The sequence below is a fragment of the Streptomyces sp. NPDC055099 genome (genome assembly GCF_053607685.1).
Genome location: NZ_JBSGUA010000003.1, coordinates 402,487 through 458,509, shown reverse-complemented (window position 1 = coordinate 458,509; position 56,023 = coordinate 402,487). Strand labels below are relative to the sequence as shown.

Genomic DNA, 56,023 nt, shown 5'->3' with positions numbered 1-56,023 from the left:
CGTCCACGAGCGGCTTGACGGCGGCCACGAAGGGACCGTGGTCGTCTCTGGCACCGGTCATTCGACGGCCTCCCCCGACTCTCCGAGCACGTTCACCTGGAGTGATACGCGGGTCGCGCCCGCCTCCAGGGCCTTGCGCAGCAGCGCGTCGACGGCGGTCAGGACCTCGTCCGCGCCGCCTTCCGCGGTATTGCCGAAGGGGCCGACGTCCACGGCGTCGAGCGCGGCCCCCTGGATGACGTCACGGGCCACCACCGCATGGGCGGGCGCCTCGTCCAGGTCGAAGGGTTCGGTCGTGAACTCCACTCTCAATCGCACGCGCACAACCTACTGCCGCGGGGTGATTTTCCGGCAGCCCCCTCTTGACAAGGGCCGATCCTCGACGGCAATCTTCCATCAGACAGAAATTAACTTCCGCTATACGGAAGGAGCGCGGAAGCCCCATGGGATACTCCGACCAGCGCTTCAATGTGAACCTGTCGATCCTCTTCACGGAACTCCCGCTCCTGGAGCGCCCCGCGGCCGCCGCCGCGGCGGGCTTCACGGCGGTCGAGCTGTGGTGGCCCTGGGTCGACGCCCCCACCCCCGAGCAGTCCGAGCTCGACGCCCTGCGGGCCGCGATCACGGACGCCGGCGTACAGCTGGTGGGCCTGAACTTCTACGCCGGGCAGCTGCCCGGACCGGACCGCGGCGCCCTGTCGATCCCGGGCGAGGAGAGCGAGAAGTTCCGCGCGAACCTCTCGGTGGCAGCGGACTTCGCCGAGTCCCTCGGCTGCAAGGCGCTCAATGCGCTGTACGGCAACCGGGTGGAGGGCGTGGACCCCGCGGTCCAGGACGAACTCGCCCTGGAGAACCTGGCGTTGGCGGCCCGTGAGGCCGACCGCGTGGGCGCGGTGCTGCTGATCGAGGCCCTGAACAAGCCGGAGTCGCCGCGCTGCCCGATCGTCAGCGCGGACGCGGCCATCGCCGTGGTCGACAAGGTGAACACCCTTACCGGGCTCGGTAACGCGAAGTTCCTCATGGACCTTTACCACCTGTCCATGAACGGCGAGGACCTGCCTGCCGTCATCGATCAGTACGTCGCCCAGACCGCGCACGTGCAGATCGCCGACAATCCTGGCCGTGGGGCCCCCGGGACGGGGTCGCTGCCTCTGGAAGAGCTGCTCGATCAGCTTCGCAAGGCGGGTTACGAGGGCTGGGTCGGCCTGGAGTACAAGCCGGGCGACCGGCCCAGTTCCGAGGCGTTCGGCTGGCTGCCCGCCGCGGACTAGGCCGCCGCTTCGCGGCGGATCTCTCCCGCCCACCCACCCGGCGCCCAGCACCCGATTCGTCGACGTAGACAAGCTTTTAGAAAGGCTCTCACCATGAGCAACCTTCCCAAGATCGCGTGGATCGGACTCGGCATCATGGGGTCCCCCATGTCCGAGAACCTGATCAAGGCTGGTTACTCCGTCACCGGCTACACCCTTGAGCAGGACAAGCTGGACCGCCTCGCCGCGGCCGGCGGCACCGTCGCCAAGTCCATCGCCGAGGCCGTCAAGGACGCCGACGTCATCGTCACGATGGTGCCCGCGTCCCCGCAGGTCGAGGCCATCGCGTACGGTGCGGACGGCATCCTGGAGAACGCGAGGTCCGGTGCGCTGATCGTCGACATGTCGTCGATCACCCCGCAGACCTCCGTGGACTTGGCCAAGGCCGCCAAGGAGAAGGGCATCCGCGTCCTGGACGCCCCCGTGTCGGGTGGCGAGGCCGGTGCCATCGAGGCCGTGCTCTCCATCATGGTCGGCGGCGAGCAGGCCGACTTCGACGAGGCCAAGCCGCTTCTGGACGCCCTCGGCAAGACCATCGTGCTGTGCGGTCCGCACGGCTCGGGTCAGACCGTGAAGGCCGCCAACCAGCTCATCGTCGCCGTGAACATCCAGGCGTGCGCCGAGGCAGTCGTCTTCCTGGAGAAGTCCGGGGTGGACCTGACCGCCGCCCTCGACGTCCTGAACGGGGGGCTTGCAGGCTCGACCGTCCTGACCCGCAAGAAGGACAACTTCCTCAAGCGCGACTTCAAGCCCGGCTTCCGGATCGACCTGCACCACAAGGACATGGGCATCGTCACCGACGCCGCCCGCAATGTCGGTGCCTCGCTCCCCGTCGGCTCCGTGGTGGCCCAGCTCGTCGCCTCGCTGCGTGCGCAGGGCGACGGCGGTCTCGACCACTCCGCGCTGCTTCGCGGCGTGGAGCGCCTCTCGGGCGCCGAGCTCTAAGAAGCCCCAAGAAGCTTCACGAGCTCCCTCAACTTCCGGGCCGTGGCGGCGCTGACACCTGTCCTGTCGCGCCCAGGCGTCGCCGCGGCCCGGAACCCTGACCCCAACTTCAACAAACTGTTGACGTAGCTGTTCAGCGTACTTACGCTCACGTCAGCTCGCCTCACTTCACCTCAGCAGTTTCAGCAGTCCGTACGGAAGGTCAACTCCGCCACCATGTCGAAGCGTGTGCTCACGACCGAGTCCGGCGCCCCTGTCGCCGACAACCAGAACTCAGCCACCGCCGGCGTCGGTGGCCCGATCCTCCTCCAGGACCAGCACCTCCTCGAGAAGCTCGCCCGCTTCAACCGCGAGCGCATCCCGGAGCGTGTGGTGCACGCGCGTGGATCCGGTGCATACGGCTACTTCGAGGTGACGGACGACGTCACCGCGTACACCTCGGCCGACTTCCTGAACACCGTCGGCAAGCGCACCGAGACGTTCCTGCGCTTCTCCACGGTGGCGGACAGCCTCGGCGGCGCGGACGCGGTCCGCGACCCGCGCGGCTTCGCGGTGAAGTTCTACACCGAGGAGGGCAACTACGACCTCGTCGGCAACAACACCCCGGTGTTCTTCATCAAGGACCCGATCAAGTTCCCCGACTTCATCCACTCCCAGAAGCGCGACCCCTTCACGGGCAAGCAGGAGCCGGACAACGTCTGGGACTTCTGGGCGCACTCCCCCGAGGCGACGCACCAGGTGACGTGGCTGATGGGCGACCGCGGCATCCCCGCGTCGTACCGCCACATGAACGGCTACGGCTCGCACACCTACCAGTGGACGAACGCGGCGGGCGAGGCCTTCTTCGTGAAGTACCACTTCAAGACGAACCAGGGCGTGCGCAGCCTCTCCTCGGAGCAGGCCGCCGAGCTCGCGGGCAAGGACGCCAACTCGCACCAGACGGACCTTCTCCAGGCCATCGAGCGTGGCGTGAACCCGTCCTGGACGCTGCACGTGCAGATCATGCCGGCGGCGGACGCGGCGGACTACCGCTTCAACCCCTTCGACCTGACGAAGGTGTGGCCGCACAGCGACTACCCGCTGCAGCGCGTGGGCCGCCTGGTCCTGGACCGCAACCCCGACAACGTCTTCGCCGAGGTCGAGCAGGCCGCCTTCTCCCCGAACAACTTCGTTCCGGGCATCGGCCCCTCCCCCGACAAGATGCTCCAGGGCCGCCTGTTCGCCTACGCGGACGCGCACCGCTACCGCCTGGGCGTCAACCACACGCTGCTCCCGGTGAACGCCCCGAAGGCGACCACCGCGAACAACTACGGCCGTGACGGTCTGATGGCGGCCAACGCCTACGGCCGTGACCGCAAGAACTACGAGCCCAACTCGTACGACGGTCCGGTCGAGACCGGTCAGCCGCTCTCCGCCCCGCTCGCCGTCAACGGCCACACGGGCACGCACGAGGCGCCGCTGCACACCAAGGACGACCACTTCTTCCAGGCGGGCGAGCTGTACCGCCTGATGTCGGCCGAGGAGCAGGCGCGCCTGGTGGCGAACATCGCGGGAGGCCTCTCGCAGGTCAGCCGCGACGACGTCATCGAGAAGAACCTGGCTCACTTCCACGCCGCCGACGCCGAGTACGGCAAGCGCGTGGAGGAGGCGGTCCGCGCCCTGCGCGAGGACTAGGCCTCACAGAACTCCCGGACTGCGCCGGGGAATTGACGGGAGGTCAGTTCCCCGGTGCTGCGCCCGCGCCATCACGGACCCGGATGAGGGGTGGTCCCGTGATGAGCCGGGCCGGACGAGGACCGCGGCGGCTCCGCGAGCCAGTGCGGTGGTGAAGGTCAGGCGGCTCCCTTCTCGACCTGAGGGAAGGGAATCCCGCCGGTCCATTCGCGGCCGCCGCGGTCCCAGCCGATTCTGGCCCCTGGGCCTTGAGCCCTGGGGCCTTGGCCCCTGGGCCCCCTTTGACTCCGTCCGGCGGCGCGTATGCATGTTCCGCCAGTCGCGCGCGGTCGGACGGCTACAACTTCCTCCCACCGAAGCCAGAGCGGCGAGTACGGACGGTCCCGTGCTCGCCGCTCTTCTTTGTCTGCCGGTACGTGGGGGCTGGTCGCGCAGTTCCCCGCGCCCCTTACGGGGCGCCCTCAGCCAGTCGAGCCACCATCCGTTCGAGCCTGGCGGCTCGCGTGGCGGGCTTCTTCGCCGTCATCAGGCTGTGCAGGACGACGTACCTGTCCGTCTTGCCGAGGGCGTCGAAGGCCTTGCGGGCCGCGGGGTTCGCCGCAAGCGCCGCCTCCAGGTCGTCCGGGACCGTGGCGGTCCGCTGGGACTCGTAGGCCGCCTCCCAGCGCCCGTCCGCCTGCGCCGCCGCAACCTCCACGAGGCCAGGTTCGCGCATGCGGCCCTCCGCGGTCAGTTCCGCGACCCGGTCGACGTTGACCCTCGACCACAGGCTCCGCCGCCGGCGAGGCGTGATCTTCTGCAGGTAGTGGACATCGTCGTACGACCTGCGATGGCCGGTGATCCAGCCGTAGCAGAGCGCCACGTCATTGACCTCGGCGGCCGTCACCGAGGGCACCCCCGAACCCTTCTTGGCGAGCTTCACCCAGACGCCCGGCGAACCGGCGTGGTGCTCGTCGAGCCACGCCTCCAGCTCGACCCGGTCCGCGCAGGTCATGACCTTCAGATCAGCGAGCGATTCCATCGGCCCAAGATAAAGGGGCGGCCCACCCCCCACGGGTGGACCGCCCCTGTCAGAGCTCAGCGCCGCGTCACACCTTCAGCGGCCGGATGGCCGTGGGCGCGTGGCCCGGCTCCGTGGCGAGCTCCTCGAACTCCTTGACCGCGCTGATGTCGGCCGTGGGGCTCATCGAGATGTTGGTGATGCGCTCCAGGATGGCCTCGACGACGACCGGGACCTGGTGCTCCTGGGCCAGCTTCTTGGCCTGCTCGAAGGCCTCGCCCAGTTCGTTCGGGTCGGTGACGCGGATGGCCTTGCAGCCCAGGCCCTCGGCGACCTTGACGTGGTCGACGCCGTAGACGCCCAGCTCGGGGCTGTTCTGGTTCTCGAATTCCAGGTTGACCTGGAAGTTGATGTCCAGGCCGATCTGGGCCTGGCGGATCAGGCCCAAGTAGGCGTTGTTCACCAGGACATGGACGTACGGGATGCGGTGCTGCGCGCCGACCGCCAGCTCCTCGATCATGAACTGGAAGTCGTAGTCACCGGAGAGCGCGACGACCGGGGTGTCGCGGTCCGCGGTGGCGACGCCGAGCGCGGCCGGGATCGTCCAGCCGAGCGGGCCCGCCTGGCCGCAGTTGATCCAGTGGCGCGGCTTGTAGACGTGCAGCATCTGGGCGCCCGCGATCTGCGAGAGGCCGATGGTGGTGACGTAGCGCGTGTCCGGGCCGAAGGCCTTGTTCATCTCCTCGTAGACGCGCTGCGGCTTCATGGGGATGTTGTCGAAGTGCGTGCGGCGCTGCAGGGTCTCCTTGCGCTCCAGGTGGGAGGCGACCCACGCGGAACGGTCCGGGAGCTTGCCCGCGGCCTTGAGCTCCTTGGCGACCTCGACGAAGAGCTCCAGGGCGACCTTGGCGTCGGAGGCGATCCCGTAGTCCGGCGCGAAGATCTTGCCGATCTGGGTCGGCTCGATGTCGACGTGCACGAACTTGCGGCCCTGGGTGTAGACGTCCAGCTTGTAGCCGGTGTGGCGGTTGGCCCAGCGGTTGCCGATGCCGAGGACGAAGTCCGACTCCAGGAACGTGGCGTTGCCGTAGCGGTGGCCGGTCTGCTGGCCGACCATGCCCGCGTTCAGGTCGTGGTCGTCGGGGATGGTGCCCCAGCCCATCAGGGTCGGCACGACCGGGGTGTTGGTGATCTCGGCGAACTCGACCAGGAGGTCGGAGGCGTCGGCGTTGATGATGCCGCCGCCGGCGACGATCAGCGGACGCTCGGACTCGACCAGGAAGGTGATCGCCTTCTCGATCTGCGCGCGGGTCGCGGTCGGCTTGTAGACCGGCAGCGGCTCGTACGTGTCGATGTCGAACTCGATCTCGGTCTGCTGGACGTCGATCGGCAGGTCGATGAGGACCGGGCCCGGGCGGCCCGAACGCATCAGGTGGAACGCCTGCTGGAAGATGCCGGGGACCTGCGCGGCCTCCAGGACCGTGACGGCCATCTTGGTGACCGGCTTGGCGATCGTCGCGATGTCGACGGCCTGGAAGTCCTCCTTGTGGAGCAGGTGCGTCGGCGCCTGGCCCGTGATGCAGAGGATCGGGATGGAGTCACCCGTCGCGGAGTACAGACCGGTGATCATGTCGGTGCCCGCGGGGCCCGACGTACCGATGCAGACGCCGATGTTGCCGGGGTTGGCGCGGGTGTAGCCCTCGGCCATGTGCGAGGCGCCCTCGACGTGCCGGGCGAGCGTGTGGTCGATGCCACCGCCCTCCTGGAGCGCCTTGTAGAAGGGGTTGATCGCGGCGCCGGGGACACCGAACGCGTTGGTGACGCCCTCGCGCTTGAGGATCTCAACTGCCGCGCGGACAGCGGTCATACGAGCCATGGGGTTCTCCTGCTTCGACAACAGCTTCGACAGCTGCGCCGACCTCGCGGCCGGCGTGTTCGGCTGGCGGATCCGGCTCCCGTCGCGCCCCGCGGTGAGCTTCTGTTTCCGCATTGTGGAAATTTAGTTCTGCTATATGGAAGCAATGTAGGGGGGTGCAGTGGAGACCGTCAAGAGTTGTCCGGGAACCGGGCTGCCCGGAGGGCGCGTCCCAGTCGTTGAATTCAGCAGTGAATTCGGGCCACACCATCGGGGGGTCCAGCGTGGCCAGTTCACCGGACGCGTCCCCTGCGGGGCAGGGCACGCCGAGCCACGGCCGCTGGCGGGCGGGGGCCCTGCTCGGGCAGGGCGGCCTCGGGCGCGTCTTCCTCGCGCACGACGGGACGGGGCGCGCGGTCGCCCTGCGGGTGGTGCGGGCCTCTCTCGCCCGTGATGAGGAGTTCCGCAGGCGCTTCGGCCGCGAGGTGCAGGCGATCGCGGCGGTACGGGGGCCTCGCGTCGCCGCGCTCGTCGACGCCGATCCGGACGCCGAGGTGCCCTGGCTGGCCATGGAGTACGTCGCGGGCGCGACTCTCGCCACGCGGGTACGGGATCTCGGCGGGCCGCTCTCCGTCCCGGAACTGCGGACGCTGGCGAACGCCCTCGCCGGGGCGCTGGACGACATCCACCGGGCGGGGCTCGTGCACGGTGGCCTGCGGCCGTCGAATGTGGTGCTGGCGGCCGACGGCCCGCGCGTCGTGGACTTCGGCATGGCCGGGTGTGCGGCACGGGCCGGGTACACGGGAAGGCCGGGGTACGCGGCACCCGAGCTCGTGACAACGGCGCACGGAGCGGCGCTCAAGCCGCCCTCGGACGTCTTCTCGCTCGGCGCGGTCCTGGCCTTCGCGGCGGCGGGGCGCGGTCCCTTCGAGACCGGGGTCCTCGACAGCCGGGGCCTGGCGGGGGTACGGGATCTGGCGGGCGCATCGAACTTGGCAGACGCGCCGAACTTGGCGGACGCGCCGGGCCTGGGCGGCGTACCGGACCTGGGTGGCGTACCGGACCTGGGTGGCGTACCGGGGGAGCTGTTGCCCCTGGTCACCGCCTGCCTCGCGGGGCACCCCACGGCCCGGCCCGCCCCACGCACCGTCGCGCGCATGGCGGGCCTCCCCCTGCCGGGCAGCCGCCGCCGGTCCCTGACCCTGGCGGGCACCCTGTTCTTGGCTCAACTGCCTGCCGTGGCAAGCCCACTTGGTGGACGATGGACGCCACGAACCGTCGAGCGGTGACGGCGAGCACGCGAGCACTGACGTGACGGGTGAGGGTGATGACGGAGAGCGGCGTTCCGGTACGGTGCCCGGTCTGCCGGCGCGATCATGTGTACGCCCCGCCGTCCTACCCCTGCGCGTGCGGCGCTCCCGTGGTGCCGCCGGTGGCGCGCGGGGCGACGGTGCTGCCGGTGACGGACCGGACGTGGGCGGACGAGTGGGTGACCGTACGGTGCCGGATGTGCGGCCGCCGCGGCCAGTGGCCCCAGCCGGAGCTGGGGTGCGCGTGCGGGGCGGTACTGCGTATCCCGGTGCGCTCGGTCCAGGCACCTTCGGGGTCCTCTGCGGGTGGGGGTCCGTCGACGGGTACGGGTACGCCGACGGGTGCGGTTCCGCCGACGGGCACGGGGCGGCCCACGGGTACGGGGCAACCGGAGACTCCGGGGCGTGAGGCTGCGGGGCGCGAGGCTCCGGGGCGGCCGGAGACTCCGGGGCGCGAGGCTGCGGGGCGTGAGGCTCCGGGGCGGCCTGAGACTCCGGGGCGCGAGGCTCCGGCAGGGCCGCCACCGGCCGCTCAGACGCCGCCCGCTCATCCGACTCCTCCGGCTCACCCGACTCCTCCGGCGCACATCCCGCTCCCCCGGACGGCGCCGACGCCCAGGCCCGCCTTCCAACCGGTGCCGGTCCGCACGGCGCGGGACGCGGTGACGGTGGCGGGGCTGTATCTGCGGTGGCTCGGTTACGCGGAGATCCGGGGAGCGGTCAGGCGGGCGCCTTCCGGGGTACGGGTCTCGGCGCGGGGCGTGATCGCCCTGGTCGAGCCGTCCGTGCAGCCGACCTCGCTGCGTGACGTGGAGTGCTTATGGCTCAGCGCGATGGCCGACTCCGTCGCGTGCGTCTGCTTCTCGCTCGCGGGTTACGAGGAGCGTGCCCGCGTACGGGCTGACGCACTCTCCGTCCCGTTGTTCGTCATCGACCTCGCGGGAACCCCGCAGCCGGTGAACAGCGCGGCGGCGGAACTGATCGCCTCGGGGTGACTGGGTGGGGTCGGTCGGGTGGCCAGACCGGGGTGGCTGCCGGCCAGGCCGGGGTGGCTGCCTGTTGACCGGGCGGGGGCGACGGCGGCGTTCGCCGGACGACCAGGCAGGTGGCCGGGCGGGGCCGGGTCGGGTGGCCGGGCGGGGGCCCGAGGGGTGACCAGGCCGGTCTCCGCCAGGCGGCGACAGGCGGGCGTCCGTCGGGCGGCAAGGCGGGGCCCGGCGGGTGGGCCGGCGGGGGCCGGTCCGGGAAAATCCCGTGGTCGTCGCTCGCGGGGCCGTCATACTCGCCAGATGTACATCCGTCCCGCCACGACCGGCGATCTCCCCGTTCTTCAGGGCATCGAACGTGCCGCGGGCGAACCCTTTCGCGCATGGGAGATGGCGGCGATCGCTGACGACGAACCCCCGAGCATCGCGCTGCTCGAGGAATTCCGTCGGGCAGGCCGGGCGTGGGTGGCCGCCGAGGCAGGCGGCGCCCCCGTCGCGTACCTTCTCAGCGAGCCGGTGGACGGCGCGGAACACGTCGAGCAGGTCTCCGTGCACCCGCGAGCCGCGCACCGCCGCATCGGCGGCGCCCTGATCGAGCACACCGCCGACCGCGCCCGCGAGGCAGGCAGGGAAGCCCTGACCCTGACCACCTACACGGACGTCCCCTGGAACGCGCCGTACTACGCCCGCATCGGGTTCCGCGTGCTCGCCGAGGCCGAACTCACCCCGGGGCTGCGGAAGATCCGCGCCCACGAGGTCGAGCTCGGCCTCGACCGCTGGCCCCGCGTCGCCATGCGGCGCGAACTCAGCCCGGGTGGGACGGGTCCCCGTACCGCTCCCTGAGTTCGATCTTGCGCACCTTTCCGGACACCGTCATGGGGAAGCTCTCCAGGATGCGCAGCCCTGCCGGGATCTTGTAGTGCGCCAACTGCCCGGCACAGAAGGCCCGCAGCTCCTCCAGCGTCAGCGGATCGTCGGCGTCCCGCGGGATCACGCAGGCCAGCGGCACCTCTCCGTAGCGCTCGTCGGCGATTCCCACCACCTGGACGTCGGCGATCTTCGGATGGCCGTAGAGGAATTCCTCGATCTCGCGCGGGTAGATGTTCTCGCCGCCCCGGATGATCATGTCCTTGATGCGGCCGACGATCTGCACGTACCCGTCGTCCCGCATGACCGCCAGGTCACCGGTGTGCATCCAGCGTCCGGCGTCGATCACCTCCGCCGTCCGCGACGGCTCGTTCCAGTAGCCGAGCATCACGCTGTAACCGCGGGTGCACAACTCGCCGGACTCGCCCCGCGGCAGCGTCACGCCGCTGACCGGATCGACCACCTTCACCTCGATGTGCGGCAGCACGCGCCCCACCGTGCCGGTCCGCCGCTCCAGGTCGTCCGTGCGGCGCGTCTGCGTGGAGACCGGGGAGGTCTCCGTCATGCCGTAGCAGATGGAGACCTCCTCCATGTGCATCTCGGCGACCACCCGCTTCATCACCTCGACCGGGCAGGGCGAGCCCGCCATGATGCCGGTGCGCAGCGAACTCAGTTCGTACGTCGCGAAGTCGGAGAGATTCAGTTCCGCGATGAACATCGTCGGCACGCCGTACAACGACGTACAGCGCTCGCGCTCCACCGCGTGCAGCGTGGCCACGGGGTCGAAGGAGGGTGCCGGGATGACGATGCAGGCACCGTGGGACGTGGCCCCCAGATTTCCCATCACCATGCCGAAGCAGTGATAGAAGGGAACGGGTAGGCAGACTCGGTCCTGCTCTGTGTAGCCGACCGTTCGGCCCACCCAGTAACCGTTGTTGAGGATGTTGTGGTGGGAGAGGGTCGCCCCCTTGGGGAAGCCTGTGGTGCCTGAGGTGTACTGGATGTTGATGGGGTCGTCGCAGCTCAACTCCGCCTCGCGGGCGCCCAGTTCGCTGGACGTGACCCCAGTCGCCGCGTCCAGCAGCACGTCCCAGGAGCCGTCCTCGATGTAGTGGACCGACCGCAGGCCCGGGCAGGCGGGCCGCACCTGGTCCACGAGCGCCCGGTAGTCGCTCGACTTGTGCGCCTGCGAGGCGACAAGGACCGTGACCCCGGCCTGCTTGAGCACGTACTCCAACTCGTGCGCCCGGTATGCGGGGTTGATGTTCACCATGATCGCGCCGATCCGCGCGGTGGCGTACTGAACGAGCACCCACTCGGCACAGTTCACCGCCCAGATGCCGACGCGGTCCCCCTTGGCGACCCCGACGCCCATGAACCCTCGCGCCAACTGCGCGACGGCGTCCCCGAATTCGGCGTACGTCCAACGCGTCCCCGCCGCCACGTCCACCAGCGCGTCCCGCTCCGGCCAGGTCTCGACGGCCCGGTCGAGGTTCCGCCCGATGGTGTCACCGAGCAGCGGCGTGGAACTGACGCCGTGGGCATAGGAAAGCTCGCTCACCGGAAGTCCTCCTCGCGGTACTCGGCGTCGGAGCCCGCTGCCGTCGCCTCGCGCAGCTCGATCCGGCGGATCTTGCCGGAGACCGTCTTGGGAAGCGGCCCGAACTCGATGCGCCGCAGCCGCTTGTAGGGGGCGAGGACCGCGCGGGAGTGCTCGAAGAGCAGTTTCGCCGTGTCCGGTCCGGGTTCGTGTCCGGCGGCGAGGACGACGTACGCCTTCGGCACCGCGAGCCGCAGCGCGTCCGGGGCGGGCACCACCGCGGCCTCCGCCACCGCCTCGTGCTCCAGGAGCGCGCTCTCCAGCTCGAACGGGGAGATCTTGTAGTCGGACGCCTTGAAGACGTCGTCGGAGCGGCCCACGTACGTGATGTAGCCGTCGGCGTCCCGGGTGCCGATGTCACCGGTGCGGTAGTAGCCGCCGGCCATCGACTCCGCGGTGCGCTCGGGGTCGCCGTGGTAGCCGGCCATCAGGCCGACCGGGTTCGTGGCGAGGTCGAGGGAGATCTCGCCCTCCGCCGCTCCCGGCTCGCCCGTCACCGGGTCGAGGAGTTCCACGACGAAACCGGGCGTGGGGCGGCCCATCGAGCCCGGCTTCAGCTCCTGTCCGGGCGAGTTGGCGACCTGCACGGCGGTCTCCGTCTGCCCGAAGCCGTCCCTGATGGTGACGCCCCAGTCGCGCCGCACCTGTTCGATGACCTCGGGGTTGAGCGGTTCGCCCGCGGCGACGACCTCGCGCGGCGGTGTCCGCAGCTGGGTCAGGTCGGCCTGGATCAGCATGCGCCACACCGTGGGGGGTGCGCAGAAGCTGGTGACGCCCGCTCGGTCCATCTCGGCCATCAGCCGGCCCGCGTCGAAGCGCGTGTAGTTGTGGATGAAGACCGTCGCCTCCGCGTTCCAGGGCGCGAAGAGGTTCGACCAGGCGTGCTTGGCCCAGCCCGGCGACGAGATGTTCAGGTGGACGTCGCCGGGCTTGAGCCCGATCCAGTACATGGTCGCCAAGTGGCCCACGGGGTACGACACATGGGTGTGCTCGACCAGCTTCGGGCGGGCCGTCGTGCCCGAGGTGAAGTACAGCATCAGGGGGTCGTCGGCGCGGGTGACGCCGTCCGGCTCGAAGACCTCCGGGGCGTCGTCCGCGCCCTCGTACGCGATCCAGCCGGGCACGTCGCCGCCCACCACGACGCGGGTGTAGTCGCCGGGCACGTCGTCGAACTTCGACGCGTCCTCGGGGCGTACGACGACGTGCTTGGCCCGCCCGCGGTCGATGCGGTCCCGCAGGTCGACGGAGCCGAGCAGGGGCGTCGCCGGGATGACGACCGCGCGCAGCTTCATCGCGGCGAGGGCGATCTCCCAGAGCTCGACCTGGTTGCCGAGCATCACGACGACGCGGTCACCGGCACGGACGCCCTGGGCGCGCAGCCAGTTGGCAACCTTGTCGGAGCGTGCGGACAGGTGCGCGAAGGTGAAGCGGGTGGCCGCGCCGTCCTCCTCAACGATGTGGAGAGCGGTCCTCTCGTTGTCCCTGGCGATGACGTCGAACCAGTCGAGCGCCCAGTTGAACCGCTCGGGCCGCGGCCAGGCGAATCCCTCGTACGCGGCCTCGTAGTCCTCCCGGTGCCGCAGCAGGAAGTCCCGAGCGGTGCGGAACTGTTCCGTGCCACTGGTGCCCCTGGCGCCATTGGTGCCGCTGATGCCTGGCGTGTCCGTCGTCGTCATCGTGCTCTCCTCGTCGCCGGGGTCATTGCCGGACGCTACGTAACATCGTGTAATTCGTGATGCAGGTCTCACCACCCCCGGACGGGGGTGTCCCGGAACGAAAGGGCTGACGCGTGACGGCTGACGGAGGCGAGGCGGTCGAGATGCGGTCCGCGCTGCTGCGGCTACGGCGCGGTACAGGGCTTCCGGTGGCCTTCGGGGGCCTGGTCGAGGGGCAGCGCCAGGTGCGGATCGGGGAGCTGACGGGCACGGGGACGCGTGCGCTGTGCGGCCTCGCGGTGTCCTCCGGGAACGGGCTCGGCGGCAAGGCGGTCGCGCTCTCGCGCCCCTGCGCGGTCACGGATTACCACGACTCGCGGCACATCAGCCACGAATACGACAGTGCCGTCGCCGCGGAGGGGCTGCGCTCGGTGCTCGCGGTGCCTGTGGTGGTGCGGCGCAGGGTGCGGGGCGTGCTGTACGGGGCCCTGCGCTCGGCCCAGCCGCTGGGCGACCGGACGCTGTCGGCGGCGGTGGCGGCGGCCCGGGACGTGGAGCAAGCCCTTGTCGTACGGGACGAGGTGCACGCGCTGATCGCGGCGGCGCGGGAGCCTCAGGCGGGCGCGGGGGCCGCCTGGGAGCAGGTCCGCGAGGCGCACGGCGCGCTGCGGGAACTGGCCCCGCGCATCGCCGACGCGGCCCTGCGGGCGGACATACTGGCGGTGTGCGGCCGCTTGGCCTCGGCCGCGACGGTGCCGCCCGCCCGGGAGCGCGCCGTCTCCCTGGCACCGCGCGAGGTGGACGTCCTCGCCTGCGTGGCCGGGGGCGCGACGAACGCGGCGACGGCGGAGCGGCTGGGACTGCGGCCGGAAACCGTGAAGGCGTATCTGCGTTCCGCCATGCGGAAGCTGGGGGCGCATACGCGGCTGGAGGCGGTGGTGGCGGCGCGGCGGGCGGGGGCGTTGCCGTGAGCCGATCGCAGGGTGACACCGAGGGCGGATTCCACCGACGCCGGGGTTGAATGGGCCCCTGGAGTCCTGGAGGGGGTGACGGGCATGGTGTCCACGGATCGGGTTCTTGCCTTCGCGGCCATGTCGCTGCTGGTGATCGTGATCCCGGGGCCGAGCGTCCTGTTCGTGATCGGGCGGGCCCTGGCCCACGGCAGGCGCACCGCCGTGGCGACGGCGCTCGGCAACCTCCTCGGGTCGTACGTCCTGGTCGTCGCGGTCGCCTTCGGCGTCGGATCGCTCGTCGAGCGGTCGGCGGCGGTCTTCATGGCGGTGAAGCTGGCGGGGGCCGCCTACCTGGTCTTCCTCGGCGTGCAGGCCTTCCGGCACCGCAGGGAGATGCGGGCCGAGTCCATGGGGACGGCGGCTTCCGGAGAGGTGCGTACCGACGTGCGCACGATCCTGGACGGCGCGCTCGTCGGCGTGACGAACCCGAAGGGCATCGTGTTCTTCGCGGCGGTGCTGCCCCAGTTCGTCGACCACTCGGCGGGGCATCTGCCCGCGCAGATGCTGGTCCTCGGGCTCGTCCCGATCAGCATCGGGCTGGTCACGGACACGCTGTGGGGGCTTACGGCGTCCGCGGCCCGCACCTGGTTCGCGCGCTCGGAGCGGCGCCTGTCGATGATCGGCGGGGCCGGTGGCGTCACGATGATCGGGCTGGGCGTGACGGTCGCGGCGACGGGCCGGGCGGACTAGGGCCCTTCTGACGGATCTCCGTGGGAGAAGGAGCGGCGTTCGGTGCGTGGCCTCGGCGTGCGGTGTGAAGGGTCATGTGGCGGAGCCACCTGTCCCTTTGCGCCGTGCGGCGAGGGTGCGTGCCGGGCGTCGCGACGCCACGGAGATCCGTCAGAAGGGCCCTAGTCCTGGGCCGGCGCTTCACCGCTCGATGACCGTCCCGAAGCGGATGTCGTACGTGGTCGTCGTAGCCCCCTGATACATCGGCCCGCTCAGCAGCCGCTCGGCCTCTTCGGTCAGTTCGTGCCGCTGCGCCTTGGTCAGGGTGCCGAACGGCTCGATGGTGAGGACGCCGTAACCCTTCGCTCCTTCCGCGCTCTTCCCTGCACCCTTTTCCGCCCCCTCCTCCACGCGCCACACGCCCGCCAGGAAACCGTCGACCAGGAAGACGCTGTAGGCGAAGTTGCCCTTCCAGGTGCGGCCCTTGTACTCGGCCGGGACGATCCGGGCGCGGTCCGCGTGGGACAGGAGGAGATTGTCGAACTCGGGCAGGAATCGCACCGGGGCAGGCGTGTCCGCGTCGGGGCGCGGCGCGTCGGGGAGGTCGAAGAGTTCGACGCCGTTCTCGTCGCGGAACGTAAGCAGTTGGGGCCGCAGCCGCTCGAAGGCCTCCCGCAGCCGCGTCAGCCCCGCCCAGGTCTGCATGTCCTTGACCGATGCGGGCCCGAAGGCGGCGAGGTAGCGCAGGACGGTGGCGTCGGGCGTGGGCACCGGCTCGCTCGGGCGGCCCAGCCAGTGCTCGGCGGTGGTGAGAGCGACCTGCCCGCTGCGCCGCCACAGGCCACGCGGGGTGACCTGGACCAGGGGTAGCGAGCAGCGGGCGGCGACGGCGAGCGCCTGCGGGTCGGCGTCGGGCCAGCGGGGCAGCAGGATCTCCCGCAGTTGCTTCATCGTCCGGGGCTCCTCCTCGACGGCGGCGCGGGCGAGCGAGGCGAGTTCCTCCAGGTCGACGCCGGCCAGGCCCTTGCGGAAGGCGTGCAGCTCGCGGTCGCGCGCGCCTTGCACCAGTGGGCGCAGGGTGAGGGCGTCGTCGGCGGTGTGCAGGTGGATGGTGGAGCGCATGGTGACGATGCGGACGAGATCGCGCGAGGCGAGGAGCGCGGACAGGTCCTCGGGTTCGAACCCCTCGATGCGGGCGGCGAGGGCGAAGTAGGGCGGCTTCACGTTCTGCGCCTGGAGGCCGAGGAGGTGCGTGACGGCGCCCTCGACGGAGAGGTCGGCCGAGCGGCGCAGGAGGAGTTGACGGTCGAGGGTGGCGCGGTTGAGGGCGCGCGTGCCGAGTACGGGGGCGGGGTCATTGCCGGCGGCTGCCTTCGACCGGGTGCCTGACGTCTTCGGGGCCCGCGGGGTACTGGGCGTACTCGGCGTGTTCGTCATGCACCGCACGTTAGCGGGGCTTGCGGACACCTTCGGTCCGCAAGCACACCGGACGAGGAAACCGCACGAGGAAACCGGACGAGGAAACCGTACGAGGAAAGAGGACAGGCCCGCGACTTTTGGGGCGTATATCCTGCTTCGAAGCCATCTAGACACACGTTCGACATCGGAGGCAGCCAGCATGGCGGAGCGCCGGCCCCGGCCCGCACCGATCGCGAAGAGGCACGGCTGGCGGTGGGCCGCCCCGGCCAAGGCCTCCTCGGCCGCAGGCAACGGGGGCGCCGCCGCCCCCGAGGCGGAGTCCACGCCACCATCCTCCTCCCCACCGGAACCCGCGAGCGTCGTACAGGCCGCGCTCTACCGTGACGGCGTACGCGTCGCGACGCCCGCAAGCCTGGCCGACACCTTCCGGGAGCTGCGCGAGCAGCAGGACGGCATGGCGTGGATCGGCCTCGCGCGCCCAACGGAGGGTGAACTCCTCTCCCTGGCCGCCGAGTTCGACCTGCACGAGCTGGCCGTCGAGGACGCCATGGAGGCCCACCAGCGGCCGAAGCTGGAGCGCTACGGCGAGACCCTCTTCGTCGTCCTGCGCGCGGCCCGTTACCTGGACGCACCGGAGGAGGTCGACTTCGGCGAGCTGCATGTGTTCGTGGGCCCCGACTTCGTCATCACGGTGCGCCATGGCGCCGCCCCGGACCTGACCGCCGTACGCCGCCGCATGGAGGAGAGCCCGGACCTCCTCAAGCTCGGCCCCGAGGCGGTCCTGTACGCGATCCTGGACGCGGTGGTCGACGGGTACGCCCCGGTCGTGGCCGGAGTCCAGAACGACATCGACGAGATCGAGACCGAGGTCTTCAGCGGCGACCCGGAGGTCTCGCGCCGTATCTACGAACTCTCCCGGGAAATGGTCGAGTTCCAGCGGGCGACCCGCCCCCTGGTGGCCATGCTGCACTCCTTGATGGCGGGCTTCGCGAAGTACCGCACCGACGAGGAACTCCAGCGCTATCTGCGTGACGTAGCCGACCACGTCACGCACACCAGCGAACGCGTCGACGGCTTCCGCCAGGCCCTGACCGAGATCCTGACGGTCAATTCCACCCTGGTCACCCAGCAGCAGAACGCGGAGATGCGGGCGCTGGCGGAGGCGGGCTTCGAACAGAACGAGGAGATCAAGAAGATCTCCTCCTGGGCCGCCATCCTCTTCGCCCCCACCCTCGTCGGAACGATCTACGGCATGAACTTCGACGAGATGCCCGAACTGCACTGGACGTTCGGCTACCCCTTCGCGATCGGCCTGATGGCCGTGGTCTGCGTCAGCCTGTACTTCATCTTCAAGCGCCGGGACTGGCTGTAGGCGGCCGTCCGCCCAGTGGCATGATCGGCATCCCGACCAGTACCCGCATCACCGATCCACCGCCTACCAAATCGGTCAGACACTTGATACCTATACCTTCGCGGACATCTCCGCGAATAAGCCGCAGAACCATCCTCTGGGCCACCGCGGCCACCGTGGCCCTGGCGTTCCTCGTGGCGCTGGAGATCGCCGCGCGTCGTTACGGTGGCGTGCCGGGGCCGATCACCAATCAGGTGCGGGAGGTGATCTTTCCGCCGAAGCCGGGGCCGCTGTACGGCGGGCTCGCGTTGATGATGGTGGTGCTCAGTTGGCGGCAGCGGTTCATCGCCGCCGGGTTCGCGGTCGGTGTCGATGTCGTCTTCGTGACGGTGCGGTGGGCCGTGGACGCCGACGTACCCGAGGGGCAGTTCTTCGGCAACGGGGCGTTGTGGGCGATGCTGGGGTGCGCGGTCTTCGCGTTCACGCGCCGTACCGGTGAGGATCGGGTGCTGCTGCTCAAGGGCGTCGGGCTCGGGCTGCTGCTCGTGGCCGGGCGTAAGACCGGTGACACCTGGCTGCTCATCACCTCGAAGACCCGCCCGGACGTGCTCGACCCCTATGTCGCGATGGCCGATCACGCGCTCGGCAACCCCTCGTGGCTCGCGGGGCGGCTGCTTGAGGCTTCCGGTCCTGTGAGCACCTATGTGCTCGACCTGGTCTACGCCCAGCTCGCCGTGGCGGCGGTCGCCGTCGCCCTGTACCAGCTGCGCAACGTGGCGGCCGAGCGCGCGTTTCCGCGCCACCATCTCGTGCGCACCTTCCTGCTGATCGGCCTCCTGGGACCTGCCTTCTACATGATCTTCCCGGTGGTCGGGCCGATCTTCGCCTACGGCCCCGGCACCTCCGGCACCGGCGGCGTGCAGTGGGCCGTGGCCGACCTGTGGCCGCACACCCTGCCGCCGGTCAGCCTCCCGCACCCGGTGACGTACGACGGGATCACCCCGCGCAACTGCATGCCGAGCCTGCACACGGCGTGGGCCACCGCGATCTTCATCCACTCCCGCAAGGGCCCGCGCCTGCTGCGGTACGCGGGAACGTTCTGGCTGGTCTGCACCCTCGGCGCGACGCTGGGCTTCGGTTACCACTACGGCGTGGACCTCGTCGCCGGTGTGGTGTTCGCGCTCACCGTCGAGGCGGGACTGCGCACCTTCGACCGCGGCTGGCACCGGTCGGGCGTCCGGCTGGTCGCCTACGGCACGGCTGTCTTCGCCGCGCTCCTGGTGTCGTACCGCTGGCTGCCGATGGAGATGGCCGCCCACCCGTGGGTGTTCGGCCCTCTCGTCATCCTGTCGATGCTCTCGGTCATCTACGGCTATGTACGGACCACCGGAGCATGGGAGCCGAAGCCGGCGCCGACACTCCGGCCGCCGGACCCACAGCCCGAGATGGTGTGAGTCATTTCAGCGGGCTGTCCTTTCGTAGGGCCGTGAAGAGCCTGGTCGACTTCTCGGCGTCCCACTTCAGTACGTTGCCCTTGGAAGTGGGGACGCCGAAGCCGGACACGGGCACGTTGAGCCGGGTGCCCTTGCCGCCCGAGACGCTCTGCACGGCGCGGAACATCTCGCCGAGGTCTTGCAGGCTCATGTCCTCGTCGACGATGAGCGTGTCGAGTCCGGCCCGCATCGCAGGCCCGATCTCCGTGGGGTCGAAGAGGGTGCCGGGCCGGGCGGCCTGGTGGGCGAGGGTGGACAGGAACTTCTGCTGGTTCTTGGACCGGCCCAGGTCGCCCTCCCTCTCCTGGTGGCGCTGGCGGACGAAGGCCAGGGCCTGCTTGCCGTCCAGGGTGTGACACCCCTTGCGCAGGTCGGCGCCCGACTTCTTGTCCTTGATGTCGCGGTCCAGGCACATGCGGACCCCGCCGATGGCGTCGACGATGTTCACGAACCCGGCGAAGCCGATCTCCGCGTAGTGGTCGATGCGCAGCCCGGTGTTCCGCTCGACGGTGTGCACCAGGAGTTCGGGGCCGCCGTAGGCGAAGGCGGCGTTCAGTTTGTCCCCCTCGGGCCGCTTCGTCTTGCCGGTCAGCGTGTCGAGGCGGCCCGGCACCGTGACCCAGGAGTCGCGCGGCAGGCTGACCATGCTGGTTCCGTTGGCGCCGGTGTGCAGCAGCATCATCGAGTCGGTGCGCCGCCCGCCGCCCCCGCCGGCGCGCAGGTCCTGCACGGCGTCCTCCGAGAGCCCGTCGCGGCTGTCCGAGCCCACGATGAGGTAGTTGGTGCCCTTGCCGGGTGCCGGGCGGTTGCCGTACTTGCCGAGGTCGACCTCGCGCTGGAGGCTCGTCTCGGCCCAGCCGTACGTGCCGCCCGCGGCGACGAGCGCGCCGGTCAGCAGGACGAGCACCGCCCGCCGCAGTCTCCTGCGCTTCTTCGGCTGCCGGGCGTGGGCGCGTCGCGGTCCGTAGTGCGAGCTGGGGCGCTCGGCGAAACGGAGGGGGTCTGTCATCGTCCACTCCCTTGCAGACTCGGCCGCGCCTCTTCCGGCGGCGATTCCGGCGGCGCTTCCACCAGGTACGGGTCGGCGGTGCCGGTCCGCTTCATGCTGTGCCACTTCAGGCGGGTGCCGAGCAGCGCCGTGGTGACGGAGTGGATGACCACCAGGTACATCAACTGCCGGTACACGAACTGCTGGAGGGGCAGCACCCACAGGACACGCAGCCGTTCGCGGTCGAGCCGCAGCGCGTACGCGGCGGTCACCAGCTGCACGGAAAGGAAGCCGAACCAGACGAGGGCCGCCTCCAGGGGATCGCGGAACAGCGCCCCGAACAGGGCGAACATGTCCACGACCGGTGCGCACAGCGGCAGCACGATCTGGAACAGCGTGACGTAGAGCATCACGCGACGGCCGAAGCGTCCGGCGGGGCCGACCTCCACCGCGGCGTGCCGGTGCTTCCACATCGACTGGAGGGTGCCGTAGCACCAGCGGTAGCGCTGGCGCCACAACTGCCGCACGCTGCTGGGGACTTCGGTCCAGGCGACGGCCGACTGCTCGTAGACGACGCGCCAGCCGGCCCGCCAGAGCGCCATCGTCAGGTCGGTGTCCTCGGCCAGGGTCTCGTCGCTGACTCCGCCGACGCCCATCAGCGCGTCCCTGCGGTACGCCCCAATCGCCCCCGGCACGGTCGGCATGCACTCGAGGACCTCGAACATCCGCCGGTCGAGGTTGAAGCCGAGCACGTACTCCAGGTGCTGCCATTTGCCGAGCAGGCGGCGCCTGTTGCCGACCTTGGTGTTGCCGCTGACCGCGCCGACCGCGGGGTGGGCGAGCGGCTGGACGAGCCGGGCTAGCGCCTCGGGTTCGAAGATGGTGTCCGCGTCGACCATCACGACGATGTCGTGCCGGGCGTGCGCGAGGCCGGTGTTGAGGGCGCTCGGCTTGCCGCCGTTGGGCTGCCGGATCACCGTCACCCGTGGGTCGTCGATCTCCTCGGCGATGTCGGCGGTGGCGTCGGTGGAGCCGTCGTCGATCACGATGACCTGGAAGTGCGGGTGCGTGGAGGCGAGCAGCGAGTACACGGTGGAGGCGATACCGGCCTCCTCGTTGTACGCGGGCACCAGCACCGTCACCGGGTCCCGCACCTCGCGAAGGCGTGGCGCGCCGGGCCGGAACCGGTGCAGCCTGCGTACGTGCAGCCGGGCGAACAGCGCGAACAGGAGCATGCGCAGGACGCCGAGTACGCCCGCGAGGGTCAGCGTCCACACCATCACGGTGAGGAAGGCCTTGCCGAGCCGCTGCGACCAGATGAGCCCCTGGCCCTCGATCTCCTTCGCGACCGGGACCCCTTGGGTGAAGGAGGGCCGGCCGAGGCCACCGCTGACGGTGGTGAACGACTTCACCCGGCGGTCCCGCAGCAGCTCCTCGGCCTCGCGGTAGCCGAGGTCGGTCTGGCTGTGCTGCGTCACCAGGCCTTTCCAGGGCTTGCGGTCCTTGCGGTCCGACGCGACGACCAGGTAACCCTGTTCGGCCGCGCGCCTGGCGGCCGGCCACTGGGGGCCGCAGAGCGTGTCCGCGGCCGTGGTGTGCGGCAGCCGCAGCAGGGTGGTGTTGACGCCGCCCGCGCCCGCGAGAGCGGTCTGGGTGAGCGACAGTTCGAGGCGGGCGCGCAGCGGCGATGCGACACCGAGGTCACCGCCGCTGTAGGTGTACGAGCCGACCTCGTGGCCCTCGCGCAGGATGCGCCGCATCAGTTCGGGGTGCTGTGCCGCGTCCTTGCCGTGGACGAAGAAGGTCGCCGGCGCGTGGTGGGCGCGCAGCAGGGCGAGCAGACGTGGCGTCCACACCGGGTCGGGACCGCCGTCGAAGGTGAGCGCGACGGTCCCCGGCGGCATGGCCTCGGTGGTGACCCCCTGCGGGCCGAACCGCAGCAGTGGTTTGCCGTCGTCCGCCTCGCGCGGGATCGGCCGGGTGCACGGCGGTTTGGTGCGCGCGGCGTCGACCTGGTGCGTCGTCCAGCCCTCGAAGAGGAGGGCGACGGCGACCACGAGGAGGACGAGCAGGAGGACGAGCCAGTGTCCGCGCGGCGGGCGGCGGACATCGGCGGCGCCCCGGCTCACTGCCTCGGGCCTCCGGCCGGCGGGTCGGATCTGGAGGAGCCCGCTGAGGTGTCCGCAGACGTGCCCGCGGGGGTGTCCGCGCCGGAGGACGCCGGTGCGTCCGTACTGGGCGGGTGCGTGCCGACGGGCTGCCAGAGTCCGCTGATCAGCGTGCCCGCGAACAGCAGGTACCCGAGGCACCCGCAGCCCACGAGCAGCCCGAGGCCCTGCAGGGTGCGTCTGCGCCACCCGGACCGGTCGATGAACACCGGGAGTTGCGGGGCGGCGGCCGGGGGACGCCGTGCGGCCTGAGGACGCGGTACGACCGGGGGACGCCGCGGAACCGGGGCGGCGGCGCCCGGCGGGTACGGCGCCTCGGACGGCCATCGCCCGTCATGCGGTGTGCTGGCTATGTGGGGGGTGCCCTGCACTGATGCTCCTGATCTGCGGCCGCGCACGCGCGACTCTTTGTGTGGGGGGGTGCGGGCCCGGGGGCCCGCCGTACTGCCCGTGGCTTCCCGGGTGGGGCCGGGGAAGGTCTCACGCAGCCCCCGACCCTACTCGGGCGGGCGGTGGCGGTCACGTGAGAAATGCCATGCCCGGCTCGCGCCCCTTGGGGGTACCGGGCTCCCATGGGCGACATTCTTGTGGGGACGTGTTCGTGGACCGATCCGGCACTCGTGCGCAGCGGGTGGTATCCGAAGGGGCGGCGCGACGCGGAGGGGCGGCTGCGGTACTACGCCGAGCGGTTTCCCGTCGTCGAGGTCGACTCGACGTACTACGCGCTGCCCGGCGAACGCAACAGCCACCTGTGGGCCGACCGCACGCCGGACACCTTCACGTTCGACGTGAAGGCCTTCTCGCTGCTCACCGGGCACCCCACACGCCCAGCGGCGCTACCCGGCGACCTGCGGGAAGGCGGGCAGGCCGACGCCCGGGACCCGGGTCTGCTCGACGAGGTGTGGAAGCGCTTCGCCGCCGGGATCGAGCCGCTGCGCCAGGCGGGCCGTCTGGGCAGCGTGCTGTTCCAGTTCCCGCCGTGGCTGCGGCCCGGCGAACGCGCCGCGGAGGTCCTCGCCCTGACCGCCCGGCGGACTCAAGGGTGGCCGGTGGCCGTCGAGTTCAGGCACCCCGACTGGTGGCGTGCGGAGCAGGCCGAGGCCACCAGGAGCCTGCTGGCCGGGCACGGCATGGCGGCGGTCGGCGTCGACATGAACCAGGCGCTGCCGTCCTCGCTGCCTCCCGGCGCGCCGGTGACCTCGCCCCGGCTGTCCGTCGTACGTTTCCACGGCCGCAGCACGGCTTGGGGGCAGGGCAGCAAGGAGGACCGCTTCCGGTACGCGTACGCCGACGACGAACTCGCCGAGTGGATACCCCGGTTGCGCGCTCTCGCCGAGCAGACCGAGCAGGTCCACGTCCTGTTCAACAACTGCTGCGCGGACGCCGCCGTGCGCGCCGCCGAGGCCATGGCGCGGCTGCTGGGACCGTCACTCGCCCCGCAGGTCCGGCGTACCTGAGCCGCCCGCCGCCCGGTCGGGCGCCGAGGCGCCCGAGGGCGTGGCGGCGGCCGTGAGGTGGTCGAAGGTGCAGGTGAGCCGCAGCAGGCGGTCCAGGCAGTCGGGGCGGTGGTTGAGCCGGAGGGTGACACCACTGGCGTCCGTGACGCGCCGGGCCATCAGCAGGGACGCCAGGACCATGGAGTCGACGAACGTCAACTCCCCCAGTTCCAGGTCGAGTCGGCTCACCGCGTGGCCTCCCGCGCGGGCCAGGTCGAGTTGTTCGGTGACGGTGGCGACGAGGCCGTCGGTCACCCCGTACTCCAGGCTGCCGCCGACGTGGACGGTCACGACGCCCTGCTGGAGCTCGGTGCGCAGGCCGAGGCGGGGCACGGGACGGTACGCGGGGCCTGTCATACGGTTTCTCCGGTTCTGGGGCACCCCTGCCGGGCGCCGAGGGCAGCGCGGGCGGTGTCGACGACGCGCGTGGCGCGCGGGAAGTCGGCCAGCCTGCGGCCCAGGACGTCCAGGGCCAGGAGGAGGCTGCGGGCGGGGACGTGCCGCGCGGTGAGGATGTCCGCCGTCCAGTCCAGGAACCGGGTGAAGAGGCCGTCGTCGTCCAGGTAGAGCGCCGTGGCCAGGTAGTCCACGATGTGCGCGATGTCCTCGGCGGTGTGCTGCCGCTGCCGCACCGTGTAGTGGGCCATCGGGGGGAAGAGCACCTCCAGTTCGCGGAGCACCTCCCTGACGAGTTCGCCCCGGCTGCGGGCGACCATCGAGTACTCCTGGTCGCTGAGGTGCGGCAGGTCGTCCACGGCCTGATGGAGCGTCACCTTGGGCCGCGCCAGGCCCTGTTCGAGCAGGTCGGCGGCGTCGCGCGCGTCGGCCGCCCACGCGTCGGCGCCGAGGGTTCTGGCGTGCCGCCCGTCCGGGCCGAAGGCCGCGCCGCCCACGAGCACCGGGGTCCCGACGGCCTGGCAGGCGGTGAGCGCGGCATGGGCGACCGGGAGGTTGGTCGGGATCGACGAGGAGAGCGCCACCACGTCGGGCACGTGGTGGTGCAGGTGCCGTACCAGGTGGGGGGTGGGGGTGTGGGCGCCGAGGAAGTCGACCTGCCAGCCGCGCAGGCGAAGCACCTCGGCGAGCAGCCGCGCGGGCAGGGCGTGCCACTCGCCGTCCACGCAGGCGACGGTGACGCGTCCGCGCCGCCGCGCGGTGTCCGGGAGCGGCAGACCGGCATCGGCCGTGAGGGTGATGACCCGGTCGTTGATGGCCGTCGCGGCGTGCTCCTGGGCCACGCTGATGCGGTTCGCCGCCCATTCCACGCCGACCCGCGCCTGTACGGGGGCGATGAGGTCGAGCAGGACGCTCTCGAACGCGCTGCCCGCCTCGACCGCGGCCCGCACCGTGCGGGTGGCCGCGAGTTCGTCGCCCTCGCGCACGTCGTCCCACAGTTGCGCGCGGGCGGATGCGAGCGGATCGGATACCTCGCCCATACCGGACACCACGTCAGGATCAGGCCCCTCGGTCAGATCAGGGGTGGCGGCGATCATCCGGTGTACCTGCCTCGGGTGTGTCCGTCCACGGCGCTGAGGTGCTGGTGGCGCGGTGCGGCTATCGCGACCACAGCCATGTCGTCGTGCGGTCCTCGGCCCACCCACTGCGAGGCCAGCATCTGCACGCGCTCCACGACGGCTTCGGCGACCATGCCGAAGCACTCCGAGAGCGCCAGCGACAGCCGTTCCTCACCGAACATCTCCGTTCCCAGCGGCCCTCCCCTGGCCTCGACGATGCCGTCGCTGAACATCAGACACACCTCACCCGGCTTGAGCCGGACCTGCGCGGTGCTGGACGTGACCCGCGGCAGGGCGCCGATCAGGGTGCCCCTCGTGTCGGCCTCGTCGACGCTGCCGTCGGCGCGGGCGATCAGCGGCGGCGGATGGCCGGCGCTGGTGATGCGCAGGTCGACGGAGTTGCCGCGGCGGGTCACGGAGGCCAGCGCCAGGGTGGCGAACCGGGTGTGCTCGGTCCGCAGCAGCGATTCGTTGAGCAGGCCGAGCAGTTGCTGGTGGTCGTGGGCCATGGGGCGCAGCGCCTGCACCGTGTTGCGGATCTTGCCGGTGAGAGCCGCCGCTTCCAGGCCCTTGCCGCAGACGTCGCCGAGGACGGCGAGCGTCTCGTCCTCCGGGGTCGGCCCGGCGTGTACGTCGTAGAAGTCGCCGCCGATGTGCTCTCCCGCGCCCGCGGCGATGTACCCCCCGGCGAACTCCACTCCGTGCACGGGACGCAGGTCGGGCGGCAGCAGTTCACGCATGAGCGTGCGGGAGATGGCGCTCTGTTCGGCGTAGAGCCGGGCGGCGGAGACCGCCGCGCCGGCGCGGGCGGCGAAGACCCGGGCGAAGACCTCCTCCGCCTCGCTGAACGCACTGCGCTCGGTGGACCTCAGCAGCATCAGGACGCCCGCCGGCACACCGTGGCCGGGCAGCGGGGTGATCAGCACCGAGCACACGGGGCCGGTGAAGTGGGCGGGCACGGCCCACGCCGGGAGCGTGGCGGGGTCGATCCACCGCGAGGGCACGGGCGGGAAGCCCTGCATCGCCTCGCTGAGGCCCGGCACCTCCGTGAGGTCGATCTCCACGGTGGAGTGGGTGACGTCCGCCGCCGGTCCGGTGCTGGTCATGGGGTGCACGTTGCCGCGGCCCGGCGCGATCACCGTCGCCGCGTCGCAGAGATGACCCGCCGCCATGGTGGCCGTCACCTCCATGCACCGCTCGACGTTGAGGGACGCCAGCAACTGCTGGGAGGCGTCGGCGAGCAGGGCCGTGCGTCTTCGTTCGGCGCGCAGGTCGTCCTCCGCCGTGCGCCGGTGCGTGTCCTCCGCCAGCCACCATGCCCAGTGCGTGGCGTCGAGGCGGGCGGGGCGGGCCTCGTAGCTCCGCTCGCCGATCTCACCGCGCACGACGTCCGGCACACCGTCATCGGCCGCCCGGGAGCTCTGTGCGGTCAGCCGGGTGTGCGCGTCGGCGAGCCATCGCGGGGCGGCCTCGCGCAGGGCCGTGCCGTCCGTCGCGGCCGGCAGGAGAAGCCGCACGGCCTCGTTCGTGGCCGCCACCCGGCCCGCGCCGTCGGCGACGACCACGGGGTGTGGCGCGGTGACCCAGGCGTCGGCCAGGACCGTCGGTACGACGCGCGTCTTCGTTTCCAGCTGTTCCGGTGCGTTCATGACGATGGGCACGCGATGCGAACCCCACCCCCCTTCCTGCGGGGATTCCACCCCATCCACGGCGATTTGCGGCACTTGGCCCTTGAGGCGCACGGGTACCACGCGTACGCCCGGCCAAACCGGGAACCCGGGATCGGTTGGGACCCCTTCAGTACAGGGGCAGCGTCACGGTGATGAGCTTGCCGCCGCCGCGCTCCAGCACGAGGTCGATCTCCGTGGCCAGTTCGCGGATGAGGGGCCACCCGTATCCGCCCGTTCCGCCCGTGCCCGTACCCGGGTGGGCGGTGTGCCGCTGCTGGGGCAGGTCCGTCGAGCGGTCGCCCACGGTCACCCGGAGCGTGTCGCCCGCCACGCCCACCTCGAACCGGGTGACGCCGCCGCCGTGCCGCAGCGCGTTGGTGAACAGCTCCGAGACCACGAGGAGGACGTCGGTCAGGGCGCGTTCGCGGACCGTGCCCTCGCCTCGGTCCGCGCGGTGCCGCAGGACACATCGCACGTATCCGCGCGCCGCGGCCGACGTGGGCGGCACGGACGAAGCAGCGGGGAACGACGCGGCGGCCGGCAGGGGTGCCGGACGCCCGTTCTCGCGGGGCCAGTCGGATGGTGCGTCGGGGCTCACACGCAGGACTCCTTCACCGGGCCGTGGACACCGCCGTACCGAGGCCTCGGCCGGCCCGCGTTTCTCCGAGACGTCTCTCACCTCGAACAGCCGGTTTACCACCTGCCGTCAGAGGTCGCACATTCTACGAACACGTACGTGTCCGGCGACACACTCCGTTCACTTCTCGGACCGCCGGGCGACGCACCAGCTGACGGCAAGTCTTCACGGCAAGATCACAGAGTGGATTCGTCATGCGTTACCCATGACAGAAAGGGATCCCTTCATGGCCAAGCCCCGCAGACCCCGCACCTCCCTCGCACTGCGTGCCCCGGCGCGCCCCGCCCTGGCCCGCGTCGCTCTCGTCGCGGCCCTCACGGCGGTGGCGGCGACCGCGCCGCTTGGCTCCGGCGCCGTCGCGGCCACGGCACTGCCCGCCGTCGAGCCGCGCGCCGAGACCGCCGCCCTGCACGACGACGACGCGGGCGGCAACGCCGACGCCGACGACCCGGCGATCTGGCGCAACCCCGCCGACCCGGGCCGCAGCCTGGTCGTCGCCACCGCCAAGCAGGGCGGTCTTCGCGTGTACGACCTCTCCGCGCGCGAGGTGCAGTCCATACCGGCGCCCGCGGCGCCCGGCCCCGACGACGCTCCCGGCCGCTTCAACAACGTCGACCTGGTGCACGGAATGCGGCTGCCGACGGGCCGCGCCGACCTCGCCGTGACGAGCGACCGCGGCAACGACCGGCTGCGTGTCTACCGCATCGACCGCGAGCGCCCCGGCGGCCCGCTCACCGACGTCACCGACCCCTCGGCGGCGCCCGTCTTCTCCTCCTCGCAGGAGGAGATAAACGAGCAGCGCACCGCGTACGGCCTCGCGACCTGGACCGACCCCTCCACGGGCCGCTCGTACGCACTGGTCAGCCAGCGGGAGCGGACCCGTGTCGCGCTCCTCGAACTGACCCCGAAGAGCGACGGCACGGTCGGCTACCGCAAGGTCCGCACCCTGGACCTGCCCGCGGACTTCCGCCTGCCGAACGGCACTTCATGGACGCCGTGCGGTGAGCCGGGTGAACTGCCGCAGGTGGAGGGCATGGTCGTGGACCCGGCCGACGGCACGCTCTACGCGGGCCAGGAGGACGTCGGCATCTGGCGGCTGCGCGCCGACCTCACCGGCAAGCCGCAACTGGTCGACAAGGTCCGTGAGTACGGTGTTCCCGCGACGTACGACCCCGCGACCGAGGAGTGCACCGCGGGCGCCGACCCCGGCTACGGCGGCAAGCGCCTCAAGGCCGACGTCGAGGGTCTGACACTCCTCGACGAGGGCGACGGCGACGGTTATCTGCTGGCCTCCAGCCAGGGCGACAACACCTTCGCCGCCTACGACCGTGAGGTCTTGGACCGCAACGAGTACGAGGGCGGCTTCCGCGTCACCGCCGCCTCCGCCACGCTCGACGGCTCCGAGGAATGTGACGGCGCCGCGGTCCTGAACAAGCCGCTCGGCGACCGGTACCCGCACGGGCTGCTCGTCGTGCAGGACGGCCATGACGCGCCCGAGGACGCCGAACGGCCGTCCACCGGCTTCAAGTTCGTGGATCTGGGCGACGTGCTCGACGCCGTCGACGACTGACACGGCCGGACCCTCGCCGGGGACGACCGGCGACGCGTGACCGCCAGGCCGGATATCGGTCTGGCGGTCATGTGGCGCCGGGCGTAGAGAGGAAAGTTCACGCCAGGAATCCCAGGGAGGCCGTCGTGGACAGGACCATCGGCAAGGGCACGTTCCGGGACGCGTTCAAGAACCAGGTCATCGCGGTCTCCGCACTGCCCGCGGGCGCCGGGCGGCGGCTCGCCGAGCGGGCCAACGCGGCGGCGGGCCCCGCCGATGCCTCGCTGCGGACGAAGGCCGAGTTCAGCGCGTTGTACGACCTGCTGCTCGCCGAGCAGGGCGACCTGGCCGGCGCCTCGGCCGACGGCAGTCTGGTGCTTCTCGACGCGGACGGACAGCTCACCGCGATCGGGCGGATCGTCGACGAGTACCTCAACTCGGCGGAGAACAAAGCGGAGTTCTTCGCTCAGGACATGTATCAGGTCAAGGTCACCGGCTGGCCGCCCGGCGTCCTGACGGCCGACGAGGTGATGGTGGCTCCGCAGGGCGCCCGGCTGACCCTGGCCAGGAGCGACGCCCCGGACGACACGCTGCTGGCGACACCCGCGTTCTCCATGGTCAACAGCGGCAACATGACCGCTCACGCGCCCAAGCGCTCCTGGAAGATCAACTTCGAGGTCGGCGAGAGCGAGGACCGGCTCTACGGCATGGAGCGCGTCAACCTCAAGGCGATGTACAACGACCCGTCGCAGATGCGCGAGGCCGTCGCCTGGCGGCTCCTGGAGCGCGCGGGCATCCCGGCGGCGCAGCACACGTACGCGACGTTCCACCTCAACGACCGCTACATGGGGCTGTACTCGGTCATCGAGCAGGTCGACAAGAAGTTCCTGAAGGACCACTTCGGCAAGAACGCGGAGGGCAACCTCTACAAGGCGTACTGCGGTGACATCGGCTGCGCGACCCTGGAGCACCGCCCCGGCACGGACGGCGCCGACAGCGGGCGGCGGTACTTCACCGCGGGGAGCCTGGAGGACGACCGCACGTACCGCCTGAAGACGAACGAGGACGATCCCTCCACCAACACCTACGACGACCTCGCCGCTCTCGTGCGGACCATCAACGGCGTGCAACTCGGGTCCGGGGAGGACCGGTTCGGCACCGACGCCTTCCGGGAAGCGGTCGAGCGGATACTGAACGTACCGGCCTTCCTGCGCTGGGCGGGGGCCAACGTCCTGCTCGGCAGCTGGGACAACTACTTCGCGACGCCGTCGAACTACTACCTCTACAACGCGGGCCGCCTCGGCGACCCGACGGGCTTCATGGTCCGCCCGTACTTCACGTTCATCCCCTGGGACTACGACAACAGCTCGGGCATCGACTTCTTCTCGACGCGGTGGCAGTACACGGACCTGCTCGACTGGCCTGCGATGACCCGCGACTACTGCCGGATCACGCACGCGCCGCACAAGGAGTCACGGATCCCGCTGTTCACCAACCTGCTGCGCCACCACGACTTCTGCCAGTACTACCTCGACCACCTCGAATACCTCCTGGACACGGAGTTCGGCCCCGAGCAGGTCGCGGCCCTGCTGGGTTCGGAGGGGTCCGGGCGTACCGACGGACTGTGGCAGCTCGTCGCGTCCGCCGCGTACGGCGAGTCCACGAGCCCGCACGGACAGCCCTTCACCGGGCGCCAGTTCACCAACGACGAGGTGTACCGCGCCGGCTACCGGCAGTGGGAGCTGAGCCGCGGCTCGCAGTTCACGTACGGGATCTTCCACTACACGCGCATGCGCTACGACCACGCACGGCAACAGCTCGCCGAGCTGCGCAAGACCTATCCCAACGGCGCCAGCGGGGCGACGTTCCCCGGCGCGATGGAGGTACTGCCCTCATGACCGCAACGAAGAAGTCGGCCAAGTCCGATCCCTCGCACGAGCTGCGGCTCGTGAAGGAAGCCAAGATCAAGGACCTGATCGGGGACGGCGCGGGCTCCCGCCTGGAGGCGAGCGGTGTCATCTACCGGGACGGCGCCTTCCTGATCGTCTGCGACAACCTGACCTCCCTCATCCGGGTCAGCAGCGAGCTGTCGCCCAAGGCGCCGGAGAACGGCGTGCTCAAGCCCGCCAAGGCGAAGAAGTCCGGGAAGGCCGGGGCGAACGAGGGGTACGAGGACCTCACCCACGACGAGCGGCGCGACCACTACTTCACGCTGAGCGAGGCCGAGCCGGTGAAGCCCAAGGGCTTCCGCGCCCGCGTCCACGAGTTCGACGACAAGCTGCGTCCGTGCGGCTCGACGCTGCTCGACTTCGACGTGGCGGACGCCAACAAGGGCATGGAGGGCCTCGAGTGGGTGGAGCGCTCGGGCGCGGCCCACCTCCTGGCGCTGTGCGAGGGCAACCGGTGCGCGGGCGGCAAGAAGGGCAGGACGCCGGGCGGCGGGCGCATCCAGGTCTTCCGGCAGGGCGGCAAGCGCTGGATACACACGGCCACGGTCCGGCTGCCCGAGTCACTGTTCTTCGAGGACTACAGCAGCGTGTCCGTGCGCGACGGGCGGATCGCCGTCCTGTCGCAGGCGTCGTCGGCGCTGTGGGTGGGCCGCATCTCCATGAAGAAGTGGGAGGTCGACGAAGGCACCGTCTACCGCCTCCCCGCCGACGCCAAGGGCCGGACGGTCTACGGCAACGCGGAGGGCGTGTCCTGGGTCTCGGCCGACTACGTGGTCATCGTGTCGGACCGGGCCAAGAAGGGCGCGGCGAACGAGCGGTACCGGGCGAAGGACCAGTCGATCCACCTGTTCCTGATCCCCAACCACCACTCCTGAGCTATTCGGCGGCCCACATTCCGCGCACATGACCGAGGTGGCGGGTCATCACCGCGCGTACGGCGGCCTCGTCGCGGGCGAGCAGCGCGTCGAGGATCTCCAGGTGCTCCTCCGCCGACGCCTGGAGGCGGCCCGCGTCGACGAGCGCCTGGAGTCCGTACAGGCGGGAGCGCTTGCGCAGGTCGCCGACGACCTCGACCAGGTGGTCGTTCCCGGAGAGTGCGAGCAGACCGAGGTGGAAGTGGATGTCGGCCTCGACGTACGCGATGAGGTCGCCGTCCGCCGCCGCGGTGACGATCGCCTGCGCGGTGGGGCGCAGGGCTTCGAGGTCGGCGGGGTCCGCCGAGGTGGCGAGCTCCGCCGTGGTGGGGATCTCGATCAGCGCGCGGATGTGCTTGTACTCGTCGAGCTGCTTCTCGGAGACGGCGGTGACCCGGAAGCCCTTGTTCGGCACCGTGTCGACGAGCCCCTCCTTGGCGAGGTCGAGCATGGCCTCGCGGACCGGGGTCGCGGAGACACCGAAGCGCACGGCCAGGGTGGGCGCCGAGTAGACCTCGCCCGCGCGCAGCTCCCCCGCGATGAGCGCGGCGCGCAGCGCGTCCGCGACCCGTTCGCGGTAGCTGCTGCGCGTGCCGCCCAGGCTGGGCAGGGCGGCGGGGGCGGCGGACGGGGCGGGGTTGCGCCGGGCGGCCATGGGGACGGTTCCTCCTGGGTGCACTGTCAGGGTGCAATGTCACGTTCTATGAAGGGCCATTATCCCGTCCGGCTAGAGCACGAAGCCCGCGGGGAAGGGGTCGTCCGGGTCGAGGAGGTACTGCGCGGTGCCGGTCACCCAGGCGCGGCCGGTGAAGCTGGGCAGGACCGCGGGGATGCCCGCGACCTCGGTGGTCCCCAGGAGCCGCCCGCTGAAGCGCGTGCCGATGAACGACTCGTTGACGAACTCCGTCTCCAGCGGGAGCTCTCCGCGTGCGTGCAGCTGGGCCATGCGCGCACTGGTCCCCGTGCCGCAGGGTGAGCGGTCGAACCAGCCGGGGTGGATGGCCATCGCGTGCCGGGAGTACCGGGCGGTGGCGCCGGGCGCGTACAGATGGACGTGGTGACAGCCGCGGATGGACGGGTCCTCGGGGTGCACCGGCTCGTCCTCGGCGTTGATCGCCTCCATCAGCGAGAGGCCCGCGGCGAGGATGTCGTCCTTGCGGCCGCGCTCGAAGGGCAGGCCGAACTGGTCCAGGGGCAGGATCGCGTAGAAGTTGCCGCCGTAGGCCAGGTCGTAGGTCACCGAACGGCCGTCGGGCAGGGTGATCTTGCGGTCGAGTCCGACGGCGAAGGACGGCACGTTCTGGAGCGTGACGGCCTTCGCCACGCCGTCCTCGACGGCGACCTCGGCGACGACGAGGCCCGCCGGGGTGTCCAGGCGGATCGTGGTGACCGGCTCGACGACCTCGACCATGCCGGTCTCGACGAGGACGGTGGCGACGCCGATGGTGCCGTGCCCGCACATCGGCAGATAGCCGGAGACCTCGATGTAGATCACGCCGTAGTCGCAGTCGGGCCGGGTGGGCGGCTGGAGGATCGCGCCGCTCATGGCCGCGTGACCGCGGGGTTCGTTCATCAGGAGCTGCTTGATGTCGTCGCGGTGCTCGCGGAAGTGGAGCCTGCGTTCGTTCATCGTCGCGCCGGGTACGGTGCCGATGCCGCCGGTGATCACCCGTGTCGGCATGCCCTCGGTGTGCGAGTCGACCGCGTGCAGGACGAGTTTGCTGCGCATGGCGGAGCCCTTTCGTAGGTGGCCGTGCGGAGGCGTCAGGCGAGCCCGGCGGCGGCCGTCCGCTCGGTGGCGGCGCGCACCGCCTTCTCCTGGTCGGGAAGCAGCGGCACCCGCGGCGGACGGCAGGGGCCGCCGTGCCGTCCGACGATGTCCATGGACAACTTGATGGCTTGCACGAACTCGGGCCTGGAGTCCCAGCGCAGCAGGGGGTGCAGTTCTCGGTACAGCTCCTTCGCCGTGGTCAGCTCTCCGGTCACGGCGGCACGGTAGAGCTCGACGCAGGCGGCGGGCAGCGCGTTCGGGTAGCCCGCGACCCAGCCCTTGGCGCCCGCGAGGGCGAGTTCGAGCAGGACGTCGTCGGCGCCGATCAACAGGTCGAGTTCCGGGGCGAGTTCGGCGATGCGGTAGGCGCGGCGTACGTCGCCGGAGAACTCCTTGACGGCGTGTATGTACCCCTCGCCGTGCAGCTTCGCTAGGAGTTCGGGCTGCAGGTCGACCTTGGTGTCGATGGGGTTGTTGTACGCGACGACGGGGAGACCCGCCTTCGCGACCTCCTCGTAGTGGGCGAGCACGGAGCGCTCGTCGGCGCGGTAGGCGTTCGGCGGGAGCAGCATCACCGAGGCGCAGCCCGCGTCTTTGGCCTGCTCGGCCCAGCGGCGGGCCTCGGCGGAGCCGTAGGCGGCGACGCCGGGCATCACGCGCCGCCCGCCGACGGCCGCGACGGCGGTCTGAACGACCTTGGCGCGCTCCTCCGGGGTGAGCACCTGGTACTCGCCGAGCGATCCGTTGGGCACGACACCGTCGCAGCCGTTCTCGACGAGCCAGGCGCAGTGCTCGGCGTAGCTGCCGTGGTCGACGGAGAGGTCGTCGTTCAGGGGCAGGGCGGTGGCGACGAGAACGCCGTGCCAGGGGCGGGGGCTGTCTGCGGACACGTTCATGAGCGAGGTCCCTTCGTTGCGGTGCGGGGCTGGGTCCTAGGAGGAGGTCTGCTCGTCTTCGTCGGGGGCCTGCGCGAGCACGCCGAGCGGTACCGGTCTGGCGAACGGCCGCCGCGCGGACCGCTCCTCGCAGCCCGCGAGCCCGGCGACGGCCGCCGCGCACATGCGGCCCTGACACCAGCCCATGCCGGCCCGGGTCAGGAGTTTCACGGTCCGCGCGTCGGTGGCCCCGAGTTCCTCGACGGCCTCGCGGACCGCCGACGCGGGGACCTCCTCGCAGCGGCAGACGAGGGTGTCGTCGCGCAATCGCTCGGCCCAGTGCGCGGGCGGTTCGTACACGGCTTTGATCGCGGCGGCGAACTCGCGTGCTTTCGTACGTGCCTTGGCTGCGGCGGCCCATGCGCGGGGGTCAGGTGCGCTGCCCCGGAGCCGGGCGGCGGCCGAGCGTCCGGCGATGTGTCCCTCGGCGAGGGAGAGGGCCGCGCCGCCGGTGCCTGTCGCCTCCCCGGCGGCCCAGACGCCGGGGACGTCGGTGCGCTGCTCGGCGTCGACGGCGACGTTCACGCCGTCGATACGGCAGCCGAGGCCCTCGGCGAGATCGGTGTGCGGCAGCATGCCGTGGCCGACGGCGAGGGTGTCGCACGCGATACGCCGCTCGGTGCCGGGGCGCACCCGCCCCGCCGCGTCGAGCGCGGCGACGGTGACCGCCTCCAGCGCGTTCTTGCCGTGCGCTTCGACGACTGTGTGGCCGGTGGTCAACGGCACGCGGTGGCCCAGGAGTTGGGCGGCGTACCGGGCACCCTCGGCGAGCTTGTCCGGGTGGGCGGCGAGGGTGGCCGCGTGCCGTGCGACGGCCTTGGGGCCCGCGGATTCGACCAGGGCGGCCACCTCGGCGCCGGCTGCCGCCAGGCCGGCGGCGACGGGCATGAGCAGCGGGCCCGTTCCGGCCACGACGACGGTACGGCCCGGGAGGACGAGCCCTCCCTTGAGCATGGCCTGCGCGCCGCCGGCGGTGAGCACGCCGGGCAGGGTCCAGCCGGGGAACGGCAGGACTTTCTCGTATCCCCCGGTCGCGAGGAGTACGGCGTCGGCGGGCACCGACACGGACTCCTCCTGCTCGGGGCCGAGGAGGGCGTGCACGGCGAAGCCGCCGTCTCCCTCTACGCGCTCCACGAACCAGACATGATGTTCCGTCAGGTGTGTGATGCGGCCTGCCTCGATCTGCCGCGCGAGTCCGTCCCGCAGTCGCTCCCAGGTACGCCACTGGTGGTGCAGGGCCTGCGGGCGGCGTGCGCGGAGCGCGGATGCTGGCCGGCGGTAGAACTGTCCGCCAGCCTGCGGGGCGGAGTCGAGCACCGTGACCCGTACGTCCCGCTGCGCGGCGGCCAGTGCTGCGGCGAGGCCTGCGGGGCCTGCGCCGATCACCGCCAGCGTGCGGGGCGGCTTGGCCTCCGGCGTCACCGTTCTGCTCCCGGCATCCGCCCGCTGCCGAACGGGCCTTTCCCGCCCGCCCACCCGTAACCCCGCATCCCGCCCTGGACGAACAAGCCTTCCCGCCCACCCACCCGATTGCCCCGCAGCGACCAGCCGATCCTTGTGCCGCCGTCACGCAACGTCCTCAGCTCCACTCCTGATCACATCCCCCGGCGCCGCCGGCACCAGGCAAGCCCGCTGGTTCGTCCGCCCGTTGACGGTCACCAGGCAGTCGAAGCAGACGCCGATCCCGCAGAAGACGCCCCTCGGCTCACCCTCTCCCCGCGTCGTGCGCCACGCCGTGATGCCCGCCGACCAGAGCGCCGCGGCCACCGTCTGGCCCGGCAGGGCCGGGATCTCGCGGCCGTCGAACGTGACGGTGTGCGGTGGGCCCGGGCGGGCGCGGACCAGGTTCAGGGGGGTGCGTTTGCTCATGACGCCTCCTCGGGCGGGCAGTCGGCGAAACGGTCGGGGAGGAAGGGGGTCAGGTTCAGGTCCGGTGGCGCGCCGCTCAGCACCTGGGCGATCAAGTGGCCCGTACCCGCGGCGAGTCCGATCCCCGCGCCCTCGTGACCGCAGGCGTGGATCAGCCCCGGCACCCGGGCGTCGGGCCCGATGGCGGGGAGGTGGTCCGGCATGTAGGGGCGGAAGCCGACGTACGCGCGCATGGCCCGGACGTCGGCGAGGAACGGGAAGAGCCGCGTCGCCCCCGCCGCCAGGGCCCGCATGACCGGCAGCGAGAAGCTCCGGTCGAAGCCGACCCGCTCGCGGCTCGCGCCGATCAGGATCGGCCCCGCCGCCGTGCCCTCGACCACGGGTGACGTCTGCAGCGCGGCGGACCCGCTGGCCACGTCCGCCACATAGTCGGCGGCGTACACCTTGTGCCGGACCCTGCGCGGCAGTGGCTCGGTGACCAGGACGAAGCCGCGCCTCGGCAGCACGGGCAGGGTGACCCCGGCGAGGGCGGCAAGCTCGCCGCCCCAGGTGCCCGCCGCGTTCACGACGTACGGGGCGTGGATCTCGCCCCGGTCGGTGCGGACCCCGCGCACCTCGCCGCCCGCGGTCCGCAGTACGGCGGTCACCGCCCACCCCGTGCGCAGTTCGGCGCCCAACCCCCTTGCCAGGCGCACCAGTTGGGCCGCCGCGAGCGACGGCATCACCTGGGCGTCCTGCGGGTAGTGGACGCCGCCCGCCGTCCCGGGAGCGAGGTGCGGTTCCAGGTCGTGCAGTTCGTCGGCCGTGACGGTCCGGGCGTCGACCCCGGCCGCGCGCTGCCCCATGGCGAACTCCCCCAGCGCCGCGAGCCCTTGGCCGCTGGACGCGACGACCACGCCGCCCTTGGCCTCGTACTCGATGCTCGCGCCGACACCTGGTTGTGCCGCGAGCTCCGTCCACAATCGGCCCGACAGCAGGGCGAGTTCGAGTTCGGGGCCGGGTTCCTTGTCGGAGACGAGGATGTTTCCCTCGCCTGAGCCGGTCGTGCCGCCGGCCACCGGGCCGCGGTCCACCAGGACGACGGAGAGTCCGGCGCGCGCCGCGTACAGGGCACAGGCGGCGCCCACCATCCCGGCGCCGACCACCACAACATCGCAGGTCAGCCGCTTTGTCACGCCAGTACTATGTCACATGTTCCCTTATGGGCCAAGGGTCTCTACGCTGGCGGAATCGCCCCAGAGCACTCCACCACGAGCCCCGGAACGGGGAAGAAAAGGTGAACCCGATGGCCAAGAAGAAGGCGTCCGGCGTACGCAAGAACGGCCTGTATCCCGAGATCTCCGAGGAACTCTCCGCCCTCATGCGGACGGGCTGGGCCGACACCGAGCAGCGCGACCTGCGCCCGGCGGAACAGACTCCGCACGCGGCGCGCCGCCGCGCCGCCCTGTCCGCGCTGTTCCCGGGCGAGCGCCTGGTGATCCCCTCCGGGAAGCTCAAGATCCGCTCGAACGACAGCCATTACCCCTTCCGCCCGCACTCCGCGTACGTCCACATGACCGGCGACCAGGCGCGGGACTGCGCCCTGGTCCTCGAACCCCGCTCCGGGGGCGAGGGCCACGACGCGTACCTCTACCAACTCCCCCGCGACGCCCGGGACAGCGACGAGTTCTGGACCGGTATGACGGCCGAGCTGTGGATGGGCCGCCGGCGCAGCCTCGCCGAGTCCGAGCTACTGCTCGGGCTGCCCTGTCGTGACGTGCGCGACGCTCCGGCCGAACTGGCCGCGTCGCCCGGCGTGCCGACCCGCATCGTGCGCGGCCACGACCCTGAGCTCGAGGAGGCGGTGACGACCGACGAGGAGCGCGACGCCGAGCTGGAGGAGGCACTCTCGGGCCTGCGCCTGGTCAAGGACGACTGGGAGATCGGCGAGCTGCGCAAGGCGGTGGACTCGACGGCCCGTGGGTTCACCGATGTCGTACGGGAGTTGGCGACCGCCGTCGCCACGTCGGAGCGCTGGATCGAGGGGACCTTCTTCCGCCGCGCCCGCCTGGAGGGCAACCACATCGGCTACGGCTCGATCTGCGCGGCGGGCGAGCACGCCACGATCATGCACTGGCAGGACAACGACGGTCCGGTGCGCCCCGGCGAACTCCTGCTCCTGGACGCGGGGGTGGAGACCCACACCCTCTACACCGCCGACGTCACCCGCACCCTCCCGGTCGACGGCACCTTCACCCCGCTCCAGCGCAAGATCTACGACGCGGTGTTCGAGGCGCAGGAGGCGGGCATCGCCGCCGTGAAGCCGGGCGCCGCCTACCGCGACTTCCATGACGCGGCGCAGCGGCACCTCGCGTACAAGCTCGTGGAGTGGGGCCTTTTGGACGGTGATCCGGAGCGGGTCTTCGAGCTGGCGCTGCAGCGCCGCTTCACCATGGCGGGCACGGGCCACATGCTCGGTCTGGACGTCCATGACTGCGCCCAGGCCCGCACCGAGGAGTACGTCGGCGGGGTACTGGAGGAGGGCATGGTGCTGACCGTCGAACCGGGCCTGTACTTCCAGCCGGACGACCTGACCGTGCCCGAGGAGTACCGGGGCATCGGGGTCCGCATCGAGGACGACATCCTCGTCACGGCCGACGGCAACGAGAACCTGTCGGCCGGTCTGCCGCGTGACTCCGCCGCGGTCGAGGCGTGGATGGAGGGCCTGGTGAGCGGCCGCCAGAGCGGTCGCTAGAGCAGCCGCCGGAGCGGCACGGCCAGGCGCGCGGGCTCGGCGGGACCCCTCTATACACTCGGTATATACACACTATGTATAGTGCTCGCATGTCCGCTGCGAAAAGCAAGATGAAGAGATCTGCCCCAGGGTTCCGTCGAGCCGCTCTCATGACGGCCATGACCGCCGCGGTCATGGCCGTCGCCCTGACGGGGTGCACGAAGGTGGACACCACCTCCCCCAGCTCCGTGCGCAAGGACGGGGCCTCGGTGGGCGTGAAGGGCCGGGCGAAGGTCGGAGCGGTCGACTGCCGCAGCGCCAAGTGCGTGGCCCTGACGTTCGACGCGGGGCCGAGCGAGAACTCGGCGCGGCTGCTCGACATCCTCAAGGAGGAGAAGGTGCCCGCCACCTTCTTCCTGCTCGGCAAGAACCACATCGCCGAGCACCCCGAGCTCGTGAAGCGCATGGACGCCGAAGGGCACGAGGTGGCGAGCCACACCTGGTCGCACAAGATCCTCACCGACATCACGCCGGACGAGGCGCGCGAGGAGCTGCGCAAGACCGACGACGCGATAGAGAAGCTGATCGGCCACAAGCCGACGCTGATGCGCCCTCCGCAGGGCCGCACCAACCCGGACGTCAACAAGATCTCGCGCGAGGAAGGCCTCTCGGAGGTCCTGTGGAGCGTGACCGCCAAGGACTACACGACCAACGACTCCGCACTGATCAAGAAGCGCGTCATCGACCAGACCGAGCGGGACGGCATCATCCTGCTGCACGACATCTACAAGGGCACGGTGCCCGCGGTGCCGGGCATCATCGACGAGTTGAAGAAGCGCGGCTACGTCTTCGTGACGGTCCCGCAGCTCCTCGCGCCGGGGAAGGCCGAGCCGGGCAAGGTATACCGCCCGTAACCTGGCAGGATCGCCGTGTGGCTCTCTTCCGTATCGACCGGGAATCATCCCTGCCCGCCGACGACGTCTGGCGCCGGCTCACCACCTGGGAACGGCATGCCGACGTGGTCCCGCTGACGCGGATCGTCGTGCGGACCCCGCCGCCCCACGGGGAGGGCACCGTCTTCGTCGCCCGCAGCGGGCTCGGCCCCGTCGGCTTCGACGACGTGATGGAGGTCGTGACGTGGCGCCCGGCCGAGGCGGGCGGCGGCGTGTGCCGACTGGAGAAGCGAGGGTCGTTCGTGACGGGGTGGGCGCAGATCGAGGTGTCCCCCCGGACAGGGACGAGCGGTTCAAAGGTCGTCTGGCGCGAGGAACTGCGCGTGCGGTGGCTGCCGGGGGTCTTCGACAGGGTGCTCGCGGCCGCCGGACGGCGGATGTTCGGGCGGGCGGTCGACGGGCTGCTCTCCGCTCCCCCGCCCCGCCCCTTCGCGTGAGGGGCCGGGCCTGAGGTTCAGCCCCGCGAGGCCCGTACCCGCCCGTGCAGTGTCCGCGCCACCCTCGGGCCCAGCCACCGCTTCATCCGGCGCAGGGGTTCCAACTGCTCGGCGGCGCGGTCGATCCGGTAGTAGAGCTGGGGCGGGACGTGGGGCAGCAGCGGTGAGTGGCGCTGGCCGAGGAGCGCGAACATCTGGGCCGGTTCGAGGCCGATGTAGCGCGGCAGGTTCTCGTACCACTGGGCGCTGTAGCGGGCCGCGCTCTGGACGGAGAGAAGGGCCGAGCGCCGCTCCTGTTCGTAGCGCGCGAGGGCGGCGGTGAGGTCGGTGCCTTCCCGCAGGGCGTCCGCCAGGGCGATCGCGTCCTCCAGGGCCAGCGTCGTACCCGCGCCGATCGAGTAGTGCGTGGTGTGCGCGGCGTCGCCGAGCAGGACCACGTTGCCGCGGTGCCACGTCCGGTTGGTCAGCGTCCGGAAGTTGAGCCACTGCGCGCTGCCGTCGGCCTGCGCGCGGCCGATCAGGCGGTGCCCGTCCAGGGGCCCGGCGAAGAGCCGCTCCAGGAGGGCGAGCCCGTCGGCCTCGCTCGCCTCGTGCAGGCGAAGGCCCGTCCAGGTCTCCGGGGAGCACTCGATGACGCAGGTGCTCCGCTCGTCGCTGAAGCGGTAGCCGTAGCACCAGATCCAGCCGTGGGCGGTCTCCACGAAGGCGAAGGTGAAGGAGTCGAAGACCTTGGTGGTGCCGAGCCAGATGTACTTGTTGCGGCCGAGCGCGATCTCGGCCCCGAAGTGGTCCGTGTGGCGCTCGCGCAGGGCGCTCCTGACGCCGTCGCCCGCGACGACCAGATCGGCGTCGGGGAGTTGGGCCGCGTCGGCGATCTCCCGTTCGAACTCGACGCGTACGCCGAGGGACCTGGCCCGGCTCGTGAGGATGTCGAGGAGCCGGTGGCGCCCGATGCCGTGGCCCTCGTCGCCGTGGTGGACCGTCGTGCGGTCGCCGACGTGGGCGACGCCGTCGCTCCAGCGGACCGAGTGCTCGCTGATGGCGCGCGCGGACTCGGGGTCGCCGGCACGGAGTTTGTCGAGCAGCCCGCCCCAGTAGGTGACACCCCAGCCGTACGTCGACCCTTCCGGGTTGCGCTCGTGGACGGTGATGTCGTGGGACGGGTCCTGCCGCTTGAGCAGGATCGAGAGGTACAGGGCGGCGGGCCCGCCACCGACGCAGGCGACCTTCACGAATGCTCCTATTGCGTCATAAAGTGATCAACTCGTGACGCAAGGTAGCAGCACGGGCAGCTCAGGCCACGGACCCGATCCGCCCGGCGGGCCGCCGCGAGCCGTCGTGGTGGATCGGCGTGTGGGCGCCCGTCAGCGAGACGCCGCTGCCGCCCCGCCGGTTCGCGACGATCTCCGCGGCGATGGACAGGGCCGTCTCCTCCGGGGTGCGCGCGCCGAGGTCCAGGCCGATGGGCGAGCGCAGCCTGGCCAGTTCCAGCTCGCTCACGCCGACTTCGCGCAGCCGCTTGTTGCGGTCCTCGTGCGTGCGGCGCGATCCCATCGCGCCCACGTAGGCGACCGGAAGGCGCAGGGCCAGTTCGAGCAGCGGCACGTCGAACTTGGCGTCGTGCGTCAGCACGCACAGGACGGTGCGGGCGTCGGTTTCGGTGCGCTTCAGGTACTCGTGCGGCCACTCGACGACGATCTCGTCCGCGTCCGGGAACCGCGCCGCCGTGGCGAACACGGGCCGCGCGTCGCAGACGGTCACGCGGTAACCGAGGAACTTGCCGATCCTGACGAGCGCGGACGCGAAGTCGATCGCGCCGAACACGATCATGCGGGGCGGCGGGACGCTCGACTCGACGAGGAGGGTGAGCGGCTGCCCGCAGCGCGAGCCGTCCTCGCCGATCTCCACCGTGCCCGTGCGCCCCGCGTCCAGCATGGCGCGGGCCTCGCCCGCCGCGGTGCGGTCCAGCTCGGGATGTCCGCCGAGCCCGCCCTCATGAGGGGCGTCGGCGTCCGACCGTACGAGAAGAGCGCGGCCCACGAGTTCCGCGGGGCCGGAGGTGATGCGGGCGACGGCCGCGGCCTCGCCCGACGCGGCCGCCGCGAGCGCGGCGGCCAGAACCGGCCGCGCGGAGGAGTCCGCGCGGACCGGGGTGACGAGGATGTCGATGACGCCGCCGCAGGTCAGACCCACGGCGAAGGCGTCCTCGTCGCTGTATCCAAAGCGTTCGAGGACGCTTTCGCCGTCTTCGAGGGCCTGTCGGCACAGTTCGTAGACGGCGCCTTCCACACACCCGCCGGAGACGGAGCCGATGGCCGTGCCCTCGGCGTCGACGGCCAGGGCCGCGCCGGGCTGCCGGGGCGCGCTGCCGCCGACCGCCACCACGGTGGCGACGGCGAAGTCGCGTCCCTGCTCGACCCACCGGTTCAGCTCTTCGGCGATGTCCAGCATGTCCGTCTCCTAACGGGTGTGTGAGGCGGGGCGGGCTACTTGACGCCCATCCAGTTCTCGATCGGGTGGAGCGCGAAGAAGGCCAGGAACACGAGGGCGAGCACCCACATGAGCCAGCCGATCTCACGTGCCCTGCCCTGCGCGGCCTTGATCAGGACGTGGGCGATGACACCGGCCGCGATCCCCACCGTGATGGAGTACGTGAACGGCATCAGGACCGTGGTCAGGAACACCGGGATGGCGGTGGCCTGGTCGGTCCAGTCGATGTGCCGGGCGTTGCTCAGCATCATCGCGCCGATGACCACCAGGGCGGCGGCCGCGACCTGCGTCGGGATGAGCTGCGCGAGCGGGGTGAAGAAGAGGCACAGCGTGAACGCGAGGCCGGTGACCACGCTCGCGAAGCCGGTGCGCGCGCCGTCGCCGACACCGGCGGTGGACTCCACGAAGACGGTCTGCCCCGAGGCACCGGCGAGACCGCCGACGACGCCACCGGCACCGTCGATCGCCAGGGCCTTGTTCAGGCCCGGCATCTTGCCGTCCTTGTCGGCGAGGTTGGCCTGCTGGCCGATGCCGATGATGGTGCCCATGGCGTCGAAGAAGCCGGCCAGGACCAGGGTGAAGACGATGACACCCACGGTGATGCCGCCGATGTCGCCGATGCCGCTGAAGGACACCTCGCCGAAGAGGCCGAAGTCGGGCGACGAGACGACGGAGCCGTCGAGCTCCGGGGCGTTCAGACCCCAGTCCTTGTCGGTCATGCCGGCGAGCTGGTGGACGATCGCGGCGAAGACGGTGCCGCCGACGATGCCGATGAGGATCGCGCCGGGGACCTTGCGGACCTGCAGCAGGAAGATCAGCAGGACGGTGACGGCGAAGCACAGGACGGGCCAGCCGATGAGCTTGTCGTCGATGCCCATCTGGATCGGCTTCGCGCCCATGTCGCCGTGCTTGGACGGCATGGAGGTGACGAAGCCCGCCTGGACCAGGCCGATCAGCGTGACGAACATGCCGATGCCCATGGTGATGGCGTGCTTCAGCGCCAGCGGGATCGCGTCCATGATCAGGGTCCGCAGGCCGGTGAGGACCAGCAGGATGATGATGACGCCGTAGATGATGCACATCGCCATGGCGTTGCCCCAGGTCATCTCCGGGGCGACCTGGAAGGCCATCACGGCGGAGACGCCGAGTCCCGCCGCCAGGGCCAGCGGCACGTTGCCGAGGATGCCCATGACGATGGTGGTGGCGGCCGCCGCGAAGACGGTGGCGGTGGTCAGCTGATCACCGTCGAGGCGGTGTCCCGTGGCGTCGGGGACCGAGAGGATCACCGGGTTGAGCAGGATGATGTAGGCCATCGCCATGAAGGTGGTGATGCCGCCGCGCACCTCCCGGCCGACGGTCGAGCCTCTGTGCGTTATGTGGAAATACCGGTCCAGCCAAGACCTGCCGGCGGGGACGCGTGAGCCGTTGCCGGCGTCCTCAGCGGTGGTCTTCGGCTCCGTTGACTGCTGGGTCATGGTGCCTAACTCCCAAGGTTCAAAGGGGCACCCGCAACAGGCGGTTCACAAGAGGGTCGGGCCTGTGGAGACTGCGGGATTTGGGATGCTGCGTTGGGCGCACGACCCGGGGGACGGCCCGAGACGAACTGGGGCTCCGAAGAGCGTGGGTGATGCGTGGGTGCTGCTCAGGTACTGCGTCGACCGCGAGCGGTGCGGTACTGGGGTTCTCCGGGCGGCGCGAGCGGTAGGAAGTGTGACGTTCCCGAGGGAGGCGCGCGCCGCCCGGAGAGATCGTGGGGTCAGGCGCCGGTCAGGTCCCCGTCAGGTGTTCGGGGCGTACCGGCGTCTTGTTCAGCTCCAGACCCGTCGCGTTCCGGATCGCCGCGAGGACGGCCGGAGTCGAGGAGAGGGTCGGGGCCTCGCCCATGCCGCGCAGGCCGTAGGGCGCGTTCGGGTCGGCCAGTTCGAGCACGTCGACAGGGATGGTCGGCGTGTCGAGGATGGTCGGGATGAGGTAGTCCGTGAAGGAGGGGTTGCGCACCTTCGCGGTCTTCGGGTCGACGATGATCTCCTCCATCACCGCGACGCCCAGGCCCTGGGTGGTGCCACCCTGGATCTGGCCGACGACGGAGAGCGGGTTGAGCGCCTTGCCGACGTCCTGGGCGGTGGCCAGCTCGATGACCTTGACCAGGCCGAGCTCGGTGTCCACCTCGACGACCGCGCGGTGCGCGGCGAACGAGTACTGGACGTGGCCGTTGCCCTGACCGGTCTTCTTGTCGAAGGCCACGGTCGGACGGTGCCGCCACTCGGCCTCGACCTCCACGGTCTCGCCGTCGAGCAGCTCGGCCAGGTCCGCGAGGGCCTCGCCGCCGTCGGTGACGACCTTGCCGCCCTCCAGGAGGAGTTCGGCGGTGGCCCACGCCGGGTGGTACGAGCCGAACTTGCGGCGGCCGATCTCCAGGACCTTCTCGCGGACGAGCTCGCAGGAGTTCTTGACCGCGCCACCGGTGACGTACGTCTGACGGGACGCGGACGTCGAACCGGCGGAGCCCACCTGGGTGTCGGCGGGGTGGATCGTCACCTGCTGGACGCCCAGCTCGGTGCGGGCGATCTGCGCGTGGACGGTGATGCCGCCCTGGCCGACCTCCGCCATCGCGGTGTGCACGGTCGCGACCGGCTCACCGTTGATGACCTCCATGCGCACCTTGGCGGTGGAGTAGTCGTCGAAGCCCTCGGAGAAGCCGACGTTCTTGATGCCGACCGCGTAGCCGACGCCGCGTACGACGCCTTCGCCGTGCGTGGTGTTGGACAGGCCGCCGGGCAGCGCGCGGACGTCGGCGCCCTCGCTGGACTCCCACTGGCGCTCGGGCGGCAGCGGGCGGGCCTTGACGCGGCGCAGGATCTCGGCGACCGGGGCCGGCGAGTCGACGGCCTGTCCGGTCGGCAGGAGCGTGCCCTGCGACATGGCGTTGAGCTGGCGGAACTCGACCCGGTCCATGCCCACCTTGTCGGCGAGCTTGTCCATCTGGGCCTCGTAGGCGAAGCAGGCCTGGACGGCGCCGAAGCCGCGCATCGCGCCGCAGGGCGGGTTGTTCGAGTAGAGGGCGATCGCCTCGATGTCGACGTCGTCGATCACGTACGGACCGACCGACAGGGACGAGGCGTTGCCCACGACCGCCGGGGAGGCCGACGCGTAGGCGCCGCCGTCCAGGACGATCTTGCACTTCATGTGCGTGAGCTTGCCGTCCTTGGTGGCGCCGTGCTCGTAGTACAGCTTCGCCGGGTGGCGGTGCACATGGCCGAAGAAGGACTCGAAGCGGTTGTAGACGATCTTGACCGGCTTGCCGGTGCGCAGCGCCAGGAGGCAGGCGTGGATCTGCATCGAGATGTCTTCACGGCCGCCGAACGCGCCGCCGACGCCGGAGAGCGTCATGCGCACCTTCTCCTCGGGCAGGCCGAGGACGGGGGCGATCTGTCCGAGGTCGGAGTGCAGCCACTGGGTGGCGACGTACAGGTCGACGCCACCGTCCTCCGCCGGTACCGCGAGGCCGGACTCCGGGCCGAGGAAGGCCTGGTCCTGCATGCCGAAGGTGTACTCGCCCTTGACGATGAAGTCGGCCTTCTTGGCGGCCTCTTCGGCGTTGCCCCGGACGACCGGCTGGTTGTGCACGATGTTCGGGTGCGGGACGTGCTTGATGTACTCGTCGGTGCGGTTCTCGTGGACGAGGACGGCGTCCGGAGCGGTCGCCGACGCCTCGTCGGTGATGACGGGCAGTTCCTTGTACTCGACCACGATCTTCGCGGCGGCACGGCGTGCGGTCTCCGGGTGGTCGGCGGCCACGAGGGCGACCGGCTCACCGTGGTGGCGGACCTTGCCGTGGGCGAGGACCGGGGTGTCCTGGATCTCCAGGCCGTAGTTCTTCATCTCGGCCGGCAGGTCGTCGTACGTCAGGACGGCGTACACGCCGGGCGTCTTGAGGGCCTCGACGGTGTCGATCGAGACGATCTCGGCGTGCGCGACGGTGCTGCGCAGCGTCTGGCCCCAGAGCATGTCCTCGTGCCACATGTCCGAGGAGTACGCGAACTCGCCGGTGACCTTGAGGGTGCCGTCCGGGCGGAGCGTGGACTCGCCGATGCCGCCCTTGTTGTGCTTCTGGGTGACTTCGGTGGGCGCGCCCGTGGTGGTCTTGGTTCCAGCCATGATCAGACCGTCTCTTCCTGACGGGCGGCCGCCAGGCGGACCGCGTCCAGGATCTTCTCGTAACCGGTGCAGCGGCAGAGGTTGCCGGAGAGCGCCTCACGGATGTCGGCGTCCGACGGCGAGGCGTTGCGCTCGAGCAGCTCGTCGGCCGCGACGAGGAGACCGGGGGTGCAGAAACCGCACTGGACGGCGCCGGCGTCGATGAACGCCTGCTGGATGGCGGAGAGTTCGCCGCCCTCACCGGTCTGACCGTCCGTTCCCTTGGCCTGCCACTGGCGGGCTTCCTGGAGGCTGGTGCCGCCGCAGACGGAGCCGCAGGCGCCGCCCGGGTGGGAGTCCTCACGGTGCTTGGCGTAGTCCGCGAGGCCCTCGACGGTGACGACCTCGCGGCCCTCGACCTGTCCGGCGGCGACCAGACACGAACACACCGGTACGCCGTCGAGACGGACGGTGCAGGAACCGCACTCGCCCTGCTCGCAGGCGTTCTTGGAGCCCGGGAGCCCCATGCGCTCACGCAGTACGTACAGAAGGGACTCGCCCTCCCACACGTCGTCGGCTTCCTGCTGACGGCCGTTGACCGTGAAGTTCACGCGCATTATGCGACTCCCTCAGTGCTGCGGCCGTTGCCGCGGTACGACTCCCAGGTCCAGCCGAGCGTGCGGCGGGCCATGATGCCGACGGCGTGCCGGCGGTAGTTCGCCGTGCCGCGGACGTCGTCGATCGGGTTGGCGGCACCGGAGGCGAGCTCCGCGAACTGCTTGGCGATCGAGGGGGTGATGATCTTCTTGCTGTCCCAGAAGCCGCCCTCTTCGAGCGCCGCGTTCAGGAACTCCTCGGCCGCCTTCGCCCGGATGGGGGTCGGGGCCGCGGATCCGATGCCGGTCCGTACGGTCCGGGTCTCGGGGTGCAGCGCGATGCCGAAGGCGCACACCGCGATGACCATCGCGTTGCGGGTGCCGACCTTCGAGTACTGCTGCGGGCCGTCCGCCTTCTTGATGTGGACGGACTTGATCAGCTCGTCCTGGGCGAGGGCGTTGCGCTTCACGCCGGTGTAGAACTCGTCGATCGGGATGAGGCGCGAGCCGCGTACGGACTCCACCTCGACCTCGCAGTCGGCGGCGAGCAGCGCCGGGTGGGCGTCACCGGCCGGGGACGCCGTGCCGAGGTTGCCGCCGACGCCGCCGCGGTTGCGGATCTGCGGCGATGCGACCGTGTGCGAGGCGAGCGCCAGACCGGGGAGCTCCGTGCGCAGCTCCTCCATGATCTGGGTGTACGGAACGGAGGCGCCCAGCTGGACCGTCTCCTCGCCCACCGCCCACTCGCGCAGCTCGGCGATGCGGTTGAGGTCAAGCAGGTACTCGGGACGACGGTGGTCGAAGTTGATCTCGACCATCACGTCGGTGCCACCCGCAATCGGCACAGCTGTCGGGTGCTCGGCCTTGGCGGCGAGCGCCTCCTCCCAGCTGGCGGGGCGAAGGAAGTCCATGAGGCTCTCTTCTTCGTATCGTGGGTCGTTCGCTTCAAGGGACTTCGTTCCGGCCACTGGTGCCATGGGTCCCTCGACTGCTCGTTCATGTGCTGTTAACGCGGAGTGGGGCAAGTACACCGCCCCTGCGTCCGATGGGGTCAGTCACCGAAACCATGAAGGAGTTGGCTGGCCAAGGGGCGCGTCTTGTAGATTCGTATGAAGAACGGGCCTCAGTAACCTCGCGGATTCCCCCCGGAAACCGGAGGCTCCCCAGGGCACGGGGGCTCCCGTCCACACAGAGTCGACAGACACGGACTGTCTGTACATCCCATTCGAGACAAGATCGGCGGCGACCACCATGCGGCTGCGCGCACTCCTTGACACCGACGCGCTGGGCCTGCGGCTGCTCGGCGGTGCGGAAGAGCTCGACCGCACCGTGCGCGGTGTGATGACCACCGACCTGCGCGACCCCAGCCGGTATCTCGCGGGCGGCGAGCTGGTCCTGACCGGTCTCGCCTGGCGCCGCGACGCCTCGGACACGGAACCCTTCGTACGGACCCTGGCGAGCGCCGGAGTGGCGGCGCTCGCGGCGGGCGAGGCCGAGCTGGGGGACATCCCCGACGACATCGTCGAGGCCTGCGCCCGGCACCGTCTGCCGCTGTTCGCCGTGAACGAGTCGGTCGCCTTCGCGACGATCACCGAGCACGTCGTGCGCCAGGTGTCCGGCGAGCGGGCCGGTGACCTGGCGGCCGTCGTCGACCGGCACCGCCGCCTGATGACCTCGGGTCCCACCGGCGGCGGCCCCGACGTCGTCCTGGACCTGCTGGGCTCCGACCTGGACCTGCGGGCCTGGGTCCTGTCCCCCGCCGGCCGCGCCATCGCGGGATCGAGCGCCGCGGGCCCCGCCCTGCCCCCGGCCGTGTGCGCGCGCCTGGCGGGCGAACACCTCGCCGCGGCCCGCACGGGGCGCCGGGGCCCCCACCGGGTCCAGGTGGACGGCTCGACGTACTCCCTGTTCCCCATCCGGAGCAGTGGGCGCGGTTCGGGTTCCGCGGCCTCCGCGGCGAGCACGGCGGCGCTGCGCGACGTCCGCGAGACGGTCCTGTCGGACTGGCTCCTCGCGGTCGAGGCGGACGCCGGCGACTGGCCCGAGGAGCGGCTCGACCTGCTGCAGGGCGTCACCCAGCTGATCGCGGTGGAGCGCGACCGGCGCGACGCGGCACGCACCGTACGGCGCAGACTCGCCCAGGAGGTGCTCGAACTCGTCCAGACGGGCGCGGCGCCCGCGGAGATCGCGGCGCGCCTGCGGGTCGCCGCCCCCGTGCTGCTTCCCGGCCTGGGCGCGGCGCCGCACTGGCAGGTCGTGGTGGCCCGCGTGGAGTGGGACGGGGGCGAGATCGAGGGCGGCCCGGTGGCCCAGTCCCTCCTGGAGGAGATCCTCGTGGACCCCCTGTCGGCGGGCCCCGAACCGTCCGACCGCATCGCGGTGGCCCATACGGGTGACGAGGCGATCGCGCTCGTGCCGCTGCCCGCGGTCTCCACGGAGCACGACGGCTCGGAGACGGGCCTGCTTGCCGACTCCCTCCTGGAGTCCGTCCGCGACCCGCTCTCGGCGGGTCTCGACGGCGACGGCCGCCTCACGCTCGGCGTCAGCGCGTCCGTGCACTCGGCCGAGGGCCTGCGCGGCGCCCTGGAGGAGGCCCGGCACGCGCGCCGGGTCGCGGCGGCGCGCCCGGGACGGGTCTGCGCGGCGGGCCACCAGGAGCTGGCCTCGCACGTCCTGCTCCTTCCCTTCGTCCCCGACGACGTGCGCCGCGCGTTCACAGCCCGCCTCCTCGACCCGCTGCGGGACTACGACAGGCGCCACCGGGCGGAGCTCATCCCGACCCTGGAGGCGTTCCTCGACTGCGACGGTTCCTGGACCCGCTGCGCGGCGCGACTGCACCTGCACGTCAACACGCTGCGCTACCGAGTGGGCCGTATCGAGCAGTTGACGAGTCGTGACCTCTCGCGCCTGGAGGACAAGCTCGATTTCTTTCTGGCACTGCGCATGAGCTGACACGGGCGACCTGCGGCAAACACCTTTCATGGCCCGCCCTTTGTGAAATCTTTCACCCAGCCTCTTGGCCGGGTGCGCCGATCCATGCTGAGATGCGCCCACGACTCAACAGCTCAATGGCGTGCTCGGGGAGGGCAACGTGGCGCATACCGCCATGTCTGGTTCCGGAACGACTGCAGGGGACGATCCACTCCAGACCGCGGTATGGCGGCTGCGCTCGCGCGGCTGTTGGACCGACGCGGCCGCACTGCTCGCCTCACGGGAGGGCCCGGGGCCCGCCCTGCAGAGAACCTCTCTTCTGGTGGAGCGGTGCCTGTTCACGGGCGAGGGCTGGGCCGAGGCGGAGGACGGTCTGCGGACCGCCGAGGCACTGGCCGTGGAGGACGAGGACCGCGGGGCCGCGGCCTGCGAGCGCGGCCAGCTCGCGTACGCCTCCACGGTGCTGGCCGTGCGGGACCGGGCCGACGAGGCGCGTACGGCACTGGGGCGGGCGGCGGCGCTCATCGCCCCGAATGCTTCGGGGCGGCCTCTGCTCGACTTCCGCCGGGGCCTCATCGCCGAGCACATCTCGGATTCGCCCCAGGCCGCGCGGGCGGCCTACCGGCGGGCGCATGCGGGCGCGACGGCGCATGCCGATCCCCTGCTGCTCTCCTTCACGTGGCGCCACCTGGCCGGACTCGCCCTGCGCGAGGGCGAGTTGGCGGAGGCGCGGCACGGGTTCGCGGAGTCGCTGCGGATTCGGGAGGAGCTGGGGTATCTGGTGGGCACGGCGCCGGCGCTGGCCGCGCTGGCCGACACGGAACCTGAACCGGAGGCGGGCCGCCTCCGGGCCGAGGCGGCCCGCCTCTTCCGCCTGATGGGCGGGGTGCCGTCATGGCTGGCCCAGCACTTGACGCCACCGGCGCCGCCTGCGCCTGCGGCTTGAGGTGAGGGGCGGGGCTTTTCCCCAACCCCGCCCCTTCCCGAAAACTCGCTCGGCGCGAGGGCCCTCCTCAAGCGCCGGAGGGGCTGGAAGTATCCGGCCGGGCTGGATACTTCCAGCCCGGCCGGCGTTTGAGGCCATCTTGTACGGGGCCTGGGGCGGAGCCCCAGTTTCGGGAAGGGGCGGGGCTGGGGAAAGCCCCGCAGGGGCCGCCCTGACCTCAGCCCCCCGCCCCCGCAAAGTGCTCCCGCACCAGGGTCTGGACAACCCCCAGATCCTGCGCGACCAACGCCTCCAGCAGAGCCATGTGCTCCGCCGCATCAGCGACAAGATCCGCGCGCCGAGCATGGACGGGCCCACTCACCAGAGGCCACTGCGACCGCCGATGGAGATCATCCGCCACCTGCACCAACTGCTGGTTGCCCGAGAGGGCGAGGACCGCCCCGTGAAAGGCCCGGTCAGCCTCCGCGTACCGGGCAAGATCCCCGCCCGCCGCGGCCACCGCACTCGCCTCCGCGAGCGGCCGCAGCTCGCACCACCGCGCGGCAGGCACCGTACGGGCGAGCCGCAGCATCACCGGCACCTCGATCAGCGCCCGCACCTCCGCCAGCTCCCCCAGCTCCCGCGCGCTCCGCTCGGTGACCCGGAAGCCGCGGTTCGGCACGACCTCCACCGCTCCCTCGATCGCCAGCTGCTGCATCGCCTCGCGCACCGGAGTCGCCGAGACCCCGAAGCGCTCGCCGAGCACGGGCGCCGAGTACACCTCGCCGGGTGCGAGCTCGCCGCCGACGAGCGCGTCCCGCAGGGCGTCGAGGATCTGACCGCGCACCGAGTTGCGCCGCACGGCCTTGCGGGGCGCGGGAACCGGCACCCGAACGGCCGCTTCCCCGTGCGTGTGCTCACCGCGGGCCGCGGCGGGGGGCCTCACCGGGGCCGTGTCGCGGGCCGTGTCGCGGGCCGTCGCGGCCCGCACCTGCTCCGGCACACGGACGGCGAGGCGGGACGCGTCATGCGCTCTGGCCTGCTCCACGAGGTCCACCCCAAAGTCCGCTCGGTCCGAAAGGTACGAGAGGCACCATAGGCGGACAGCCCCGCAGTTGAAACCTCGATCATTCTGGGTAAGGTTAGGCTTACCTGTAATCGATCGTGATTCGGTGGTCCCCCGCATGTCCGTACCCGCCTTGGCGAAGAGCGCCCCGAGCGCCCTCGCGGACGCCTACGCCCGACTCACCGAGGTGTTCCCCGGACTGCTCGTGACCGAGCTCGGCGAACACGAGCAGGCCCCACAGGGCGACGGCTGGGTCACCGCCGCCCGGCTCGCGGAGGGCGGGGCCGACCTCGAGGCGTTCATGGCGTGGGACGAGGCGCAGGTACTGCGGGACTACGGACAGGCGGGGCGTCCGGACGTCATCGCGAGCTTCGCGCTGCACCGCTACGCCTGGCCCGCCACCCTCCTGATCACCATGCCGTGGTTCCTGCAGCGCCGTGTGCCGCGCTACCCCGTGGAGAACGTGTCCTTCCAGCGCACCCTCGGCCGCCTCGCCGTGCGCGACGCGGGCTTCGCCTGCCTGCCGGGCGACCCCGCGGCCGCACTTCCGGGCGCCCGCGTCGTGCCGGACGAGGAGGCCCTGCGCGCGGAGGTGCGGGCCGCCGTCGCCGAGCACCTGGGACCGCTCCTGGACGCCTTCGGGCCCCGGATGCGGCGCCGCTCGCGTGCCCTGTGGAGTGTCGCCACGGACGAGATCGTCGAGGGGCTCTGGTACATCGCCCACCTTCTCGGCGAGGAGCAGCGCGCCACGACGGAGCTGGAGCGGCTGCTCCCCGGCGCCACCAAGCCGTACGTGGGCACGGCGGGGTTCCGTGAGCTGCGGGGGCCGAACGGCGAGTCGCTGCCGACGCGGGACCGCGCGAGCTGCTGCATGTTCTACACGCTGCGCCCCGAGGACACCTGTGTGACCTGTCCGCGCACCTGCGACGCGGAGCGCGTCGCGCGCCTCAGCGCCGCCGCGGCCGCCTGACCCCCGACCACCCGGGCCCGACCACCGACCACCCGACTGCCCGACCCGCGCCTCGCCCCGAGCCGAAACCGCGCCCCCTCCCCCTTGAACCACCCTTTCGCGTTCGTTTAATCGAACTCAACTACCCACACGGGGCCCCCAGTTCGAGCAAAACGGCGCGCGCCACACCCCTTTGCACCCCCCTTGGCGTCTTCTTGCCCAAAAACCCCTCTGGGGGTCATCGGGATTGGGCCACTATGGCGCCCGAACGCCCTACCGCGACGCAAGGGACCCCAGATGAGACTGACCGACATATCGCTGGACTGGCTGCTTCCGGGTGGCGTCCTGCTCCTGGGCATGCTGGTGGCGGTGGCGGTACTCGCACGCGGCAAGCGCGCCGGGCAGAAAGCGGCCGCCGGAACCTCCGGCGACGACTCCTGGGAACGCAGCGAGGAGCGCCGCAGGCGCAAGGAAGCAATCTACGGAACGGCCTCGTACGTTCTCCTGTTCTGCTGTGCGGCGGTCGCCGCCGCACTCTCCTTCCACGGCCTTGTCGGCTTCGGCCGGCAGAATCTCAACCTCACCGGCGGCTGGGAGTACCTGGTTCCGTTCGGGCTCGACGGCGCGGCGATGTTCTGCTCCGTGCTCGCCGTGCGCGAGGCCAGCCATGGTGACGCGGCGCTCGGCTCGCGGCTCCTGGTGTGGACGTTCGCGGGCGCGGCCGCCTGGTTCAACTGGGTGCACGCGCCCAGGGGCCTCGGCCACGCGGGCGCCCCGCAGTTCTTCGCCGGGATGTCGCTTTCGGCGGCGGTGCTCTTCGACCGTGCGCTGAAGCAGACCCGCCGCGCGGCGCTGCGCGAACAGGGCCTGGTGCCCAGGCCGTTGCCGCAGATCCGGATCGTACGGTGGCTGCGCGCACCACGGGAGACCTTCGCCGCCTGGTCGCTGATGCTCCTCGAAGGAGTACGCAGCCTGGACGAGGCGGTCGAGGAGGTCCGCGAGGACCGGCGCGAGAAGGAGCGCACCCGGACCCGCAGGCGGGACCGGGAGAAGCTGGAACGTGCGCAGCTCAAGGCGATCAGCAGGGGCCATCGCAGCCTGCCGAGCCGCGGCGGCGGGCGTCAGGTCGATCTGCCGGCGGTCGCGCCGGCGACCGGGTCCGCGCAGGTCGGCGCGGACCCTGCCATAGCGCCGCAGGAACAGGAACAGGAGCAGTTGCCGCTGCGCTCCCGTCCCGCTCTGCAGGCCGTGAAGAACGGCGCTGAACCCGTCACCGTCGACCTCACGGCCGAGGACGACACCCAGGCGCTGCCGCGGCTCGACTCCCTTGAGCGCAAGCTCAAGGATCTGGAGCAGCAGTTCGGCTGATGTCAGCGGCGCAGGACGGGAGTTGACCGGCGGTCCGGCTCAGGCCGGGCCGCCGTCCAGCTCGAACCACACCACCTTCCCGACCCCGTGGGCGCGCACTCCCCACGCGTCGGCGAGGGACTGCACGAGCATCAGGCCCCGGCCATGCGTGCTGTCGTCGGCATTCGGCACGCAGAGCTTCGGGCGGCGCCCCACGAAGTCCCTGACCTCGACGCGCAGCCTGCCGGGCCGCACCGTCGCCGTCAGGATGGCGTCGCGGTCGGTGTGCACCAGTGCGTTCGTGACGAGCTCGCTGGTCAGCAGCTCGGCTACCTCGGATTTTCCGGGCCTCCCCCAGGTCCGGAGCAGTTCGCGCAGTGCGCCCCTGACTTCAGGGACCGCCCGCAGGTCGGATCTCCCCAATCTGCGCCGGAGTTGAGCCCTATGGAGCTCCACCGGCTTGTCGTTGATCGGCCCGTCCCTTGCTGTCGGCGAAGACGTCCCGAACTGGATGGGACTGCCCCCTCTTGCTTGCCTTGTCATGACCCCCGCCCACAAACGAGTCAATTCCTCCCTGCTCGAACACGCTCACGGAATGCATGCCCCACTCGGTTGGCGGCACTCATGTCCATTCGTCAACCATTGGAGTGGGTGCGCCAGAGCCCGGCGGGGAAGTGAAGCCGTGGACCGTTTCTGCTTGATCCCGACCGGGCCCGATCGCGTCACATCGGCCCCGCCCGAGTGCCTTGAGGAGCCGCCGTGCACGACGACCGACTGCTGGTGGAGGGACGCCTGGAGCGCGCCCTGCGGCAGTTCATCCGCCCCGCCCAGTACGCGGACCGTGTGCCGCTGAGCCTCTCCGTCTGGCACGC

General features: G+C 71.1%; 52 protein-coding genes (2 of these 52 running past the window's edge). 23 read left to right on the top strand and 29 right to left on the bottom strand.

The genetic code is table 11. The features are described 5' to 3' along the window. Window positions 1–61, bottom strand: the start of a protein-coding gene (locus ACWFRU_RS09965) for a helix-turn-helix domain-containing protein (RefSeq protein WP_365819022.1). 308 nt of this gene lie to the left of the window's left edge; the window shows 61 of its 369 coding nt (coding positions 1–61); the start codon lies at window positions 59–61; the stop codon falls past the left edge of the window. Beyond that, window positions 58–318, bottom strand: coding sequence for a hypothetical protein (locus ACWFRU_RS09960; RefSeq protein WP_453685614.1), 261 nt, complete (start codon window positions 316–318; stop codon window positions 58–60). Before ACWFRU_RS09960 ends, ACWFRU_RS09965 begins: the two co-directional genes overlap by 4 nt. Window positions 319–443: 125 nt before the next feature. Here ACWFRU_RS09960 and ACWFRU_RS09955 point away from each other — a divergent pair, with 125 nt between their 5' ends. From ACWFRU_RS09955 to ACWFRU_RS09945, 3 genes are all read left to right on the top strand, one after another. After that, window positions 444–1,271, top strand: a complete 828-nt coding sequence (locus ACWFRU_RS09955; RefSeq protein WP_453685613.1) for a TIM barrel protein — start codon at window positions 444–446, stop codon at window positions 1,269–1,271. A gap of 93 nt (window positions 1,272–1,364) precedes the next feature. After that, window positions 1,365–2,255, top strand: coding sequence for a 2-hydroxy-3-oxopropionate reductase (locus tag ACWFRU_RS09950; protein WP_453685612.1), 891 nt, complete (start codon window positions 1,365–1,367; stop codon window positions 2,253–2,255). A 216-nt stretch (window positions 2,256–2,471) separates the two neighbouring features. Continuing rightward, window positions 2,472–3,929, top strand: a complete 1,458-nt coding sequence (locus ACWFRU_RS09945; protein ID WP_453685611.1) for a catalase — start codon at window positions 2,472–2,474, stop codon at window positions 3,927–3,929. Window positions 3,930–4,377: 448 nt separating this feature from the next. Here the strand turns inward: ACWFRU_RS09945 and ACWFRU_RS09940 are convergent, their stop codons facing one another. Both ACWFRU_RS09940 and gcl read right to left on the bottom strand, forming a co-directional pair. After that, window positions 4,378–4,950, bottom strand: a complete 573-nt coding sequence (locus tag ACWFRU_RS09940; RefSeq protein ID WP_453685610.1) for a YdeI/OmpD-associated family protein — start codon at window positions 4,948–4,950, stop codon at window positions 4,378–4,380. Window positions 4,951–5,017: 67 nt separating this feature from the next. Then, the gene (gene gcl / locus ACWFRU_RS09935) at window positions 5,018–6,805 is read right to left on the bottom strand and encodes a glyoxylate carboligase (RefSeq protein ID WP_363210046.1); all 1,788 of its coding nucleotides are present in this window, start codon (window positions 6,803–6,805) and stop codon (window positions 5,018–5,020) included. A gap of 263 nt (window positions 6,806–7,068) precedes the next feature. Here gcl and ACWFRU_RS09930 point away from each other — a divergent pair, with 263 nt between their 5' ends. Further along, window positions 7,069–8,073 carry a serine/threonine-protein kinase gene (locus ACWFRU_RS09930; RefSeq protein WP_453685609.1) on the top strand — a complete coding sequence of 335 codons (1,005 nt, stop codon included), beginning with the start codon at window positions 7,069–7,071 and terminating at the stop codon, window positions 8,071–8,073. Window positions 8,074–8,179: 106 nt separating this feature from the next. Here the strand turns inward: ACWFRU_RS09930 and ACWFRU_RS09925 are convergent, their stop codons facing one another. Continuing rightward, on the bottom strand, window positions 8,180–8,458 hold the full coding sequence (locus ACWFRU_RS09925) for a hypothetical protein (RefSeq protein ID WP_453685898.1): 279 nt from the start codon (window positions 8,456–8,458) through the stop codon (window positions 8,180–8,182). Here ACWFRU_RS09925 and ACWFRU_RS09920 point away from each other — a divergent pair. The 3 genes from ACWFRU_RS09920 (at window position 8,401) to ACWFRU_RS09910 (ending at window position 9,923) form a co-directional block, all read left to right on the top strand. Next, on the top strand, window positions 8,401–8,760 hold the full coding sequence (locus ACWFRU_RS09920; RefSeq protein WP_453685608.1) for a pentapeptide repeat-containing protein: 360 nt from the start codon (window positions 8,401–8,403) through the stop codon (window positions 8,758–8,760). The two genes, ACWFRU_RS09925 and ACWFRU_RS09920, sit on opposite strands and share 58 nt — an antisense overlap. Further along, window positions 8,730–9,089: a hypothetical protein gene (locus ACWFRU_RS09915; protein WP_453685607.1), complete on the top strand. Its 360-nt coding sequence runs from the start codon at window positions 8,730–8,732 to the stop codon at window positions 9,087–9,089. Before ACWFRU_RS09920 ends, ACWFRU_RS09915 begins: the two co-directional genes overlap by 31 nt. Before the next feature lie 294 nt (window positions 9,090–9,383). Then, on the top strand, window positions 9,384–9,923 hold the full coding sequence (locus ACWFRU_RS09910) for a GNAT family N-acetyltransferase (protein ID WP_453685606.1): 540 nt from the start codon (window positions 9,384–9,386) through the stop codon (window positions 9,921–9,923). Here ACWFRU_RS09910 and ACWFRU_RS09905 read toward each other — a convergent pair. Both ACWFRU_RS09905 and ACWFRU_RS09900 read right to left on the bottom strand, forming a co-directional pair. Next, on the bottom strand, window positions 9,886–11,508 hold the full coding sequence (locus ACWFRU_RS09905) for an AMP-binding protein (RefSeq protein ID WP_453685605.1): 1,623 nt from the start codon (window positions 11,506–11,508) through the stop codon (window positions 9,886–9,888). The two genes, ACWFRU_RS09910 and ACWFRU_RS09905, sit on opposite strands and share 38 nt — an antisense overlap. Beyond that, window positions 11,505–13,223 carry an AMP-binding protein gene (locus ACWFRU_RS09900; RefSeq protein ID WP_453685604.1) on the bottom strand — a complete coding sequence of 573 codons (1,719 nt, stop codon included), beginning with the start codon at window positions 13,221–13,223 and terminating at the stop codon, window positions 11,505–11,507. The genes ACWFRU_RS09905 and ACWFRU_RS09900 overlap by 4 nt, the downstream gene beginning before the upstream one ends. Window positions 13,224–13,336: 113 nt before the next feature. Here ACWFRU_RS09900 and ACWFRU_RS09895 point away from each other — a divergent pair, with 113 nt between their 5' ends. Both ACWFRU_RS09895 and ACWFRU_RS09890 read left to right on the top strand, forming a co-directional pair. Further along, complete coding sequence (locus tag ACWFRU_RS09895) at window positions 13,337–14,173, top strand: helix-turn-helix transcriptional regulator (protein ID WP_453685603.1); 837 nt, start codon at window positions 13,337–13,339, stop codon at window positions 14,171–14,173. 84 nt (window positions 14,174–14,257) lie between these two features. Next, a complete protein-coding gene (locus ACWFRU_RS09890) occupies window positions 14,258–14,905 on the top strand; it encodes a LysE family translocator (RefSeq protein WP_453685602.1) in 648 nt (215 codons plus the stop codon). A gap of 180 nt (window positions 14,906–15,085) precedes the next feature. Here the strand turns inward: ACWFRU_RS09890 and ACWFRU_RS09885 are convergent, their stop codons facing one another. Further along, on the bottom strand, window positions 15,086–16,321 hold the full coding sequence (locus ACWFRU_RS09885) for a winged helix DNA-binding domain-containing protein (protein WP_453685601.1): 1,236 nt from the start codon (window positions 16,319–16,321) through the stop codon (window positions 15,086–15,088). A gap of 181 nt (window positions 16,322–16,502) precedes the next feature. On the opposite strand from ACWFRU_RS09885, the gene ACWFRU_RS09880 reads away from it, so the two are divergent. Next, window positions 16,503–17,675, top strand: coding sequence for a magnesium and cobalt transport protein CorA (locus ACWFRU_RS09880; RefSeq protein WP_453685600.1), 1,173 nt, complete (start codon window positions 16,503–16,505; stop codon window positions 17,673–17,675). Window positions 17,676–17,806: 131 nt separating this feature from the next. Next, entirely contained in the window at window positions 17,807–19,108 is a 1,302-nt protein-coding gene (locus ACWFRU_RS09875) for a phosphatase PAP2 family protein (RefSeq protein WP_453685875.1), read from the top strand. A 1-nt stretch (window position 19,109) separates the two neighbouring features. On the opposite strand, the gene ACWFRU_RS09870 is transcribed toward ACWFRU_RS09875, so the two are convergent. The 3 genes from ACWFRU_RS09870 to ACWFRU_RS09860 are packed head-to-tail and all read right to left on the bottom strand — an operon-like array spanning window position 19,110 to window position 22,674. Next, window positions 19,110–20,156 (bottom strand): LCP family protein, encoded by a 1,047-nt coding sequence (locus ACWFRU_RS09870; RefSeq protein ID WP_453685599.1) that lies wholly within the window; start codon window positions 20,154–20,156, stop codon window positions 19,110–19,112. Then, on the bottom strand, window positions 20,153–22,264 hold the full coding sequence (locus ACWFRU_RS09865; protein WP_453685598.1) for a bifunctional polysaccharide deacetylase/glycosyltransferase family 2 protein: 2,112 nt from the start codon (window positions 22,262–22,264) through the stop codon (window positions 20,153–20,155). The genes ACWFRU_RS09870 and ACWFRU_RS09865 overlap by 4 nt, the downstream gene beginning before the upstream one ends. Further along, window positions 22,261–22,674, bottom strand: coding sequence for a hypothetical protein (locus tag ACWFRU_RS09860; protein ID WP_453685597.1), 414 nt, complete (start codon window positions 22,672–22,674; stop codon window positions 22,261–22,263). The genes ACWFRU_RS09865 and ACWFRU_RS09860 overlap by 4 nt, the downstream gene beginning before the upstream one ends. Before the next feature lie 201 nt (window positions 22,675–22,875). Here ACWFRU_RS09860 and ACWFRU_RS09855 point away from each other — a divergent pair, with 201 nt between their 5' ends. Then, on the top strand, window positions 22,876–23,760 hold the full coding sequence (locus ACWFRU_RS09855; protein WP_453685596.1) for a DUF72 domain-containing protein: 885 nt from the start codon (window positions 22,876–22,878) through the stop codon (window positions 23,758–23,760). On the opposite strand, the gene ACWFRU_RS09850 is transcribed toward ACWFRU_RS09855, so the two are convergent. The 4 genes from ACWFRU_RS09850 to ACWFRU_RS09835 all read right to left on the bottom strand — a co-directional run bounded on the left by ACWFRU_RS09850 (window position 23,731) and on the right by ACWFRU_RS09835 (window position 27,581). Continuing rightward, the gene (locus ACWFRU_RS09850) at window positions 23,731–24,156 is read right to left on the bottom strand and encodes an STAS domain-containing protein (RefSeq protein WP_453685595.1); all 426 of its coding nucleotides are present in this window, start codon (window positions 24,154–24,156) and stop codon (window positions 23,731–23,733) included. The two genes, ACWFRU_RS09855 and ACWFRU_RS09850, sit on opposite strands and share 30 nt — an antisense overlap. After that, window positions 24,153–25,235: a cobalamin B12-binding domain-containing protein gene (locus tag ACWFRU_RS09845; RefSeq protein ID WP_453685874.1), complete on the bottom strand. Its 1,083-nt coding sequence runs from the start codon at window positions 25,233–25,235 to the stop codon at window positions 24,153–24,155. The genes ACWFRU_RS09850 and ACWFRU_RS09845 overlap by 4 nt, the downstream gene beginning before the upstream one ends. Window positions 25,236–25,288: 53 nt before the next feature. Further along, complete coding sequence (locus ACWFRU_RS09840) at window positions 25,289–26,962, bottom strand: PP2C family protein-serine/threonine phosphatase (RefSeq protein ID WP_453685873.1); 1,674 nt, start codon at window positions 26,960–26,962, stop codon at window positions 25,289–25,291. 148 nt (window positions 26,963–27,110) lie between these two features. Continuing rightward, the gene (locus tag ACWFRU_RS09835; RefSeq protein ID WP_453685594.1) at window positions 27,111–27,581 is read right to left on the bottom strand and encodes an ATP-binding protein; all 471 of its coding nucleotides are present in this window, start codon (window positions 27,579–27,581) and stop codon (window positions 27,111–27,113) included. A gap of 265 nt (window positions 27,582–27,846) precedes the next feature. Here ACWFRU_RS09835 and ACWFRU_RS09830 point away from each other — a divergent pair, with 265 nt between their 5' ends. The 3 genes from ACWFRU_RS09830 to ACWFRU_RS09820 all read left to right on the top strand — a co-directional run bounded on the left by ACWFRU_RS09830 (window position 27,847) and on the right by ACWFRU_RS09820 (window position 31,993). Then, window positions 27,847–29,190: a phytase gene (locus ACWFRU_RS09830; RefSeq protein ID WP_453685593.1), complete on the top strand. Its 1,344-nt coding sequence runs from the start codon at window positions 27,847–27,849 to the stop codon at window positions 29,188–29,190. A 125-nt stretch (window positions 29,191–29,315) separates the two neighbouring features. Continuing rightward, on the top strand, window positions 29,316–31,067 hold the full coding sequence (locus ACWFRU_RS09825; RefSeq protein WP_453685592.1) for a CotH kinase family protein: 1,752 nt from the start codon (window positions 29,316–29,318) through the stop codon (window positions 31,065–31,067). Beyond that, the gene (locus ACWFRU_RS09820) at window positions 31,064–31,993 is read left to right on the top strand and encodes a hypothetical protein (protein WP_453685591.1); all 930 of its coding nucleotides are present in this window, start codon (window positions 31,064–31,066) and stop codon (window positions 31,991–31,993) included. Before ACWFRU_RS09825 ends, ACWFRU_RS09820 begins: the two co-directional genes overlap by 4 nt. A 1-nt stretch (window position 31,994) precedes the next feature. Here ACWFRU_RS09820 and ACWFRU_RS09815 read toward each other — a convergent pair whose 3' ends face one another. The 6 genes from ACWFRU_RS09815 to ACWFRU_RS09790 all read right to left on the bottom strand — a co-directional run bounded on the left by ACWFRU_RS09815 (window position 31,995) and on the right by ACWFRU_RS09790 (window position 37,782). Beyond that, on the bottom strand, window positions 31,995–32,687 hold the full coding sequence (locus ACWFRU_RS09815; RefSeq protein WP_453685590.1) for a GntR family transcriptional regulator: 693 nt from the start codon (window positions 32,685–32,687) through the stop codon (window positions 31,995–31,997). A 72-nt stretch (window positions 32,688–32,759) separates the two neighbouring features. Next, entirely contained in the window at window positions 32,760–33,761 is a 1,002-nt protein-coding gene (locus tag ACWFRU_RS09810) for a proline racemase family protein (RefSeq protein ID WP_453685589.1), read from the bottom strand. Between the two features lie 35 nt (window positions 33,762–33,796). Continuing rightward, the gene (locus ACWFRU_RS09805; protein WP_453685588.1) at window positions 33,797–34,699 is read right to left on the bottom strand and encodes a dihydrodipicolinate synthase family protein; all 903 of its coding nucleotides are present in this window, start codon (window positions 34,697–34,699) and stop codon (window positions 33,797–33,799) included. Window positions 34,700–34,735: 36 nt separating this feature from the next. Beyond that, window positions 34,736–36,160, bottom strand: coding sequence for an FAD-dependent oxidoreductase (locus tag ACWFRU_RS09800; protein ID WP_453685587.1), 1,425 nt, complete (start codon window positions 36,158–36,160; stop codon window positions 34,736–34,738). Between the two features lie 144 nt (window positions 36,161–36,304). Continuing rightward, window positions 36,305–36,607, bottom strand: a complete 303-nt coding sequence (locus ACWFRU_RS09795; protein WP_453685586.1) for a (2Fe-2S)-binding protein — start codon at window positions 36,605–36,607, stop codon at window positions 36,305–36,307. After that, entirely contained in the window at window positions 36,604–37,782 is a 1,179-nt protein-coding gene (locus ACWFRU_RS09790; protein WP_453685585.1) for an NAD(P)/FAD-dependent oxidoreductase, read from the bottom strand. The genes ACWFRU_RS09795 and ACWFRU_RS09790 overlap by 4 nt, the downstream gene beginning before the upstream one ends. A gap of 110 nt (window positions 37,783–37,892) precedes the next feature. Here ACWFRU_RS09790 and ACWFRU_RS09785 point away from each other — a divergent pair, with 110 nt between their 5' ends. The 3 genes from ACWFRU_RS09785 (at window position 37,893) to ACWFRU_RS09775 (ending at window position 40,710) form a co-directional block, all read left to right on the top strand. After that, entirely contained in the window at window positions 37,893–39,341 is a 1,449-nt protein-coding gene (locus ACWFRU_RS09785) for an aminopeptidase P family protein (RefSeq protein ID WP_453685584.1), read from the top strand. Window positions 39,342–39,499: 158 nt separating this feature from the next. Then, complete coding sequence (locus ACWFRU_RS09780; protein ID WP_453685583.1) at window positions 39,500–40,234, top strand: polysaccharide deacetylase family protein; 735 nt, start codon at window positions 39,500–39,502, stop codon at window positions 40,232–40,234. 17 nt (window positions 40,235–40,251) lie between these two features. Next, window positions 40,252–40,710 carry an SRPBCC family protein gene (locus ACWFRU_RS09775; RefSeq protein ID WP_453685582.1) on the top strand — a complete coding sequence of 153 codons (459 nt, stop codon included), beginning with the start codon at window positions 40,252–40,254 and terminating at the stop codon, window positions 40,708–40,710. A gap of 17 nt (window positions 40,711–40,727) precedes the next feature. On the opposite strand, the gene ACWFRU_RS09770 is transcribed toward ACWFRU_RS09775, so the two are convergent. The 6 genes from ACWFRU_RS09770 to ACWFRU_RS09745 form a co-directional block, all read right to left on the bottom strand. Further along, window positions 40,728–41,942: an FAD-dependent monooxygenase gene (locus ACWFRU_RS09770; protein ID WP_453685581.1), complete on the bottom strand. Its 1,215-nt coding sequence runs from the start codon at window positions 41,940–41,942 to the stop codon at window positions 40,728–40,730. A gap of 61 nt (window positions 41,943–42,003) precedes the next feature. Next, on the bottom strand, window positions 42,004–43,161 hold the full coding sequence (locus tag ACWFRU_RS09765; protein ID WP_453685580.1) for an XdhC family protein: 1,158 nt from the start codon (window positions 43,159–43,161) through the stop codon (window positions 42,004–42,006). Between the two features lie 35 nt (window positions 43,162–43,196). Next, window positions 43,197–44,675 carry an NCS2 family permease gene (locus ACWFRU_RS09760; RefSeq protein ID WP_453685579.1) on the bottom strand — a complete coding sequence of 493 codons (1,479 nt, stop codon included), beginning with the start codon at window positions 44,673–44,675 and terminating at the stop codon, window positions 43,197–43,199. 292 nt (window positions 44,676–44,967) lie between these two features. Further along, window positions 44,968–47,358: a xanthine dehydrogenase family protein molybdopterin-binding subunit gene (locus ACWFRU_RS09755; RefSeq protein ID WP_453685578.1), complete on the bottom strand. Its 2,391-nt coding sequence runs from the start codon at window positions 47,356–47,358 to the stop codon at window positions 44,968–44,970. 2 nt (window positions 47,359–47,360) lie between these two features. Next, window positions 47,361–47,954 (bottom strand): (2Fe-2S)-binding protein, encoded by a 594-nt coding sequence (locus ACWFRU_RS09750; RefSeq protein ID WP_453685577.1) that lies wholly within the window; start codon window positions 47,952–47,954, stop codon window positions 47,361–47,363. After that, a complete protein-coding gene (locus tag ACWFRU_RS09745) occupies window positions 47,954–48,844 on the bottom strand; it encodes an FAD binding domain-containing protein (protein ID WP_453685576.1) in 891 nt (296 codons plus the stop codon). The genes ACWFRU_RS09750 and ACWFRU_RS09745 overlap by 1 nt, the downstream gene beginning before the upstream one ends. A gap of 340 nt (window positions 48,845–49,184) precedes the next feature. Here ACWFRU_RS09745 and ACWFRU_RS09740 point away from each other — a divergent pair, with 340 nt between their 5' ends. Continuing rightward, window positions 49,185–50,885 carry a PucR family transcriptional regulator gene (locus ACWFRU_RS09740; RefSeq protein ID WP_453685575.1) on the top strand — a complete coding sequence of 567 codons (1,701 nt, stop codon included), beginning with the start codon at window positions 49,185–49,187 and terminating at the stop codon, window positions 50,883–50,885. A gap of 154 nt (window positions 50,886–51,039) precedes the next feature. After that, the gene (locus tag ACWFRU_RS09735; RefSeq protein ID WP_453685574.1) at window positions 51,040–51,810 is read left to right on the top strand and encodes a hypothetical protein; all 771 of its coding nucleotides are present in this window, start codon (window positions 51,040–51,042) and stop codon (window positions 51,808–51,810) included. A gap of 217 nt (window positions 51,811–52,027) precedes the next feature. On the opposite strand, the gene ACWFRU_RS09730 is transcribed toward ACWFRU_RS09735, so the two are convergent. After that, window positions 52,028–52,780: a GntR family transcriptional regulator gene (locus tag ACWFRU_RS09730; protein WP_453685872.1), complete on the bottom strand. Its 753-nt coding sequence runs from the start codon at window positions 52,778–52,780 to the stop codon at window positions 52,028–52,030. Window positions 52,781–52,973: 193 nt separating this feature from the next. On the opposite strand from ACWFRU_RS09730, the gene ACWFRU_RS09725 reads away from it, so the two are divergent. Next, entirely contained in the window at window positions 52,974–53,825 is an 852-nt protein-coding gene (locus ACWFRU_RS09725; RefSeq protein ID WP_453685573.1) for a (2Fe-2S)-binding protein, read from the top strand. Window positions 53,826–54,101: 276 nt separating this feature from the next. Further along, window positions 54,102–55,172, top strand: a complete 1,071-nt coding sequence (locus ACWFRU_RS09720; protein WP_453685572.1) for a DUF2637 domain-containing protein — start codon at window positions 54,102–54,104, stop codon at window positions 55,170–55,172. Between the two features lie 39 nt (window positions 55,173–55,211). On the opposite strand, the gene ACWFRU_RS09715 is transcribed toward ACWFRU_RS09720, so the two are convergent. Continuing rightward, a complete protein-coding gene (locus ACWFRU_RS09715; RefSeq protein ID WP_453685571.1) occupies window positions 55,212–55,694 on the bottom strand; it encodes an ATP-binding protein in 483 nt (160 codons plus the stop codon). Between the two features lie 216 nt (window positions 55,695–55,910). Between ACWFRU_RS09715 and ACWFRU_RS09710 the strand changes: the two genes are divergently transcribed. Beyond that, window positions 55,911–56,023: the start of an alpha-mannosidase gene (locus tag ACWFRU_RS09710; protein WP_453685570.1), read on the top strand. It continues 2,947 nt past the right edge of the window; the window shows 113 of its 3,060 coding nt (coding positions 1–113); the start codon lies at window positions 55,911–55,913; the stop codon falls past the right edge of the window.

Bases quoted from the DNA above. Each gene is read 5' to 3' on its own strand.
- ACWFRU_RS09955 (WP_453685613.1), top strand. From the start codon at position 444: ATGGGATACTCCGACCAGCGCTTCAATGTGAACCTGTCGATCCTCTTC.
- ACWFRU_RS09950 (WP_453685612.1), top strand. From the start codon at position 1,365: ATGAGCAACCTTCCCAAGATCGCGTGGATCGGACTCGGCATCATGGGG.
- ACWFRU_RS09945 (WP_453685611.1), top strand. From the start codon at position 2,472: ATGTCGAAGCGTGTGCTCACGACCGAGTCCGGCGCCCCTGTCGCCGAC.
- ACWFRU_RS09940 (WP_453685610.1), bottom strand. From the start codon at position 4,950: ATGGAATCGCTCGCTGATCTGAAGGTCATGACCTGCGCGGACCGGGTC.
- gcl (WP_363210046.1), bottom strand. From the start codon at position 6,805: ATGGCTCGTATGACCGCTGTCCGCGCGGCAGTTGAGATCCTCAAGCGC.
- ACWFRU_RS09910 (WP_453685606.1), top strand. From the start codon at position 9,384: ATGTACATCCGTCCCGCCACGACCGGCGATCTCCCCGTTCTTCAGGGC.
- ACWFRU_RS09900 (WP_453685604.1), bottom strand. From the start codon at position 13,223: ATGACGACGACGGACACGCCAGGCATCAGCGGCACCAATGGCGCCAGG.
- ACWFRU_RS09890 (WP_453685602.1), top strand. From the start codon at position 14,258: ATGGTGTCCACGGATCGGGTTCTTGCCTTCGCGGCCATGTCGCTGCTG.
- ACWFRU_RS09885 (WP_453685601.1), bottom strand. From the start codon at position 16,321: ATGACGAACACGCCGAGTACGCCCAGTACCCCGCGGGCCCCGAAGACG.
- ACWFRU_RS09880 (WP_453685600.1), top strand. From the start codon at position 16,503: ATGGCGGAGCGCCGGCCCCGGCCCGCACCGATCGCGAAGAGGCACGGC.
- ACWFRU_RS09870 (WP_453685599.1), bottom strand. From the start codon at position 20,156: ATGACAGACCCCCTCCGTTTCGCCGAGCGCCCCAGCTCGCACTACGGA.
- ACWFRU_RS09855 (WP_453685596.1), top strand. From the start codon at position 22,876: ATGGGCGACATTCTTGTGGGGACGTGTTCGTGGACCGATCCGGCACTC.
- ACWFRU_RS09850 (WP_453685595.1), bottom strand. From the start codon at position 24,156: ATGACAGGCCCCGCGTACCGTCCCGTGCCCCGCCTCGGCCTGCGCACC.
- ACWFRU_RS09845 (WP_453685874.1), bottom strand. From the start codon at position 25,235: ATGGGCGAGGTATCCGATCCGCTCGCATCCGCCCGCGCGCAACTGTGG.
- ACWFRU_RS09840 (WP_453685873.1), bottom strand. From the start codon at position 26,962: ATGAACGCACCGGAACAGCTGGAAACGAAGACGCGCGTCGTACCGACG.
- ACWFRU_RS09830 (WP_453685593.1), top strand. From the start codon at position 27,847: ATGGCCAAGCCCCGCAGACCCCGCACCTCCCTCGCACTGCGTGCCCCG.
- ACWFRU_RS09820 (WP_453685591.1), top strand. From the start codon at position 31,064: ATGACCGCAACGAAGAAGTCGGCCAAGTCCGATCCCTCGCACGAGCTG.
- ACWFRU_RS09815 (WP_453685590.1), bottom strand. From the start codon at position 32,687: ATGGCCGCCCGGCGCAACCCCGCCCCGTCCGCCGCCCCCGCCGCCCTG.
- ACWFRU_RS09810 (WP_453685589.1), bottom strand. From the start codon at position 33,761: ATGCGCAGCAAACTCGTCCTGCACGCGGTCGACTCGCACACCGAGGGC.
- ACWFRU_RS09805 (WP_453685588.1), bottom strand. From the start codon at position 34,699: ATGAACGTGTCCGCAGACAGCCCCCGCCCCTGGCACGGCGTTCTCGTC.
- ACWFRU_RS09795 (WP_453685586.1), bottom strand. From the start codon at position 36,607: ATGAGCAAACGCACCCCCCTGAACCTGGTCCGCGCCCGCCCGGGCCCA.
- ACWFRU_RS09785 (WP_453685584.1), top strand. From the start codon at position 37,893: ATGGCCAAGAAGAAGGCGTCCGGCGTACGCAAGAACGGCCTGTATCCC.
- ACWFRU_RS09780 (WP_453685583.1), top strand. From the start codon at position 39,500: ATGACCGCCGCGGTCATGGCCGTCGCCCTGACGGGGTGCACGAAGGTG.
- ACWFRU_RS09765 (WP_453685580.1), bottom strand. From the start codon at position 43,161: ATGCTGGACATCGCCGAAGAGCTGAACCGGTGGGTCGAGCAGGGACGC.
- ACWFRU_RS09760 (WP_453685579.1), bottom strand. From the start codon at position 44,675: ATGACCCAGCAGTCAACGGAGCCGAAGACCACCGCTGAGGACGCCGGC.
- ACWFRU_RS09755 (WP_453685578.1), bottom strand. From the start codon at position 47,358: ATGGCTGGAACCAAGACCACCACGGGCGCGCCCACCGAAGTCACCCAG.
- ACWFRU_RS09750 (WP_453685577.1), bottom strand. From the start codon at position 47,954: ATGCGCGTGAACTTCACGGTCAACGGCCGTCAGCAGGAAGCCGACGAC.
- ACWFRU_RS09745 (WP_453685576.1), bottom strand. From the start codon at position 48,844: ATGGACTTCCTTCGCCCCGCCAGCTGGGAGGAGGCGCTCGCCGCCAAG.
- ACWFRU_RS09740 (WP_453685575.1), top strand. From the start codon at position 49,185: ATGCGGCTGCGCGCACTCCTTGACACCGACGCGCTGGGCCTGCGGCTG.
- ACWFRU_RS09735 (WP_453685574.1), top strand. From the start codon at position 51,040: ATGTCTGGTTCCGGAACGACTGCAGGGGACGATCCACTCCAGACCGCG.
- ACWFRU_RS09725 (WP_453685573.1), top strand. From the start codon at position 52,974: ATGTCCGTACCCGCCTTGGCGAAGAGCGCCCCGAGCGCCCTCGCGGAC.
- ACWFRU_RS09720 (WP_453685572.1), top strand. From the start codon at position 54,102: ATGAGACTGACCGACATATCGCTGGACTGGCTGCTTCCGGGTGGCGTC.
- ACWFRU_RS09715 (WP_453685571.1), bottom strand. From the start codon at position 55,694: ATGACAAGGCAAGCAAGAGGGGGCAGTCCCATCCAGTTCGGGACGTCT.